49 protein-coding genes (1 of these 49 running past the window's edge) are annotated in these 57,671 nt (G+C 55.7%); 24 read left to right on the forward strand and 25 right to left on the reverse strand.

Annotated features, from left to right (window positions below):
• Nucleotides 1-1,521: YadA family autotransporter adhesin (locus tag CNE01S_RS04370; protein ID WP_174522174.1), on the forward strand; the 1,521-nt coding region annotated here is incomplete at its 5' end.
• Between the two features lie 5 nt (nt 1,522-1,526).
• Nucleotides 1,527-2,276 carry a hypothetical protein gene (locus CNE01S_RS04375; protein ID WP_061273755.1) on the forward strand — a complete coding sequence of 250 codons (750 nt, stop codon included), beginning with the start codon at nt 1,527-1,529 and terminating at the stop codon, nt 2,274-2,276.
• A 52-nt stretch (nt 2,277-2,328) separates the two neighbouring features.
• Here CNE01S_RS04375 and CNE01S_RS04380 read toward each other — a convergent pair whose 3' ends face one another.
• The gene (locus CNE01S_RS04380; protein WP_061273757.1) at nt 2,329-2,775 is read right to left on the reverse strand and encodes a DUF4019 domain-containing protein; all 447 of its coding nucleotides are present in this window, start codon (nt 2,773-2,775) and stop codon (nt 2,329-2,331) included.
• 176 nt (nt 2,776-2,951) lie between these two features.
• Here CNE01S_RS04380 and CNE01S_RS04385 point away from each other — a divergent pair, with 176 nt between their 5' ends.
• The 5 genes from CNE01S_RS04385 to CNE01S_RS04405 all read left to right on the forward strand — a co-directional run bounded on the left by CNE01S_RS04385 (nt 2,952) and on the right by CNE01S_RS04405 (nt 10,125).
• Nucleotides 2,952-3,569, forward strand: a complete 618-nt coding sequence (locus CNE01S_RS04385; protein ID WP_061273759.1) for a TetR/AcrR family transcriptional regulator — start codon at nt 2,952-2,954, stop codon at nt 3,567-3,569.
• Nucleotides 3,570-3,647: 78 nt separating this feature from the next.
• On the forward strand, nt 3,648-4,760 hold the full coding sequence (locus CNE01S_RS04390) for an efflux RND transporter periplasmic adaptor subunit (RefSeq protein WP_061273761.1): 1,113 nt from the start codon (nt 3,648-3,650) through the stop codon (nt 4,758-4,760).
• Nucleotides 4,760-7,828, forward strand: coding sequence for an efflux RND transporter permease subunit (locus tag CNE01S_RS04395; RefSeq protein ID WP_061273762.1), 3,069 nt, complete (start codon nt 4,760-4,762; stop codon nt 7,826-7,828). The genes CNE01S_RS04390 and CNE01S_RS04395 overlap by 1 nt, the downstream gene beginning before the upstream one ends.
• A 262-nt stretch (nt 7,829-8,090) precedes the next feature.
• Nucleotides 8,091-9,068 carry a DUF1852 domain-containing protein gene (locus CNE01S_RS04400; RefSeq protein WP_061273764.1) on the forward strand — a complete coding sequence of 326 codons (978 nt, stop codon included), beginning with the start codon at nt 8,091-8,093 and terminating at the stop codon, nt 9,066-9,068.
• Between the two features lie 25 nt (nt 9,069-9,093).
• On the forward strand, nt 9,094-10,125 hold the full coding sequence (locus CNE01S_RS04405) for a methionine synthase (protein WP_008459294.1): 1,032 nt from the start codon (nt 9,094-9,096) through the stop codon (nt 10,123-10,125).
• A gap of 79 nt (nt 10,126-10,204) precedes the next feature.
• Here CNE01S_RS04405 and CNE01S_RS04410 read toward each other — a convergent pair whose 3' ends face one another.
• Both CNE01S_RS04410 and CNE01S_RS04415 read right to left on the reverse strand, forming a co-directional pair.
• Nucleotides 10,205-10,687 carry a glutathione peroxidase gene (locus CNE01S_RS04410; protein WP_061273766.1) on the reverse strand — a complete coding sequence of 161 codons (483 nt, stop codon included), beginning with the start codon at nt 10,685-10,687 and terminating at the stop codon, nt 10,205-10,207.
• Nucleotides 10,688-10,789: 102 nt separating this feature from the next.
• Entirely contained in the window at nt 10,790-11,692 is a 903-nt protein-coding gene (locus tag CNE01S_RS04415) for a LysR substrate-binding domain-containing protein (protein ID WP_061273768.1), read from the reverse strand.
• Between the two features lie 123 nt (nt 11,693-11,815).
• Between CNE01S_RS04415 and CNE01S_RS04420 the strand changes: the two genes are divergently transcribed.
• The gene (locus tag CNE01S_RS04420; RefSeq protein WP_061273770.1) at nt 11,816-12,667 is read left to right on the forward strand and encodes an MBL fold metallo-hydrolase; all 852 of its coding nucleotides are present in this window, start codon (nt 11,816-11,818) and stop codon (nt 12,665-12,667) included.
• On the opposite strand, the gene CNE01S_RS04425 is transcribed toward CNE01S_RS04420, so the two are convergent.
• The gene (locus CNE01S_RS04425) at nt 12,643-13,575 is read right to left on the reverse strand and encodes a LysR family transcriptional regulator (protein WP_061273773.1); all 933 of its coding nucleotides are present in this window, start codon (nt 13,573-13,575) and stop codon (nt 12,643-12,645) included. The genes CNE01S_RS04420 and CNE01S_RS04425 overlap by 25 nt on opposite strands.
• Before the next feature lie 93 nt (nt 13,576-13,668).
• Between CNE01S_RS04425 and CNE01S_RS04430 the strand changes: the two genes are divergently transcribed.
• Nucleotides 13,669-14,808, forward strand: a complete 1,140-nt coding sequence (locus CNE01S_RS04430) for a DSD1 family PLP-dependent enzyme (RefSeq protein ID WP_061273775.1) — start codon at nt 13,669-13,671, stop codon at nt 14,806-14,808.
• 41 nt (nt 14,809-14,849) lie between these two features.
• On the opposite strand, the gene CNE01S_RS04435 is transcribed toward CNE01S_RS04430, so the two are convergent.
• A complete protein-coding gene (locus tag CNE01S_RS04435) occupies nt 14,850-15,920 on the reverse strand; it encodes a methyltransferase (protein ID WP_061273777.1) in 1,071 nt (356 codons plus the stop codon).
• Between the two features lie 353 nt (nt 15,921-16,273).
• Here CNE01S_RS04435 and CNE01S_RS25615 point away from each other — a divergent pair, with 353 nt between their 5' ends.
• Nucleotides 16,274-16,441 (forward strand): YnfU family zinc-binding protein, encoded by a 168-nt coding sequence (locus CNE01S_RS25615; protein WP_217495787.1) that lies wholly within the window; start codon nt 16,274-16,276, stop codon nt 16,439-16,441.
• Between the two features lie 27 nt (nt 16,442-16,468).
• Here CNE01S_RS25615 and CNE01S_RS04440 read toward each other — a convergent pair whose 3' ends face one another.
• A complete protein-coding gene (locus CNE01S_RS04440) occupies nt 16,469-17,101 on the reverse strand; it encodes a TetR/AcrR family transcriptional regulator (protein WP_061273876.1) in 633 nt (210 codons plus the stop codon).
• Between the two features lie 189 nt (nt 17,102-17,290).
• Between CNE01S_RS04440 and CNE01S_RS04445 the strand changes: the two genes are divergently transcribed.
• A complete protein-coding gene (locus CNE01S_RS04445) occupies nt 17,291-18,394 on the forward strand; it encodes an AbrB family transcriptional regulator (RefSeq protein WP_245874249.1) in 1,104 nt (367 codons plus the stop codon).
• Nucleotides 18,395-18,413: 19 nt separating this feature from the next.
• Here CNE01S_RS04445 and pgaD read toward each other — a convergent pair whose 3' ends face one another.
• Genes pgaD through pgaA form a run of 4 tightly spaced genes read right to left on the reverse strand, consistent with a single transcriptional unit; the run spans nt 18,414 to nt 24,652 of the window.
• Nucleotides 18,414-18,869 (reverse strand): poly-beta-1,6-N-acetyl-D-glucosamine biosynthesis protein PgaD, encoded by a 456-nt coding sequence (gene pgaD / locus CNE01S_RS04450; RefSeq protein ID WP_061273779.1) that lies wholly within the window; start codon nt 18,867-18,869, stop codon nt 18,414-18,416.
• Entirely contained in the window at nt 18,869-20,197 is a 1,329-nt protein-coding gene (pgaC, locus tag CNE01S_RS04455) for a poly-beta-1,6-N-acetyl-D-glucosamine synthase (RefSeq protein WP_061273781.1), read from the reverse strand. Before pgaC ends, pgaD begins: the two co-directional genes overlap by 1 nt.
• Complete coding sequence (pgaB, locus tag CNE01S_RS04460; protein WP_061273783.1) at nt 20,190-22,205, reverse strand: poly-beta-1,6-N-acetyl-D-glucosamine N-deacetylase PgaB; 2,016 nt, start codon at nt 22,203-22,205, stop codon at nt 20,190-20,192. The genes pgaC and pgaB overlap by 8 nt, the downstream gene beginning before the upstream one ends.
• Before the next feature lie 8 nt (nt 22,206-22,213).
• The gene (gene pgaA / locus CNE01S_RS04465) at nt 22,214-24,652 is read right to left on the reverse strand and encodes a poly-beta-1,6 N-acetyl-D-glucosamine export porin PgaA (protein ID WP_061273785.1); all 2,439 of its coding nucleotides are present in this window, start codon (nt 24,650-24,652) and stop codon (nt 22,214-22,216) included.
• Between the two features lie 623 nt (nt 24,653-25,275).
• Here pgaA and CNE01S_RS04470 point away from each other — a divergent pair.
• Nucleotides 25,276-25,839, forward strand: coding sequence for a helix-turn-helix domain-containing protein (locus tag CNE01S_RS04470; protein WP_245874253.1), 564 nt, complete (start codon nt 25,276-25,278; stop codon nt 25,837-25,839).
• 42 nt (nt 25,840-25,881) lie between these two features.
• Here CNE01S_RS04470 and cueP read toward each other — a convergent pair whose 3' ends face one another.
• From cueP to CNE01S_RS04495, 5 genes are all read right to left on the reverse strand, one after another.
• Nucleotides 25,882-26,433 (reverse strand): copper-binding periplasmic metallochaperone CueP, encoded by a 552-nt coding sequence (gene cueP / locus CNE01S_RS04475; RefSeq protein ID WP_061273787.1) that lies wholly within the window; start codon nt 26,431-26,433, stop codon nt 25,882-25,884.
• Nucleotides 26,434-26,607: 174 nt separating this feature from the next.
• Nucleotides 26,608-27,861 carry a hypothetical protein gene (locus tag CNE01S_RS04480; protein WP_061273789.1) on the reverse strand — a complete coding sequence of 418 codons (1,254 nt, stop codon included), beginning with the start codon at nt 27,859-27,861 and terminating at the stop codon, nt 26,608-26,610.
• Nucleotides 27,861-30,350 carry a CS1-pili formation C-terminal domain-containing protein gene (locus CNE01S_RS04485; protein ID WP_245874255.1) on the reverse strand — a complete coding sequence of 830 codons (2,490 nt, stop codon included), beginning with the start codon at nt 30,348-30,350 and terminating at the stop codon, nt 27,861-27,863. The genes CNE01S_RS04480 and CNE01S_RS04485 overlap by 1 nt, the downstream gene beginning before the upstream one ends.
• 130 nt (nt 30,351-30,480) lie before the next feature.
• Nucleotides 30,481-30,969, reverse strand: coding sequence for a CS1 type fimbrial major subunit (locus CNE01S_RS04490; RefSeq protein WP_061273791.1), 489 nt, complete (start codon nt 30,967-30,969; stop codon nt 30,481-30,483).
• A 43-nt stretch (nt 30,970-31,012) separates the two neighbouring features.
• Complete coding sequence (locus tag CNE01S_RS04495) at nt 31,013-31,789, reverse strand: hypothetical protein (RefSeq protein ID WP_061273793.1); 777 nt, start codon at nt 31,787-31,789, stop codon at nt 31,013-31,015.
• A gap of 748 nt (nt 31,790-32,537) precedes the next feature.
• On the opposite strand from CNE01S_RS04495, the gene CNE01S_RS04500 reads away from it, so the two are divergent.
• Genes CNE01S_RS04500 through yjiA form a run of 3 tightly spaced genes read left to right on the forward strand, consistent with a single transcriptional unit; the run spans nt 32,538 to nt 35,930 of the window.
• Nucleotides 32,538-34,691 carry a carbon starvation CstA family protein gene (locus CNE01S_RS04500; RefSeq protein WP_061273795.1) on the forward strand — a complete coding sequence of 718 codons (2,154 nt, stop codon included), beginning with the start codon at nt 32,538-32,540 and terminating at the stop codon, nt 34,689-34,691.
• A 56-nt stretch (nt 34,692-34,747) separates the two neighbouring features.
• A complete protein-coding gene (locus CNE01S_RS04505) occupies nt 34,748-34,951 on the forward strand; it encodes a YbdD/YjiX family protein (RefSeq protein WP_061273797.1) in 204 nt (67 codons plus the stop codon).
• Nucleotides 34,952-34,964: 13 nt separating this feature from the next.
• Nucleotides 34,965-35,930: a GTPase gene (gene yjiA, locus CNE01S_RS04510; RefSeq protein WP_061273800.1), complete on the forward strand. Its 966-nt coding sequence runs from the start codon at nt 34,965-34,967 to the stop codon at nt 35,928-35,930.
• A 10-nt stretch (nt 35,931-35,940) separates the two neighbouring features.
• On the opposite strand, the gene btsR is transcribed toward yjiA, so the two are convergent.
• On the reverse strand, nt 35,941-36,660 hold the full coding sequence (gene btsR, locus CNE01S_RS04515; RefSeq protein ID WP_061273802.1) for a two-component system response regulator BtsR: 720 nt from the start codon (nt 36,658-36,660) through the stop codon (nt 35,941-35,943).
• Nucleotides 36,654-38,342 (reverse strand): sensor histidine kinase, encoded by a 1,689-nt coding sequence (locus tag CNE01S_RS04520; protein WP_061273804.1) that lies wholly within the window; start codon nt 38,340-38,342, stop codon nt 36,654-36,656. The genes btsR and CNE01S_RS04520 overlap by 7 nt, the downstream gene beginning before the upstream one ends.
• 506 nt (nt 38,343-38,848) lie before the next feature.
• On the opposite strand from CNE01S_RS04520, the gene CNE01S_RS04525 reads away from it, so the two are divergent.
• From CNE01S_RS04525 to CNE01S_RS04535, 3 genes are all read left to right on the forward strand, one after another.
• Entirely contained in the window at nt 38,849-39,871 is a 1,023-nt protein-coding gene (locus tag CNE01S_RS04525) for a methionine ABC transporter ATP-binding protein (protein ID WP_061273806.1), read from the forward strand.
• Nucleotides 39,864-40,532, forward strand: a complete 669-nt coding sequence (locus CNE01S_RS04530) for a methionine ABC transporter permease (protein ID WP_061273808.1) — start codon at nt 39,864-39,866, stop codon at nt 40,530-40,532. Before CNE01S_RS04525 ends, CNE01S_RS04530 begins: the two co-directional genes overlap by 8 nt.
• Before the next feature lie 94 nt (nt 40,533-40,626).
• Nucleotides 40,627-41,442 (forward strand): MetQ/NlpA family ABC transporter substrate-binding protein, encoded by an 816-nt coding sequence (locus CNE01S_RS04535; RefSeq protein ID WP_061273810.1) that lies wholly within the window; start codon nt 40,627-40,629, stop codon nt 41,440-41,442.
• A 32-nt stretch (nt 41,443-41,474) separates the two neighbouring features.
• On the opposite strand, the gene CNE01S_RS04540 is transcribed toward CNE01S_RS04535, so the two are convergent.
• The 3 genes from CNE01S_RS04540 to CNE01S_RS04550 are packed head-to-tail and all read right to left on the reverse strand — an operon-like array spanning nt 41,475 to nt 44,605.
• Entirely contained in the window at nt 41,475-41,903 is a 429-nt protein-coding gene (locus CNE01S_RS04540; protein ID WP_061273812.1) for a hypothetical protein, read from the reverse strand.
• 17 nt (nt 41,904-41,920) lie between these two features.
• Entirely contained in the window at nt 41,921-43,036 is a 1,116-nt protein-coding gene (locus CNE01S_RS04545) for an alkene reductase (protein ID WP_061273814.1), read from the reverse strand.
• A gap of 33 nt (nt 43,037-43,069) precedes the next feature.
• Nucleotides 43,070-44,605, reverse strand: a complete 1,536-nt coding sequence (locus CNE01S_RS04550) for an MFS transporter (protein ID WP_245874259.1) — start codon at nt 44,603-44,605, stop codon at nt 43,070-43,072.
• 148 nt (nt 44,606-44,753) lie between these two features.
• On the opposite strand from CNE01S_RS04550, the gene CNE01S_RS04555 reads away from it, so the two are divergent.
• Genes CNE01S_RS04555 through CNE01S_RS04570 form a run of 4 tightly spaced genes read left to right on the forward strand, consistent with a single transcriptional unit; the run spans nt 44,754 to nt 49,420 of the window.
• Nucleotides 44,754-45,677, forward strand: a complete 924-nt coding sequence (locus CNE01S_RS04555; RefSeq protein WP_061273818.1) for a LysR family transcriptional regulator — start codon at nt 44,754-44,756, stop codon at nt 45,675-45,677.
• Nucleotides 45,678-45,685: 8 nt separating this feature from the next.
• Complete coding sequence (locus CNE01S_RS04560) at nt 45,686-46,246, forward strand: shikimate kinase (protein ID WP_061273884.1); 561 nt, start codon at nt 45,686-45,688, stop codon at nt 46,244-46,246.
• Between the two features lie 33 nt (nt 46,247-46,279).
• Entirely contained in the window at nt 46,280-48,760 is a 2,481-nt protein-coding gene (locus CNE01S_RS04565; RefSeq protein ID WP_061273820.1) for an ATP-binding protein, read from the forward strand.
• Nucleotides 48,761-48,793: 33 nt separating this feature from the next.
• Complete coding sequence (locus CNE01S_RS04570) at nt 48,794-49,420, forward strand: response regulator transcription factor (RefSeq protein WP_061273822.1); 627 nt, start codon at nt 48,794-48,796, stop codon at nt 49,418-49,420.
• 7 nt (nt 49,421-49,427) lie between these two features.
• Here the strand turns inward: CNE01S_RS04570 and CNE01S_RS04575 are convergent, their stop codons facing one another.
• The 5 genes from CNE01S_RS04575 to CNE01S_RS04595 form a co-directional block, all read right to left on the reverse strand.
• Entirely contained in the window at nt 49,428-50,444 is a 1,017-nt protein-coding gene (locus tag CNE01S_RS04575) for a fimbrial protein (RefSeq protein WP_061273824.1), read from the reverse strand.
• Nucleotides 50,445-50,458: 14 nt separating this feature from the next.
• Complete coding sequence (locus CNE01S_RS04580; RefSeq protein ID WP_245874261.1) at nt 50,459-51,472, reverse strand: fimbrial protein; 1,014 nt, start codon at nt 51,470-51,472, stop codon at nt 50,459-50,461.
• A gap of 38 nt (nt 51,473-51,510) precedes the next feature.
• Nucleotides 51,511-54,045 carry a fimbria/pilus outer membrane usher protein gene (locus CNE01S_RS04585; RefSeq protein ID WP_061273828.1) on the reverse strand — a complete coding sequence of 845 codons (2,535 nt, stop codon included), beginning with the start codon at nt 54,043-54,045 and terminating at the stop codon, nt 51,511-51,513.
• Between the two features lie 26 nt (nt 54,046-54,071).
• Nucleotides 54,072-54,755, reverse strand: coding sequence for a fimbrial biogenesis chaperone (locus tag CNE01S_RS04590; protein WP_061273830.1), 684 nt, complete (start codon nt 54,753-54,755; stop codon nt 54,072-54,074).
• A gap of 69 nt (nt 54,756-54,824) precedes the next feature.
• Nucleotides 54,825-55,352 carry a fimbrial protein gene (locus tag CNE01S_RS04595; protein ID WP_061273832.1) on the reverse strand — a complete coding sequence of 176 codons (528 nt, stop codon included), beginning with the start codon at nt 55,350-55,352 and terminating at the stop codon, nt 54,825-54,827.
• Between the two features lie 532 nt (nt 55,353-55,884).
• Between CNE01S_RS04595 and CNE01S_RS04600 the strand changes: the two genes are divergently transcribed.
• Nucleotides 55,885-56,508, forward strand: a complete 624-nt coding sequence (locus tag CNE01S_RS04600; protein WP_061273834.1) for a response regulator — start codon at nt 55,885-55,887, stop codon at nt 56,506-56,508.
• A gap of 4 nt (nt 56,509-56,512) precedes the next feature.
• Nucleotides 56,513-57,671, forward strand: the start of a protein-coding gene (locus tag CNE01S_RS04605; protein WP_061273836.1) for a transporter substrate-binding domain-containing protein. The gene runs 2,129 nt beyond the window's last position; only the first 1,159 of its 3,288 coding nucleotides appear in the window; the start codon lies at nt 56,513-56,515; its stop codon lies beyond the right edge, outside the window.

Below are 57,671 nucleotides of genomic sequence, written 5' to 3' on the forward strand. Positions count from 1 at the left end.
ATCAGCGCCACCAGCAATCAGGCCGTCAACGGCAGCCAGCTCTTTGCCACCAATGCACGTGTCTCGACTAACACCACCAATCTCAGTAACGTCGCCTCCTCCCTCGGCGCCGGCGCGGGCATTGCGGCAGACGGTACCTGGACGGCCCCGAACTATGCCGTCCAGGGCGGGAACTATGCCAACGTCGGCGCAGCGCTTGGCGCGCTGGATGTTGCGACTACGGGCAACAGCACCGCTATCAACAATCTCCAGGCGGAGATCAACAACGGCGGGCTCGGCCTTGTTAAACAGGATGCTACGACCCGCGATATCACTGTCGCAGCGGCGACAGACGGGGATTTAGTCACCTTCACCAACAGCGCGGGCGACACCCGCACCCTGTCCGGCGTTACAGCGGCGCTGCTCAGCAGCACCAGCACACAGGCGGTCAACGGCAGCCAGCTTTATGCCGCCAATAACACCCTTGTGAATATTCTCGGCGGCAGCGCAGCGCTTGACGGCAACGGCAACATTACGGGCCCGACATGGACCATTCAGGGAACCACCACCAACAATATCAGTCAGGCGCTGGCCTCGCTGGACAGCTCGGTGAATGACCTGAAGAGGGAAGCACAAAGCGGTGGCGGTAAGATTGTCACTCAGCCCGGCACCAAAGATACGGTGTCAGTCGGTGGACACACCGGTGGCTCAAGCGTCTCACTCACCGGGCAGGATGGCGATCGTACGCTTACCGGCGTCGCTAACGGTGTAAACGATAATGATGCAGTGACTGTCGCGCAGTTGAATGCGCTCAGCCGGGAAGTTGTCGCCGCCAGCAAACAGCTGGCCGTTAACGTAAGTGACAGCGTCACGCCTGCATCCGCTACCGGTGCAGACAGTATTGCCCTGGGCGGGAACGCTAACAGTTCAGGGACCAATGCCATTTCGATCGGTAACGGCGCTGCCGCCTCAGGAAGCGGGAGTTCTGCCGTCGGTGCCTCCTCCTCTGCCAGTGGCACGAACGCCACCGCGATGGGGCAAAACAGTAATGCTTCAGGCACCAACTCTGTTGCTCTCGGCAGCAGCTCCACCGCCAGCGGGAGCAATAGCGTTGCGCTGGGCGCAAATTCTGTTGCCTCACGGGATAACAGCGTGTCCGTGGGCGCAGCCGGAAGCGAGCGTCAGATAACCAACGTGGCAGCAGGTACGCAAACTACCGATGCCGTGAACCTCGGGCAGCTCAACAGTGCTCAACAGCAAAACAACCGCGCTTTCAGCCAGTTGAGTCGCCGCATAGATCGGGTTGAAAACAAGCTGACTGCGGGTATTGCCTCGTCGATGGCTATGGCGGGGATCCCGCAGGCATACCAGCCGGACTCAAACCTGGTCGGGGCAGCGATTTCCGGCTATTCGGACAAAAGCGCGATTGCCGTGGGCGTATCGAAAATTTCTGAAAATGGCCGGTGGATCACCAAGCTGCAGGCCAGCGCCAACACCGAAAGCGATGTTGGCGCATCCATTGGGGTGGGCTATCAGTGGTAAATAAAATGATGAGAAAATACGCAGTACTACCGGCAGTTATTGCCCTTACCGCCATGACGGGCTGCAAGGAGGTCAAAAAGGATGACACCCGTTCACAGGGGATGATTACCCTCTCCTCCGTGCCATTATTGCAGCAGGCGCTGGTCAATGAAGCGCCCGCTCCCGGGGGGCAGTTTAATGAAGCGGTGATGTCCAGCGTTTGCCAGTATGTTGCCGGTCAAACGGATAAAGCACATCTGGACGCCAGCCTGGCGGCGCAAAACATAGATACCAGCGCTTTTAGTGCAGCCGAGGGTAAACAGGCGCCGGATTATGCGGTGAAATGTGCCGCCTATATCTCTGCTAAGATCTTCAAAACGGATATCTTTCTGGCAAGCGAACACTTGCAGGCTAACGATGAACAAACCGTAGAGCTGGTAGCACAACGGTTACAGCAGCTGACGCCCAGCGCCGTACACGTGGCGCAATACCTTGCCGAACTGGCCGCGTCCAGTGAAGGCATGACATTTGCTTCGGTTGCCGATTACCAGACTTTTGTCCGCCAGCAGCTGTCAAAAACGGCTCCTGACTTCGTGAAGTCGGTGATGAACGACCCGGCTCAGCCTGAAAGCTACCGGGAGCGAGGCGTTAATGCAGGTTATCGCTTTAGGATTTCGGACAATACTATTGTGATGTCTTTATATGATGCAGACTGGCTCGGCAATGGAAAAGCAATGGGAACAGAATATAAGGTGAATATTCAGACGAAGAAATAAAGCAGAGTGCCGCCCTGGTGGCGGCATATTTATTTATAGACATTCATATTGATTATTTATTCAGCGTGGCAACATAGCCCGAAAAACGCCATTTCCCGTCTTCGTCTTTTCGGAAAGAAACCAATTCATTCCCCACGCGTCCCCCCGCAAACGTCGAAGTAAAATTAACGTTCACATAGTGGCCTGGGTTCACGTCACCGCTCTGCTCCGCCATCTGCACCTGCGTGATACTGCGCCACTCGCGCTTTTGCACCTTCCCAACCGCCTGCCTGTTACTGCCTACCTGAGAAACGAAGGTTTTTTCATTCACCGCGCTCTGTGTATATTTCGTCGCCTCTTTCCATATTTTTTGATAACCACCAGAATCAATAACCGTGGCAGCTTTTACGGCCATATCTTTAAAAGTTGTCGGATCGTTGGCCGGGTTAGCATCATTCGCCAGAGCGGATTGCGTTAACAGTAACCATAAGGCAAAACCGGAATACTTTGCTGTCCTCACAAGACTTCTCCTTCACCGATTAAAATAGATAACACGCACGCTTATGACTGAATAAATAAAATATATACCATTGCATCAGGTTTGCCGGAAAAGCACGGCATTAATGCTGAATCGCATGCGAAGTGACCCAATGCTACAATAGTCACCATTCACAAATCCGAACACAGGGAGCAAACATGTCTGAGTCCAGCGTCCAGGTCAGTGAAACCAGAGGCCCAGCGGAACACAGCGTCAGGGAACAGATCATCGAGGCGGCGACCGAGTTCTTCGGTCACTACGGGTTTGAAAAAACAACGGTGTCCGATCTCGCCAAAGCCATCGGCTATTCCAAAGCCTATATCTACAAGTTCTTTAAATCTAAGCAGGAAATCGGCGAAGTTATCTGCGATAACCGCCTGACGATGATGATAGATATCGTCAGCAAATCGGTGGCCGGGGCTTCCGGCGCGTCGGCAAAGCTGCGGGCGATGTTCAGCGCCCTGATTGCCGCAGGCAGCGATCTGTTTTTCTATGACCGCAAGCTGCACGATATCGCCATTGTCTCCTGTCAGGAGAACTGGCCTTCTGCCGAGCGCTACAAAATGCAGCTGTACGAAGCGCTAACCGCCATCATCCATGAAGGTCGCCAGTCCGGCGAATTTGAACGCCTTAGCCCGATGGATGACACCGTGAATGCCGTTTTTCTCGTCATGCTGCCGTATATCAGCCCGATCCAGCTGCAATACAACCTCGACCAGGCTAAACAGGCCGAACAGCTTTTACCCGCGCTTATCCTTCAAAGTCTGAAGCCCTGACCGCATTTTGTGACCATTGACTAAATTGGTCACTTGAATAATTATCGGCGTTCCTGCTCCGCGTTTATAAGGGAACGTATGTTTCGTCTTCAGCCTTTTCCGGCCGCTGTGGCGCTGCTGTGCTCGGCGCTCACCGCCTGCGGTGACTCATCTCAACCAGAGGATCCACGCACTCAGCCTCCGGGGGTTCGCGTTGTCGCGGTTCAGCCCGCCACCGATGACGCCCGGGCTTTTACCGGTATTGTCGCCTCCCGAATCCAAAGCGATCTCGGTTTTCGCGTTCCGGGAAAAATTCTTGAGCGCCTGGTGGACAAAGGCCAGACGGTGAAAAACGGTCAGCCCCTGCTCCGGCTGGATCCTCAGGACTTAAGCCTGCAGGCTAAAGCGCAGGATCAGGCCGTAGCCGCCGCCAAAGCCCGCGCGAAACAGGCCGCCGCCGATGAGGCCCGCTACAGAAGTATTGTCAGCAGCGGTGCGATTTCCGCTTCGCAGTACGATCAAATCAAAGCTCAGGCCGATAGCGCCAGAGCGGATCTGCAGGCGGCCATTGCGCAGGCCAATGTGGCTAAAAACGCCATGAATTATGCGGTGCTGACGGCAGACTCTGACGGTGTGATCATGGACACCCTGGCCGAGCCGGGTCAGGTTGTCGCCGCCGGGCAAGCGGTGATTCGCCTGGCCCGGGCGGGCCAGCGTGAAGCGGTTGTCGATTTACCGGAAACGCTGCGCCCAGCGCTGGGCACCGTCGCCCAGGCTCACCTTTACGGTTCAGATGGCGCTCCCGTAGCAGCGACCTTACGCCAGCTTTCCGACGCCGCCGACCCACAGACACGTACATTTGAAGCGAAGTTTGTGCTCGCGGGTGCGCTTTCTCAGGCACCTCTTGGCAGCACGGTCACGGTCGCCATCCCGGATGAAGGTTCCCCCTCACAAAGCGTGATTGTGCCTCTGGCCTCGCTCTATGATGCCGGGAAAGATAAAGGCACTGGCGTTTGGGTCGTTAGCGGCAAGCCGGCAAAAGTCAGTTGGCAACCGGTGAGTATCCGCCGTATAACCGACGAATCCGCCATTGTTGCCACCCACATTGACAGCCACGCCAGCATCGTCGCCCTCGGCGCACACCTGCTACACGAAGGCGAAGAAGTCAGGCCGCTCGCCCAGGGTACCACTGACCTGGCGGGAGCACCGTAATGCGCGACTCTCGCTTTAATCTTTCCGCCCTCGCGGTGCGGGAAAAATCAGTGACCTTGTTCCTGATCCTGCTCATCACCCTGGCCGGGATCATCGCGTTTTTTAAACTGGGCCGCGCCGAAGACCCGCCTTTTACGGTGAAACAGCTGACGGTGATCACCGCCTGGCCGGGTGCAACCGCGCAGCAAATGCAGGATCTGGTGGCCGAGCCGCTGGAAAAGAGAATGCAGGAGCTGGACGATTATGACCGCACTGAAACCTATACCCGCCCGGGCCTTGCCTACAGCGTTGTCTCCTTAAAAGACAGTACGCTGCCCGCCAACGTGCCGGAGGAGTTTTACCAGGCGAGAAAAAAAATCAGCGATGAGGCCAAAAACCTGCCGGATGGCGTGATTGGCCCGCTGGTGAACGACGAGTTCTCGGATGTGACCTTTGCGCTGTTTGCCCTGAAAGCCAAAGGTGAGCCGCAGCGCCAGCTGGTACGTGATGCCGAGAACCTGCGCCAGCAATTGCTGCACGTCCCCGGCGTGAAAAAAGTGAATATCATCGGTGAACAGGCGGAGCGCATTTTTGTCTCTTTCTCTCACGACAGGCTCGCCACGCTTGGCGTCTCGCCGCTGGATATTTTTCAGGCCTTGAGTAACCAGAACCTGCTCACGCCCGCAGGCTCAATCGAAACTGCTGGCCCGCAGGTGTTTATCCGCGTGGATGGCGCGCTGGATCAGCTCTCAAAAATTCGCGATACCCCCATCGTGGCCCAGGGGAAAACGCTCAAACTGTCCGACGTCGCCGACGTCGAACGCGGGTATGAAGACCCGGCGACATTCCTCGTCAGAAACAACGGCGAACCTGCTCTGCTGCTCGGCGTGGTCATGCGCGACGGCTGGAACGGGCTTGATTTAGGCAAAGCTCTGGATCAGGAAGCCCGCAGGATCAACGACACGATGCCGCTCGGTATGAGCTTCAGTAAAGTCAGCGATCAGTCGGTGAACATCAGCTCCGCCGTGGATGAGTTTATGGTGAAGTTTTTTGTCGCCCTGTTGGTGGTGATGGCGGTCTGCTTCGTCAGCATGGGCTGGCGGGTCGGCATCGTGGTTGCCGCAGCCGTGCCGCTGACGCTGGCCGTGGTGTTTATCGTCATGGCGGCAACCGATAAAAACTTCGACAGGATAACCTTAGGCTCGCTGATTCTGGCGCTGGGCTTGCTGGTTGACGACGCCATTATCGCCATTGAAATGATGGTGGTGAAAATGGAGGAAGGCTACAGCCGCGTGAAAGCCTCCGCCTATGCCTGGAGCCATACCGCCGCGCCCATGCTGGCGGGCACGCTGGTGACCGCCATCGGCTTTATGCCGAACGGCTTCGCCCACTCCACCGCCGGGGAATATACCAGCAACATGTTCTGGATTGTCGGCATCGCGCTGATAGCGTCCTGGCTGGTGGCCGTGGTGTTCACGCCTTATCTCGGCGTTAAGTTACTCCCCGATATGCATAAAGCCGCGCTGGCGGAACATGCGCTATACGCCAGCAAAAACTACACCCGTTTTCGTGCGCTGCTGAAAAGAGTCATCGCCCGCAAGTGGCTAACCGCCGGTTCGGTCGTCGGCCTGTTTGTACTGGCGATAGCCGGAATGGCCGTGGTGAAAAAACAGTTCTTCCCAATCTCAGACCGCCCGGAAGTGCTGGTAGAAGTTCAGCTGCCTTACGGAACATCTATCGAGCAAACGACGAGGACTACCGAGCGTATTGAGCAATGGCTCAGCGCTCAAAAAGAATCCAAAATCGTCACCTCCTACATTGGCCAGGGTGCGCCACGTTTCTACCTGGCCATGGCGCCTGAACTGCCCGACCCTTCGTTCGCAAAAATTGTGATCCTCACGCCCGATCCTGATGCGCGAGAAGCGTTGAAAATGCGGCTGCGGCAGGCCATCAGCAACGGGCTGGCACCGGAGGCACAGGTGCGCGTCACCCAACTGGTCTTCGGGCCTTACACACCTTACCCGGTTGCATTTCGCGTGATGGGGCCAGACCCGGATGTGCTCAGAACGATTGCGTCTCAGGTTGAAAAAGTGATGAATCAAAGCGGGCTGATGCGCACCGTGAACATCGACTGGGGCTCCCGGGTGCCCACGCTGCATTTCACCCTTAACCAGGACCGTCTTTACGCCGTGGGCTTAACTACCGCTTCTGTCTCCCAGCAATTACAGTTTCTGCTTTCCGGCGCACCGTTGACCGAAGTGCGGGAAGATATCCGTTCCGTGCAGGTTACCGGGCGAGCGAGAGGCAGCGTGCGGGACGACCCGGCGCAGCTCGCCGCGCTCACGCTCATCGGCGCGAACGGGCAAAAAGTGCCGCTCTCGCAGATCGGTAAAGTTGACGTGGTGATGGAAGAGCCGGTGCTCCGGCGTCGTGACAGGACGCCAACCATTACCGTGCGCGGCGATGTCGCAGATGGCCTTCAGCCGCCGGATGTGTCGACGGCGATGGTGAAACAAATTCAACCTATTGTTTCTGAGCTTCCGGCGGGATACCGCATTGAAGAGGCGGGTGCCATTGAAGAATCCGGCAAGGCCACGGCGGCAATGGCCCCGCTGTTCCCAATCATGATCGCGTTAACGCTGCTGGTGATTATTCTTCAGGTTAGGTCGATCTCAGCCATGCTGATGGTGTTCGCCACCAGCCCGCTGGGGCTTATCGGCGTGGTGCCGACGCTGCTGATTTTCAACCAACCTTTCGGCATCAACGCCCTGGTGGGTCTGATTGCGCTTTCGGGGATTTTAATGCGCAACACGCTGATCCTCATCGGCCAGATAAAGCATAACGAGCAGGCCGGGCTGACGCCTTTTGATGCCGTGGTTGAAGCGACAATCCAGCGTTCACGCCCGGTGCTGCTGACCGCGCTGGCGGCAATTCTGGCGTTTATTCCCCTCACCCACTCGGTGTTCTGGGGGGCGCTGGCTTACACGCTCATCGGCGGGACGTTTGGCGGCACCTTTATGACGCTGCTGTTCCTGCCCGCCATGTATGCGATCTGGTTCAAAATTCGCCCGCCAAAGGTCGATATCTGACCGATTCATCAGGCCCGGAGGAAACCTCTCCGGGCCATATTCCAAATCATGAACACCGCTCATGTTCTAATGAAATTAAATCACTTTTACTAAAACTGTGACTCAGGCATAAAAGATGCAATATTGTTAACAACACGCAAATTGTTAACGACATGCAATGTGAAGATTACTGACAGGTAAAACCACAGCTAACCAAAGGTTATCTGTGAGAAATCAAGCAGTAGATACAGGCCAAAAAACAGAATTAAGGTGCCGGATTACCATGACTAAAGCGTTTACTTTTACTCTTAAGAGCATTGTTTTTGATGAGAATTACAACCCATCAGGGAATACGCGCATCACAACCAATTTTGCTAACCTGGCCCGCGGCGAGAAGCGTCAGGAGAACCTGCGTAACGCTTTGATTATGATTGATAACCGCTTCAACTCCCTGGCGAACTGGGACAACCCGACCTCCGACCGCTATGGCGTTGAACTTGAAATTATTTCCGTTGAGCTGGATGTCGAAGGCAAGGGCAACACCTTCCCGGCGATTGAGATCTTAAAAACCCACGTGCTGGATAAGAAAACCGGCCAGCGCATCGAAGGCATCGTCGGCAACAACTTCTCCTCCTACGTCCGCGACTATGATTTCAGCGTTCTGCTGCCAGAGTACAACCAGGATCGTGAAAAATTCACCATTCCGGAAAACTACGGCGACCTGCACGGGAACTTGTTCAGACACTTTGTTGGGTCAGATACCTACAAAGAAAACTTTAACAAAGCCCCGGTGATTTGCCTGAGCGTGTCCAGCAAAAACGTTTACCGTCAGACCGGCAACCGCCACCCGGTGCTCGGCATCGAATATGAACAAGATTCATCTTCCCTGACCGATCTCTATTTCAACAAAATGGGGCTGAAGGCTCGCTACTTCATGCCGCCAAACAGCGTGGCGCCTTTTGCCTTCTACCACACGGGTGACCTGGTGAATGACTACTCGAACCTCGAGCTTATCAGCACCATCAGCACCATGGAGACGTTCCAGAAGATCTATCGCCCGGAGATTTACAACGCGAACTCTCCGGCCGGGCTGTGCTTCCAGCCAAGCCTGAATCACCAGGATCATTCATTCACTCAAATTGTTTACGATCGTGAAGAACGCAGCCGTTTGGCCATCGAACAAGGGAAGTTTACTGAACAGCACTTCATCAAACCGTACCAAACAATTTTAGAGCAGTGGTCTGCCAACTACCCTCTTTGAGACTCCAAATACAAGGTTATTCGACATGAAAAGATTATTGCCTACGTCCACTGCCGGCAGCCTGCCTAAACCGTCCTGGCTGGCCCAGCCTGAAACGCTGTGGTCGCCGTGGAAACTGCAGGATCAGGAACTCATTGAGGGTAAACAGGACGCCCTGCGCCTGGCGCTGCACGAACAGCAGCTGGCGGATATCGACATCGTCAGCGACGGCGAGCAGACTCGTCAGCACTTCGTGACCACCTTTATCGAACACCTGGACGGCGTGGATTTCGAGAAACGCGAAACCGTGCGCATTCGCAACCGCTACGATGCCAGCGTCCCGACCGTGGTTGGGGCTGTGGCTCGTCAAAAACCGGTGTTTGTGGAAGACGCTAAGTTCCTTCGCAAACAGACCGACCGGCCAATCAAATGGGCGCTGCCTGGCCCGATGACAATGATCGACACGCTGTACGACAACCACTACAAAAGCCGCGAAAAACTGGCCTGGGAATTTGCCAAAATCCTGAACCAGGAAGCGAAAGAGCTGGAAGCCGCCGGCGTGGACATCATTCAGTTCGATGAGCCAGCCTTCAACGTGTTCTTCGACGAAGTGAACGAATGGGGCATCGCCACGCTGGAACGCGCCATCGAAGGGCTGAAGTGTGAAACCGCCGTGCACATCTGCTACGGCTACGGTATCAAAGCCAACACCGACTGGAAGAAAACGCTGGGCTCCGAGTGGCGCCAGTACGAAGAGGCGTTTCCAAAGCTGCAGACCTCGAACATCGACATCATTTCGCTGGAGTGCCACAATTCCCACGTGCCGATGGATCTGCTCGAACTGATTCGCGGCAAGAAAGTGATGGTGGGCGCCATCGACGTGGCCAACCACGCCATTGAAACCCCGGAAGAAGTCGCCAACACGCTGCGCAAAGCGCTGCAGTTTGTTGATGCCGAAAATCTCTACCCTTCCACCAACTGCGGCATGGCACCGCTGCCGCGCCATGTGGCGAGAGGCAAACTGCACGCGTTAAGCGCCGGGGCCGAAATCGTTCGCAGAGAGATTCTGGGTAAATAACCAGAAGTTTATCTAGCCAGCCTGGCGATTGAGAGATCGCCAGGTTTTATGACTCGCTCAGTGCTTCGCTTAAGCACTCTCAGATTTCAAGAGCAGCCACGACCGCAGCTTCCATTTTCTCCGGGGTAGTAAGCGGTGCAAAACGCTTGAGAGGCTTCCCGTCCCGTCCAATCATGAACTTTGTGAAGTTCCACTTGATACGTCCCCCCAGCACGCCGGGCAATTCCTGTTTCAGATAACGAAATACAGGATGCGATGCGGCTCCGTTGACCTCGACTTTTGCGAACATCGGGAAGCTCACACCGTAGTTAATGTGGCAGGTCTGCGCGATTTCATCGGCATCGCCGGGTTCCTGCTTACCAAACTGATTGCAGGGGAAACCAAGCACCACCAGTCCCTGCTCGGCGTACTTTTTATACAGCGCTTCAAGGCCCGCGTACTGCGGCGTAAAGCCACACTGGCTGGCGGTATTCACCACCAGAACCAGCTTGCCGGCGTAATCAGACATAGAAATCTGTTGGCCAGTCAGGCTGGTGGCCGTCAGTTGATGAAAGGGATTCATGTTGGAGTCCTTAGAGCTTGTCGACATTGCCACACCGTATATAGGATCTTTTCATTCAGGCCAAACGTTATGAACAGAACATCATAGGTGACGTGAATAACCTTAGATGAATGTCCCTGTTTGCGTATTTATCTCGGCCAGCAGCCAATGTTCAAAATCTCTTAATGCGGAGTCGTTGATTCCCGTTTCTACCGGTTTAACAAAACAGAATTTTTTATTCAACGAGTCCGATTCCGGCCAGGGCGCGACCAGCCTTCCGTTGTCGAGTTCTTGTGCAACGTACATGCGCGGCACCAGGGCAACGCCCTGCCCGGCCAATGCGGCAGCAATGGCCATCTCATGAAGATCGTACCGGGCGCCCTGCGCCAGATTATCAAGGCTTATTCCCGTTTCCCGGGCATAGTGATGCCATGCGTCCGGGTTCAATCGTCGGTGAATTCTTGGCAAATCATTCAACTGTCCCTTTCCCTCATGGCCTGTTAACAAAGCCGGGTGGCAGACGGGAACCAGTTTTTCCTCAAAGAGGAATTGCACGCGCATCCCGGCCCACGCAGCATGCTCAAAATGCACGACGGCATCAAAACCGCTTCCGCTCAAAACGAAAGGATCGGTTCTGGCGGCAATATTTAGCGTGATGTCCGGATGTAAGGCGGTAAAACGGCTCAGCCGGGGGATAAGCCACCGGCTCGAAAATGTCGGCAGCGCGGCAATATCCAGGCTCCTGCTGTCCCTAGGCATACCCATTATGTATTGAGTATCTCTTTCAATTCGCTCAAGCGTTTCGCGAACATGAGAGGCATAACGCGCCCCGACAGGGTTGAGTTTTACGCGGCTCCCTGCCCGGTCAAATAATCGACAACCCAGTAAAGATTCAAGGCGTGCAATCTGGCGGCTAATAGCCCCTTCTGTCAGCGAAAGCTCCTCGGCGGCTCGGGCAAAATTACCGTGACGGGCAGCCGCCTCAAAAGCCTGCAGGGATGTACTACTGGGGATTTTTCTACGCATACGCCTCCAGGAACCGGACGGGCAATGAACGCTCAATGACTAAATATCACTGAGCGATGAAATAATATCGTTTCATTCGCGAAAATACAGCCGGTAGCATGACAAAAAATCACTGAGGTCTGTATGAAACATTTATATTTTCCATCCTGTCAGATTGGCGATTTTCTGGTTACCGCCCTAAGTGATGGCGCTATGCCAGCGAGCCTGGATTTACTTTCTGGCATCGATATGGCTGAAGCAGAAGCCATCCAGAAAAGTGCTGGCCTCGCTGAGCCTGGCCATATTCATATCAACTGTTACCTGATTCGCGGCAAGGGGCGAACTCTTCTGGTGGATACGGGTACTGGCGGGAGGAACAATGTGGGCGGGCAACTGAGAGCCAACCTTGCGGCTCTTGAGATCTGCCCTGATGATGTGGACGCGGTCTTGTTAACGCACTGCCACCCCGACCATATTGGTGGCCTGCTGGATGCTGAAGGAAACCCTGTCTATCGGCAGGCGGAACTTCATCTGCACCCTCTTGAAGCAGATTACTGGCGGGATGATGAAAAACAAACAGGCGCTAACGAGCGGGGAAAACTTAACTTCAGGCTGGCCCGCCAAACACTTGAGGCGTACGCATCAAGTCTGCGTTTTTTTACCGGGGGTGAAATCACAGCGGGCATTCTCCCGGTTTGGTTGCCTGGCCACACGCCCGGCCACACCGGCTTTCGCATCGATGCGGATGATAAAAGCTTACTCATATGGGGGGACATCGTTCATTACCCCCACATTCAGTCGGTGCAGCCCACCGCCTCCATTCTCTTTGACGTTGACCCGGTGCAAGCCGAACAAACGCGGAAAAATGTGCTGAAACTGGCTGCAAGGGAAAAACTGCTTATCGCAGGCATGCATCTGGACCAGACAGGGTTTGCCACCCTTAGCAGGGTTGATGATGAGGGCCCTACTTCCTATGCCCTGACTGCACAGGGATGAGCGCATTCTCCCCAGGGTTTGCCAGAAATTCGCGCCTTAAGCAGCTCGATAAATCTTTGCGCCCTGGGGCTCCTTTCTGACTGTGAGGCGCCGCTCAGCGCCACGATGTCGGCATCCGGCAGCGTATATTCTGGCAGGAGTCTCACCAGCTCGCCGCGGTGAATTTGCGGCAGCACATCCCATTCGGACCGCATAATGATTCCCCTGCCCGCCAGCGCCCACTCTTTTACCACCCGCCCTTCATTGCTGGACAACCTGGGCGAGATCCGCTGCGGGCAGTCCCCATGTGGGCCGGAAAAACGCCACAGAGTGACGTCCTCGCTGTTTTCCCGCAGCGCAATGCAGTCGTGATCCATAAGCTGTGCCGGCGTCAGCGGCGTGCCTTTTCGGTTCAGGTATTCCGGGGAAGCGCAGATAAAGCGTTGGTTAGGCGCAAGCTTAATACAATGCATGCTGGAGTCGCGCAGCTCGCCGATAAAAATCACCAGATCCCATTTGTGCAGCGTGGCCCAGTGCGGGTCGTCGGAGAGCGTCAGTTCCACCTCAAGGCTTTCATGCTGCGCGGCGTATTCCCCCAGCAGCGGCGCAATATAGTCGTTGCCAAACCCCAGCGGGGCCAGCACGCGCAGCTTGCCTCTCACCTGCTGCCGCCTGTCGTCCAGGGCAGATTGCAGGCCAGCCAGCTCGGTAAGAATTTTCTCCGCCCGGCTCAGCAGCAGCGAGCCTTCATCGGTGAGTGAAACCTGTCGCGAAGGCCGTAAAATAAGATCGACGCCCAGTCTTTGCTCCAGCCCTCTCAGACGCTGCGTGACTGAGGGCGGCGTGACGTTCAGCGCCCTTGCGGCGGCAGCCAGCGTGCCGTGGGTGGCGATAGTGCGGAAGAAAGAGAGATCGTCGCTACTTATCATTAACCTGAAACCTAATCATTCATTGCTTTTATATTAATTTATACCTAATCAGCCGGATGGCAACATAGCCTCTCACACAACAGGAGAGCCGCTATGCCCGCTGACTGGATAACCACCCTTGATACCCCTTTTTTACTGATTGAGAAAAGCAAATACCTGCGCAACATTGAGCGGCTTTATTCCCGCGTTGACGCCCTGGGAAGCGTGGTCCGGCCGCACCTTAAAACGCTGCGTTCCATTGAGGCCGCACGTTTCCTGCTTAAGCAAAATGATTCCCCGGCCACTGTTTCCACGCTCGCCGAAGCGGAAGCCTTTGCCGCAGCGGGCTACACCAATCTGCTTTACGCCGTGGGCATCGCGCCCCACAAACTTCCCCGCGCTGCGGCGCTGATGGCTAAAGGCGTGAACCTGCACATTCTGCTCGACAGCGAGCCGCAGGCTACCGCCGTGGCTGAATACGGCCAGGCGCACGGCTTCGCGTTTTCGGTCTTTATCGAAGTGGATTGCGACGGCCACCGGGGCGGATTGCCGACGCACAGCGACGAACTTTTGACGCTGGCCCGCATCATTGAGGCCAGCGGCTCGAGTCTGACCGGGCTGCTGGCTCACGCCGGGGAATCCTATAGCTGCCGCACGGACGAAGCTATTTTGGCCGCCGCCCGAGCCGAGTGCGCCGCGATCAAAACAGCCGGTGAACGCTTACGCACACACGGTTACGCCTGCCCGGTGTTAAGCGTGGGCGCCACGCCGACGGCCCACTTTGCGGACGATCTTACCGGCATCAGTGAAGTCAGGGCCGGAGTGTTTACCACCTTCGACCTGGTGATGAAAAACGTCGGTGTCTGCCGCCTGGAGGATATTGCGATTAGCGTCGTCGCCACGGTGATCGGCCACAACAGGGAGAAAGGCTGGGTATTTATCGATGCAGGGTGGATGGCGCTCTCCCGCGACAGGGGCACGGCATCCCAAAACCAGGATTTCGGCTACGGCCAGGTCTGCTGCCTAAGGGGCGATCCCTACGAAAATCTGCTGGTCACCACCACCAACCAGGAGCACGGAATTATTGCCCTGCCGGAAGCGTCAGCCTTTACCGTCGATGATTTCCCCGTCGGCAGCCGGGTACGCATTTTGCCCAACCACGCCTGCGCCACCGCCGCCATGCATCAGCAATATCAGGTTCTGAGCGAAGATGGCGAAGGGCACGAAGTCTGGCAGCGGATCGTCGGCTGGTAAGACGGCGGCAGGCCAGCAATAATGCGGGCCTGCCTGCGCGGCTAACGCGGTTTGACCACCAGCAAAGTGTGGAACCCCGGCGTTTTTATCACACGGTCGATGCGTAAATCCGCCTGCTCAAGAAGCTGCCGGTACTCTGCCTCGCTGCGTTCCCGACCGCTCAGGAAGGTCAGCATCACCAAATCAAGAAACTTGGCGTAATCAGGCTGGTTATTGCCGGTAAGCAGATGTTCAAATATCAGCAGTTGCCCGTCGGCGTGCATCGCCTGACGGCACTGGCTAAGGATCAGCCGCGCCTGTTCATCTGACCAGTCGTGCAAAACGTGGCGCAGGATGTAGGTATCCGCTCCGGCAGGAATATGACTAAAGAAATTGCCGCCTTGCCACGACAAACGCGGGTTTAGCCTGTCAGCCCGCTTTTCCACTTCGGCAATCACTTCCGGTAAATCGAAAATCGTCCCCTCAAGCTGCGGGTTTGCGTCCAGAATGCCCGACAGAAATGCGCCCAGCCCGCTGCCAATATCAAACAGCTTTCCGGCCTGGCTGAAATCAAACGCCGCCAGTGCATCTTCGATGCCTGAAGCCGAATATGAGGTCATCGCGCTGGCAAACACGTTTCTGGCCTCAGGTTGCTGGCCCAGATAGTCGAAAAATGATTGCCCATAGATTTTATCAAATACCGGGCCGTCTTCCGCCAGCGCTACGTCAAGCTGTTCAAAGCAGCGGTTAACTTGCTCCGAGCCCATAAAGCAGGCCCAGCCGTGCAGAGAGTCTGGTCTGTCCGTCACCAGCATCGCGCTGAGCGGCGTGTTGCGGTAGCCCTCTTCGCTTTCGCAAAAGATCCCACAGCTGGCTAACGCGCGCAGCAACCGCCTGAGCGCCTCGGGACGGCACCGGGCTTGCTCAGCCAGGCTCGCCAGAGTCAGCGTTTGCTCGCCTATAATATCCGCCAGCTTCAGGCGCGCAGCAGCGGTAAGGGAGTGTACTAACAGAGACTGCATGCCTAACAGCGCAAGAAGCTTATTACGCGGCGTGGAATGCATCGGATCGATAAACGGTTGCCCGGCACTCTGGTCGTTTGCCACAGGGAAGTTTACGAGTGTGTCGCTCATAGAGAATTAGCCTGAAAGAATGCAGAAAGCGTGGGTGAAATGGCTCGTTGAGGCCGGAAAGCACTTAAGAAGCCGTGGAGCTGCTTATCCTTGCGTGGGAAAAATCCTGGGCAAATAAACGCCGCGCCAACTGGCTAAAAATAGTTTTAAAAGAGATGGTTACGAACGTGTTGATCGGCGCTGGCGACAAGCTATATCACGTCGAGCGCAGTGGATAATAGCGTTTGCTTATGCTTTGGGACAAAGCTCAGCATTGCTTCGCCTAAAAGAAGGGGCAGCAAGCGCAGGATAGCCTGCGCACTTTTTAAGCGCTCGTGGTACGATAGAACACATTCATTGAAAGGTTAATCATCATGTCTTTTATCGATTACGCAATGAAGCTCCTCGCCGGGGGGTCGTCAACAACCACGTTTACCTGCCCCGTATGTGGCTTTAAATCTACTCAACTCCGCTCGAAAATTCGTCTGAAGCAGGCCATGCTTTGCCCCGAATGTAAGTCATTGTTTGTTGCCCCCCGGTGAGCCTCCGGCTGGTTAAAATACTTTGTATTATCTGCCGGCCTCAGGTGAATTAAGCCTCACCTGCTCGGTTGAAAGGTATAAAACCAGCAGCGCCTGCGCCTCGGCGAGCACCGCCTTACGCTCCCCTTCGTTCTGAAGATTGGCCGCCGCCGCGCCTTTGAGCATTTGCAGGATAACAATGGTCATCAGGCCGGCACGTTCGGCGGATAAACCCGGGATCACAATCTGAAGTGCGGTGGAGAACCCGCCGCGCATGGCATCTCTGAACTGGAGCCGGGCCGCTTCATGCTCGCCACGCTCCTCTACCAGCCTCAGGGCAAAGGTTCGCTGGGACTGCAGCGAAAGCACGAAGCGCGTGAACAAGTCCGCTGCCGTGGGGATGTCCACCCCGGTAACGCTTGCTTCCAAAACTTCCAGCCTGTCGATCACTTCCCGGGTGTACTCCAGCAGCAGCGCATCGGCCAGCGATTCTTTATTGGGGAAAAACCGGTACAGCGAGCCGATTGCCGTGCCGGAGCAGGCGGCGATCTCGGTCATGGTCACGGCATCAAAACCTTTCTCGGCAAAAAGTCGAGTGGCGGCTTCAGTTATCGCCGCGACGCGAAGATGCCCGCGGAGGCGTTTAGGTGGCGTAGCCGTTAAGGGCGCTGGTTTTGTCATAAAAATTTTTCGTTTCCATTCGCTAACATTTAATCGCATACATCGATTGAGATATGCGAGGACATCCTCTAGAATCTTGAGTTATGCGAGGACATCCTCTCATAACTTAACTCTCCCTGAGTTTAAGCCACGACGCCGGCGCGAGCCAGCTTAAACCGAATATTCTTCCGCGCTGCGGGCGGCTATACAATGATGAAGAAACAAGATCCTGCTAAATCCAACGGTGACCGCCTGCTGCCCCCCCAGCGTATGCAGTGGAGTACGCTGATTATTGCCACCGCGCTTTTCGGCGGGCTGCTCACCTGGCTGAATATTCCGGCCGCTCTGTTGCTGGGGCCGATGGCCGCCGGGATTGTCGTCTCCCTCAACGGCGCAAAAATTCAGCCCAACGGCACGCTGTTTCTCATCGCCCAGGGCATCATCGGCGGCATGATTGCCAGCAAAATGCCCCGCAGCCTCGCCGACACCTTTAGCGCTCACTGGCTGCTGTTTATCGTCTGCGTCTTTTCGGTGATTTTTATCTGTATGCTGCTCGGCTGGATATTGACCCGTATGCGCATCCTGCCCGGCACCACCGCGCTCTGGGGATTAAGCCCCGGCGCCGCAACGGCCATGACGCTGATGGCCGAAGCCAACGGCGCGGACACACAGCTTGTCGCCGCCATGCAATATCTGCGCGTGATCATGGTGGCAAGCGTCGCTTCCGTGCTGATGAAAGTCTCAGGCGAGCACGTCCCTGCCACATCGGCGGCGATAGATCTTTTTGCACACGGCTCTTACGTTGCGATGGCAGAAACCTTTGGGCTTATCGCCTTCGGCTGCATCGCAGCCAGACTGCTGCGCCTGCCTGCCGGGGCGCTGCTCATCACCCTGGTGGCCGGCGTGGTGCTCTCGCAGAATAACTGGATAGAGATAGCCCTGCCGCAGTGGGTGTTGGTGCTGGCGTACACTATTGTCGGCTGGCGTATTGGGCTGAAATTCACCCGCCCGCTGTTAAAACATGCCGCCCAGGTGCTGCCCCGCATCGCGGTCAGCATTGTGATTCTGATTGCTCTTTGCGGGGTGATGGCGGCCTGTCTGGTGGTCGTGGCCGATATCGACCCGCTCACCGCTTATTTAGCTATGAGCCCGGGCGGCGCGGATTCGGTAGCGATTATCGCCGCCTCCAGCAAGCATATCGACATCGCCTTTGTGATGTCGATGCAGATGACCCGGTTCCTCATCCTGGTCGCCTTCGGGCCGATTATCGGCAATATCATGAGGCGGCAGGCTAAAAAACAAACGGGCGCATGATACGCCCGCCCGCCGAGGCCTAAACAGGATCCTCTGCCGCAAAGTCCGCCTCGCTCTCTGCCCGATTGTTTTTAAGATCGATTATCTGTCCGATCTGGTCGTGATAAACCGTGAGCTGGTTGTACTGGCTCATCTCTGAAACGAGCTGCGTCGACAGGTTAAAACTACGGGCCAGCTCGCTAAGCTGAAACGGGCTGTGCTCGTCGTGGTATCGGTCGCTGTACCGGCGCAGGCTGTACTGATACCAGAGGATCAGCAGCCAGCCGTTTATGGCCGCAATCAGCAAATACAACAGCACGGAGCCGAGCGACTGGGCGACGATTTCCCCGCGCTGGTCGGGCAATAACATCAGCTGAAGCAGCAGGTTTTTCCACACAAAATACAGAAATCCGGCCCAGGCAGCGGCGGTTATCAGGCCGTCAAACAGACGCGGCCCCAGTCGGTCTTCGGTCAATATCAGCGTGTTGGTCTGCATCATATTCTTCCTTTTCCACGGTCAGGACTTACCCAGCGCGCGCGGGCGCGGCGGCGTTTTAGCATCACTTTCGGGAACGACACCAGGGTGGTAAACAGGCCGATCATCCAGTACATCAGAGGGAACCAGACAATCCAGAACAGCGATCCGGCTATCCGCTTTTCATAACGCCGCTCGATGAACAGGCTGACCAGGAACTGCATCAGGCACATCACCCCCAGCAGCAGCCCGGTAAATTCCGGTGGAAAGAGCGTTTCAACCATCAGGTTTGCCGGCAACGTCGCCAGATGGCTGGCAATAAACAGCAGGATGGTTATCGCATAGGCGAAGGCCCACACCGTCGACAGCACGTACTCCATAAACAGCGGCCACATCCGCCGGTGCTCCCAGCGGAACAGCCGACGCAGGTTGACCAGGAACACTTCCGCCCCGCCCTGCGCCCAGCGCAGCCGCTGCTTCCACAGCCCTTTGAGCGTTTCCGGCATCAGGATCCAACACAGCGCGCGCGGCTCAAAATAGAGCGTCCAGTGATGCAGCTGCAGTTTCCAGCTGATATCAATGTCTTCAGTGATCATGTCCGGGCTCCAGTAGCCCACGTCCGCCAGCGCCTGGCGGCGAAAGGCGGCAATCACGCCGGAAACGGTAAACACGCGGCCATAAATGCGTTGGGTGCGTTTAATCAGCCCAATTATCGAAGAGAATTCGCCGACCTGGATACGACCAATCAAATTCGAGCGGGTACGGATCCGCGGATTCCCGGTAACGGCGCCCACGTTCGGGTGGCGAATCAGAGGCATCACAAGATAAGCCGCCGTGTCCCGCTCCAGTAAGGCATCCCCGTCGATGCACACCAGCAAATCTCCGCGCGCGGCGGCGGCCCCGGCTTTGAGTGCCACAGCTTTGCCCTGATTAGCGGCCAGATGAATCACCCGCAGCTTCGGGTATTCCTGCGCAAGCTGGTTCAGGATCTCGGCTGTGTTATCGCGCGAGCCATCATTGATGGCGATAACCTCGATGTTGCTATAGCGCTGGGCCAGCGCAGCCTCTATCGTTTCACGGGCATTTTTGCCTTCGTTAAAACAAGGGATAAGGATAGAGATCAGCGGATTGCCTTCCAGCTGCGGCGGCGGCACTTCTTTGCCCCATGGCCAGTGGCGCTCCAGCCGGAACCAGAAATAGAGCCCGCCGGTCATCCACAGCACCGACATGAACAGCGGCCAGAAGAACACGAAGTCGAGCAGGATTTTCCCGGTAAACACCGCCGCCATGCCGAGCGGCAGCCCAAAGACCAGGCCCAGAATCAGCAAGGAGAGAAGACGATCAGTCATTGTTTGGGTACCAGTAAGAGGAAATTTCAGGCCTGATGTGCGAGATATCGGGCTGGTTATTGATGAAGTCATCCGGGTAGTAGCCGTAATGCTTCACGCCATTCAGCTGCAGCAACTGCATCCACTCCACGAGCTGTTTATCGGCGATGCCTTTCTGCGTTTTGTGGTTCCAGTCGCGCGCCTGAAGCTCAAAAATGGTTTTATTCATTGCCGAAGGCTTCACCGCCACGGCCTTTATTAGTCGTTCCAGCCAGCTATTGCTCTCTTCGAGCGGCACGGACTCCATCAGCGGCATCGCCATCGGCACCGTCCAGTCGTAGGCCGCCAGAAAATCGTCAATGTTCTGGGCGAACCACGCCTCGCTTTCTGGCTCCAGAATCGGCAGCGCAAAGATATTTCGGGCGGTTTTTATCTGCGGGCCACGAATGTTGCGCACCGCGTCGGTCAGCGTGCGGGTGAACTCAATCAGCGTCTGGCTTTTAAAGCGCGTCCAGCGCTGAAGTTCAGCCGGGTTTTGATGAATGTCGCCGATGTTTCCCTGGAATCCCGCCTGCCGGTATGCGGTCATGGCGTCCGGCCCGGCATCCTCAAAGTCCGTGAGCAGCGCGTCGTCATGGAAAAGAATGCCGTCAAACATCGCATGCCGGGCGAGATCTTCATAGATGTCGACAATCTGATGCCGAACCTGCCGGTTCCACGGAGAAAGTCGCAGATAAGGGCTGGTGGCACGATGCGTTTTCCCGCTGGCGGCGTCCCAGCTTTGCACCCTGGGCAGCGCGGCGTTCAGATCAAAAGAGAGCACCGGCAGCCAGGCGAACACTTTGGCATCGCCTCGGGTGCGCAGTTGCCACGCGACGAAGTTAAACAGGTCGGCGCGCATCGGCAGCCAGCGGTTGGGAAAATAGAGCGACTTGATATTGCCGTCGCCAAGCGTGTCAGAGAACGCCTGCAAAAAGACATGACTGATTTTCATGTCATACACCCGCTGCACCAGCGCATCGATATTCTTCGCCTGCTGAACCGGGTTCGGGTCGTAGACGTAGTCGAGATCTACATGCATAACGCGCACCGGATCGGGCTCCCGGACGCGGCTCACCATGCTGGCGAACGCCTTGAGCGTTGGGTTACCGGCTATCAGCACGCGCGGGATGTTGTCCAGATCGCGGGCGTCAGCGAGGCCATCATTCAGCGTGAACGCCATCTGGTAACCCTGCTTTTTGAGCACGCTAAGTGAGGTGCCGTTGGCCGCGCCATAGGGCCAGACCCAGGTGCGTGGAGCCTTGCCGCTGACCTGCTCTATTTTGCGACTGATTTGGCGCACGTCGGCATCAATCCGGCGGGTGAACTGCTCGTCGCTTTCATACTGGCCGGTGAGTTTATTCCACGCCCGGTTGGCTACCGCTGGCTCACGGCTGCCCTGAGGATTCGCTGGAATACCGTAATGTGAAGCCCAGGTGTGCGAACCGATCTCAACCAGCGGGGACTGGCTAAGCTCGCGCACCATATCCCAGGTGGCAAACTTATCGCGGGCGGTCATCAGCCCGCCGAAATCCACTTTCTTCCCAGGCGGGGTGTCCACCCAACTGCCGACAGGTGCCCAGAGCGCGGGCACATTATAAGCCTTGAGCAGCGGCCACACGCGGGTGTAAAAGCTGCTGTATCCGTCATCGAAGGTGAGCAAAAACGCTTTTGCCGGAAGCTCACTTCCGCCGCGATGGGCGTCCAGAATCTCCTGCACGCCTACCGCCCGGTAGCCGTTCTGCAACAGCCAGCTGATTTGCTCGTTAAGGGCGCTGGTGCGCACCGCCAGATAACGCTGATCGGGGTCGCTGTCTTCAACGTCATGGTAAGCCAGCACCAGAAAATGGTTCTTCGGCCAGGGCCGATTGACTTCAGGCAAAGGCCGCTCTTTCGGCGGCAGAAAATGAATCTCCTGCGCGCACAGGCCAGAAAAAGTCAATAACCAGCCAAAAACGATCAGGCCGAGACGAAAACTGTTGGTCAGCATGTTTGTCCTTAAAATCGTAAATTCGCATCAAAAGCGACGGCGAGATGAGTTTCCCGCTTGCCGTCCCAGGGCCGCTTTTCCCAGTTCAGCATGGCCCCGGCGTCGAGGACGTTGTTCCACTGGATACGCTGGCCATATCCCAAGGTTGTCATCGCCCCTGCCCCGTAATTTTTTTGTCGGTAAATGCCCGCCCCGGCGCTAATCTGCTGGCTCCAGACGGTGTCATAGCGCTGATACATCACATGATTAACGGCGAGCGTCGGCGCGGCGGATAAGTCCCATTTCGGGCTGTAATACACCGTGTCGGTCTTGCTGTTGGTGCTGTAAGCCACGCCGGGCTGCAGGTCGAGCGAGATCCGCGCCGTCTGCCACAGCCGCTCTTTGCCCTGTAAGGTATATTCCTGGCGGTGGTTATGGTCTGAAAACCAGCTGGTCGCGGTCCCCAGGTATTCCCGCCGTTCATTTTGATGCCAGCGCACCCACAGGTTGGCCTGATTCGCGCTTATCCCATTGCGCAAAGCCCGCAGCGGCGTTGCCCGAGCCAGACGTTCAACCTCGCCCCCCACCCGCCAGCCGTCGCTGAAGCTGTGCCAGGCCGAGACGCGGCCGCCCGGCTCATTGCCGCCGTTGAAGTTGTTGTTCGCCAGTTCAAGCTCGACCCAGCTATTGCGCGGCCGCCACTCTATTCCCCCAAACACGCTGCGGCTGGATCCCTTACCTTCTTCAAAGCGCCCGCTGTTAAAACGGTGGCCGCCAAACAGCCGCCAGCTGTCGGCCACGGGTGGGCCATAGACGGCCATATCCCAGTTAAAATCGTGTGCGCCGCTAACGGGCGTATCAGAGTGGATCCCCTGCTGGCCGTTAATTCGCAGTTCGGACATCCGGTGAACATCCCGCGAGCGGTTCAACCGCTGAGAGCCGATATCCAGCGGGGCGCGCCGCATCACATCGTCGGTCAACAAATCCATTTGCCGCCACTCGTGAAGATCCTGCGAGATATAGGCCTGCTGCCGCTCAAGCTCAAGATTCGACGGCTCGAACACTTCCGCTTTTTTAAGCTCTCGCTCGGCGGCCAGCGGCAACCCGCGCGCCTGCAGAACCCTGGCATAATCGATACGTAATCCCTGATTACCCGGCGCGGTTTTGGCCAAGCGTTGAGACAGCGCCTGTGCTTCTGGCAGCGCGTCAGTGGCTAAAAGATATTGAACAGCGAGCGTTTTCGCCTCCAGCCAGCGGTCATTCGGCTGGGGTGCCGGGAAGCCCGACACATAGCGACGATAGGGCGTTACCCGATTGAGGTTTTGCAAATACCGACCTGCGGCGTCGTACTGGCCGCTGTCCAGCAAGGCATAAAACATCGCCTGCTCGTTCTCATTGCCCGCGCCGCTGAACAGCTGCGGCGTTAACGCCTGCGCGCTTTCTACCTGTTTTTCTGCCAGGTAAGAAGCAATCACCCAGCGTAAAGCCCAGGGCGGAACGCGCACGTTTTCTGCGGCCAGGGCTTCATATTCCTGAATGACTTTTGGGTAATAATTGTGGGCGTAGAGTGCGCCAAGCCTGTCTATTCGCGCCCGCGAAATGTCCTGCTGAGCCTGCGAATCGCTGCGCCATTTGGCGAGTAAGGCGTCGTAGCGATCCAACGCCCGCCGCGCGACGGTGAAGCGCGCTTTTTCCTCCCCCGGAGGGATTTCAGCGATACGCACCATTTCGGCCGCCGCATTCACCTCCAGGTTTCTGCGATCGGATGCCGGGAGTTCCGCTTCGTTAGCTAACGCCAGCGCCGGGGTATTCACCCTGTTTACGGTCAGGCTGGCTATCAGGTTTTGCAGCGCGGTTTTATTCCCTGGCGCAAGTGCCAGGGCTCGCGTGTCGCTTAGCAACTGGTCCCAGGTCTTTCCCAGCCGCAGATAGACATAAGAGAGCGTCTGTAAATGTGCGAGGTCGGGCTTTTCCTCAACCAGACGCAGCGCCTCTTCTCTCGCCTGCCAGCGCTTTTGGCCGTCGGCCAGTGTTTTAATTTGCCCAATGCGGTAATCATCATTGCCGGGTGAAAGCCTAAGCGCTTCTTCCCAGAGAGAAAGTGACTCCGTCCAGCGCTTTAAATTACGCAGAGATTGCGCGGTAGCAGCCAGCCCGCGAGCCGGGATGGAAATACGCCGCTGATAACGCTGCCAGACGCTGACTACCTCATCATCACGCCCTGCCCAGGAGGCGACCTGAAGCCAGTCCGCCACCTGCTCCGGGTTAAGTCCCCTGACCTGCTCCTCATGCCTAAGCGCATCCAGCAGAGGGCGATAATCTCCGCCGCGAGCCTGTAATACCTGCCTGTCATATGGCGATGTTGCCCCCATTCCTTGCACCGAAAACAACCCTGGCATGACTAAAAATAGCGATAACTTCACGCCACGATAAAAGAATAAATTATTGATACTCAGCCGTTGTCCCATAAATATCTATTATTCCATTATGAATGAGCATGGTTCACTCTCCGCGTTTGAATACCGAAAACCGGCATCAGCGGAAGGAAATTGACACAGAAAAATGCCCTCTGACGTTAAAGAGCTTTATTGCAATAGAGTCGACAGCAGGAATGATAAGTCACTGACAATAACTTTGTGAATACAATAAGCAGGTCACAAAGATGCTTTTAAGAATACTCCGCATTGGATTTTCAATAATGTAAAAACCATAATGCGTAGCCATGTAAGACATTGATTATAAATACAAATAAAACCACCTTGCTGCTTATAAATGATATTCATGTTGCGATTCCCGGTATTTCTCGGCGTGTTTCCCTGTGCTGATCAGGAGGTTTCCTGGCAAAGAATCCTAATTTCCATTTCAGCGCCTTTTTTCTTATTCCTTTTTATTTATAATTCTCCTTGCTGATAATAAAGAAGGACAGCCCTGCATTTACATCTCATCCATAAAAAGACTTCCCGCCTAACTTACCTAAAAGTTAGTTAGCTCATTTTTAAATGGAATAGTAGAAATACGCTGTGTTCGCGCATGCCCCAGGCTCAATGGATATGCATTCAGGATTTAAGTGATATTAAAGGGATATGCTGCGGTGAATGCGACAATTTTGATAACCCAGGATCGCTATCTTTACCAGGGAATAAAAGGCTACTTTCCCGACCTCATTCTGTTGTGTTCCGTGGAAAGAAGGAGTTTTAGCTTTGGCTACGAGGAGTACGCCGTGCTGGTCGATAGCCGGCTGCCGCTGGTGCAGTGGGAAAACATCATTACCAGCGCAGAAAAGGCCGACACGCCCGTGCTCTGCATCATGCTTGATATGCGCCACAGCGAACTCTCCCCGCTCAGGCTCAAGTGGAGTCTCGATATGTCGATGTCGCACGCGGACGTGGAAGCCCTGTTCACGCTGCTGCAAAAGGTGAAAATCGACCGCCAGGCCAGGGAATGGTTTTACGACATGCGCCTTAGCCAGGACGAACGCACGATGATGGCTTTGCTGAGGAAAGGATTGCCTATGGAAGCCGTGGCTGAAAAACTCAATACGTCGCTGAAAAGCCTGTATCGCAGGCGAACCGAGCTTTACGAAAGGCTTGGGCTGAGCAACTTTAACGAGGCCTGCCTGCTCATTTTTACCGACGAAGAGCAAAACTATCCGTAGCTCAGGCGGCGGTTACGCTGGGGTAGCAGCCGCCCGTCTGACTTAGGATTGCTGCAGCGGCAATGTAGTCATGCAGGTCTGGCTATCATCAAAGGTGGCAAAAGCTGAATGTGCGGCGCGGCCCTGATAGCTGACGCTGACGGTCCCTTCGATATTACGCGGCAGCCAGACACCGATAAAGCCGTTCTGCTGGCTGGTAAGCGTTTTATTCAGGATAACGTTGCCCGTTTTATCGGTAATCTTGACCTCAAAAGGCGTATTGGCCAGCTCGCCCTGGCAGCCGGAAAGGCTGTGGTTAAAGCAAGGGTGCGTTTGCTGCAGGTATGGCGCAAACGACAGGTAGAACTTCTCCCCCAATGGATAGCTAAACTTCTGCTGCCCGTCCGAAAGCACCAGCGCGCGGCTGGTGATCCCGGCACTGTAGCCCAGCGGGCGAGCCTGCGGGGACTGGTCGATAGCCTCAACCAGTTGCTCAACCGTTTTTCCCGCCAGCCCGTGTTTCGCCAGAAAAGCATTTGCTTCAGGGGTTGAAGCTACGGCGGAGCCGCTCAGGGCCAATGCCAGTAACGCAGTAATCATGCCTGTTTTCATTATTTATCCTTCCACAGAGTAAGGTTTAACAATCACTGGCGCGAACGTTACACCTTCCCCCAAGGGGAAGGTCAAAGGTCTGGCGGTATAGAAAGGTAAAGCCATGTATTTATTATGCTTTAATTGATTTTAATCAATTTCATCTGAAACCTTTGACGAGAAAGATTCCAGCTATACCTAGTCCATTTGAGTATCGAAGATCAGCGTGACGTCCCCTTTCCAGACCGATCCGGGGGATTTCATCATTGTTTCAACGCCGGGTTTCCGGACCTTGAAGTCAACCTGCGAGCGGCGCTGGTATACAATCTCTCCAGGAAAGGCAATGACATGTCCCGCGGGCGATGAATCCATCAACAGATTTCTGACTTCACTTCCACTCTCCGTTTTATAACCCGGCAATGTGAGAGCAACCTCCAGCGGAATATCCTCTCCGGTGCCTTCATTTCTTAGCCCACATCCCGCCCCGGAAGGAATGGTGCATGTCATGTTTACGGTGAAACCGGAAGACGATGACAGCGTGAAAGGCACCTCTTTCCTGAGCGAGTCCGGCACACGGCCGCCGTTTCTCCACTGGCCCCAGCCCCCTTTTGGGGCAAGGCTGACATTTTCGGTTCCGGGCGCAAAGTTAAGATAGAAAGCATGGCTGACAGTCGCCTTGATATTTATTTTGATTTCACTGTCGGAGGTCTCCAGGGCATTAAAGTTAATATCGCCGCCATCACCCACAGAATAAACCACTTCCCCTTCGTACTCCCCCGAAGGAATACTTAATGGATTGGGCACCATTAATGTGTAGCCAAAACTAAAATTGTCAATTCGGACGTCCCCTTTAAAGGGACGGCCATCATTAAGTTTCTTGTAGCAACTAACATTTCGTGCGGGCAATCTCCACCCATGCTTATAATAAACTGCACTAGCGCCCCCAGAACCCTGCAATCCATAACAGCCACCCGAAGGCTGAGTACCTGTATTAGACATCGCGGAACCGAGATGGCCGCTGGCATTATCTAATCGGTTATGCTGCATACCAAAAAGAGTAAGGCGAAATATCCCCGTAATCATTTTCCCTGTTTTAATATCCTTTAATGTCACCTCCTTTCCTCTACCATCGAGTGAGATTGAGGTGTGATGACTGATCAAATCCGGGGAACTGCTATCAAAATATTTTCTCGCTGTTAGGTCAGGAATCAAAATACTGAACTCATCGCTACGGCAGAATGTTAAAAAATCAACACAAAACCCCGAAACTGGCGTGGTGTTCACAAAATTATTCTTCTGCGGCTGCTGCAGGTCGGCAATAAACTCGGTAGTCACATCCACCGTGGCCGAGTTCGCTTTTGGTACTATGGCCAGGAAAAGCAGCGCGGACAGGGCAATTTTTTTTCTTGTGAAATATATTAATTTAATAACATCCTGCTGCCAGATTTTCATTATATGTCCTTATTATTGGCTGCCGTGCGGGAAGCTGCTTCTGTATTGCCCGCCAGCGGCAAGCCGTCGCAGGTCAGGTTGCCGAGAAAAATTATCTCTGCCTGGGTTTTCTGTGTCGTTGGATTCAGACGAATTTCACACTGGGATATCGACCGGTGCTCCACGGCCAGTACCGGATTGTTTTCGTGCACTTCAAGGGTGAACAACCCGTCAGGCTCTGTGACCGTTCTGCCCGCATGGTTCACTACGTGGGCACCGCCCAGGGCATGTCCGTCCCCGTCCACCAGACGCCCCATCACCGTCATCGTCTTCATCACTTTCACGGTATGGGCACTGACGCCGCCGCGAATATGCTGGTAGTTCAGGTATTCTGGTTCAACTTTCAGCGCAGGGGCTTCCGTACCGGGGAAGTCAATCTGCACGGTACCCGGTTTCCAGGCATCGACGGGGATGAAGTTCCTGCCCGGTTTGAGCGGTGCAGCGCCGCCGGGATAGAGCGCCACCAGCTCAGCGTTTTTATCGTCGGATGACACATCAATTATCATGCCGCCACCCTGGTAGTTTGCCGCCTGTTTTGACATCACGGCGTGCCCTCCGCCAATGGCCAGCAGGCTGCCGGTATTAATGCCGCCCGACAGGCTGCTGTTAAGCGTCGAACTCTGCCCCCAGAACGAGCCAGCCAGCACCGGCGTGTCAAACTGGTTATAGGTACTGAAGCCCGCGCCGTGACGGTCCGCCGTCACCGTGGCCGTGGTCATTTTAACCGGCCCTTTATCCCAGGTCTGATTGACCGAGGCCGAGGTATACAGGTCACGGCTGCCGTTTGAGTCGGTGCGGCTGCCGAGGCTAATGTTCCCGCTACGTTTTTCGCCGCCCAGCGCAAAGCTGGCGGAAAGGCTCACGCCCCGGTTACGCAGAGAGCTGGTATTGCCGTAGGGCCGGTCAAAGGCGGCAAGTCGCCAGTTAATCGCGTTCCCCGCCAGCGTGGTGCGGGTATTAAAGCCCACGTCTGCCCCGATGCCGTTATTGCGACTTCTGTGCGTCAGCCGTGCGTTAAGACTGTTTTCACTGTTAAAACGCCAGGTGGTAGAGAGTGTGCTGCTGTGATCGATCGACGGCCTTGTAGTGTACCTGTAGGGTTCATCTTCACTGCGATACCAGCTGCGGCTGTGGCTCAGGGCCACGTTGCCCTGGGCGTGGGTCCATATCCCCTGGGTATCAAACCCGTAGCCCGTGATATTGCTGCGCCAGACATTGCCGTATATCTGAACCGGCTCGGCCGCCTGCCAGTCCAGCGACACGCCGGTCTGCCGCTCTTTACCCGTTTTCTGCACGGCCATGCCCACCGTCGCCAGTGGATGCAGCAGCCAGTTGACGCTGGCCCCGGCCGCCAGGTCGCCCTCATTGTCACGTTTGTCGCTGTTCCACAGCGTTTGCTGCTGCCCGGCGAACAGGTTGTAGCGCAGCCTCTGCCCTGGAGTACGCCAGCGCGTGGGCTTGTTAATGGTTTCCGTCACCCGGCTGCTTTCCCGCCCATCTTCCATGATGCGGATCTCAACCTCATAAATACCCGATGGCAGCGGCACGGTGTCCAGCATCTGCAGGCCAGGTTGTACAGGCTGCGAGTTTAGCAGGGTGCCATCGCGATAAATTTCGGCCACGCCTTCCCGGTTCGCGGTCACATAAAGAGGATAAAGCGCGGGGATATCTCCGCCCTTCAGCAAGGCGTCACTGCTGCCCGCCATCATGCCCGCTAGCGTGCTGATGCCGTTACCCGGCGTATAGGGCTGGCGCAGCAGGCCCTGGCTGTCCGGCGTGAACAGACCCGCGCGGAGAAAGTGTTGCTGAAATTCACGTTGAGCGTAGAGAGAGGTCATTGCATGGCGGGAGTAACTCCCCTGTCCGTCGCTCCGGGTCTGATCCTGCTGAAACTGGCTGGTGACCGTCCAGCTCCCCAGCGCGGCTTCGAGGCCTCCGTTCCAGCTCATCGTGGACTGTTTCTGGCTACCGCTGAGGTTGAGTTGGTTATTCAGCAGTAATCCTGAATCTCCGCCTCCAGGCAGTGCGTACCAGTAATTCCCCTTTTCATTGCCCGGTTGCTGCGTGAGCAACACAAGGCGGGCATCGCTCAGGCTGTAGTCCGCCGCCAGCAGCCCCGGCGGACAATCATGCTGGCTACACTCCCCCAGCGTGACAAAGTTGCTGAATGACTTTAACCAGCGCTGGCGCTCGGCTTCCCCATACTCGCTGTCGCCGCTGTCGGTAAAGTGAATAATCCTGGCCCGGTTATCCTCCGTCACCATGATCATCGCATCGCCCAGCACCCGGTTATCCAGCATGACACGTGCTGAAAGCGGGGCATTGAAGAAATGTGACCGGAAATCATCCGGCATGGAAGCGGCCTGGCTGACCAGCGTTACCGGTTGCGCCAGCGCATTCGTGCTACTGATAAGCAGCAGCGAGCCCGTCAATGGACGCAAAAAAGACATAATGTCAGACACCTGAAATTAGGTTAACGAAAGGAGGGGAGAAAAGAGACATACCCTCTCTTTTCTCCAGGACATCACGGTAAATAACTGAACGGAACAAAAAGCGGCAAGCGCAGTCCGGTCTTTAGGATCACGGTTTGGCGACGGTATCGAACATCAGGGTTACGTTACCCATATAAGTGCCAGCGGCTGGCTTGCCGCCTGACACCTGGCTCACCGTCATGGTGGCCGTTTTCTCCGTTGCCGCTTCACCTTCGGTATATAGCGTTACCGGTGAGCCAGAGCTAACCGGTAATAACTTGCCGGCAATATTGACCTGGAGGTCGATGGTATCCGTACCGCTGGCCGAGCTGAGGACAGGCTGCCCGGCGAGATAGGCCTGAATGCCCCCACTGTTGTTTTTCATCTGCAGCTGCTGAGAGAACGCATTCAGAGAATCATTAGCCGTGTTCCATGTCATTTGCTGCGTCTGTGCATCCCAGCCGTTAACCGGGGTAACATAAAAATCGGTGGCCGGAATAACGGCCTCTACGTTGAAATTAACCTGTGGAGTGTCAGCGTTAGCCACGGATGCCGCAGCCAGAAGAGCCGCCAGTAAAGTCATTTTTTTTGCGTGCATAGGTAGATCCTTTTAATAATAAATAGAACAACGTTGTTTCAAGTTACAAACCTGATTTCAGCGTCTTTTTTTGACTGCCTTCGGTCAGCGTGTAATGCCAGATTTTTTGCGGCACAATGTCCCGCTCCAGACTCCGGCCTGGTCTTAATTGAATATTGGCGGGGGCGTTACAATTTTTAAGGTTTATATCGCAGGATTTCAGACCCGCAATAACAACAGAGGCGTTACCGTAATTACTGATGCGAAGCGTGTTTCCTTTCTCAGTAATCTGCGTATCAAAATGAACCTTATCAGGCTGAACGGTAACGATGGTGCCAAAGCCGGTCATTACCGCGACACTGGCATTAATGGTACTTTGGTATTTATTGATTTCATCTTTATTGAGTGCAAACTCGTCCATATTCTTTGGCATCACGGGGATATAACGTACGCGATAATAAGCTTCTTTATCACGAGGTCCGGTAATAACCAGCCTGTTGGTTTGCATTCCTCCCGCAGGAATAATTAATCGTGGGGGTGAGGAGATAATCCCCGATCCCTTTCCATTAATAATGGCCTCATTATCAAGTGGAACCTCCTCTGCCGGGGCTTGCCCTTTGTAAACTATTTCACTGACCGTGACGCGCACAAAGGCTGTGGCATCGCCGGTGTTATAAATGCGTTTAGCGAGCGTGTTCTTACCAGAATAAACGTACTCGTTTAACGCCCCTACGTTAATCGCCGGGCCGGCAATCACGGGCGCAGACATAGTTACCAGCGTCAGAGACGCTGCAACAAACAGGATGTTTTTTTTAAGGCACGTCGTTTTGCTGGAAGACATAATAACACCACGGAATAATCTTGAATTTCGAGGTGCATCATCGGCAGATTGCAGCGACCACACAACTCAAACCGCCTTAATTAAGGAAAGAAATAATAAAAATAAGATTAATTAATCATTATTATCCATGGTTAAGTAATTGTTTTTTAATCATAAAAAACGCCACCCACCCCACCAATACAACATATCATCATGCAGATATTAATAATAAAGTGCATTTGGAATAACAAAAACAAGAGGAAAAACACCCCACTCACCAATTCATTACCACAAGCAATAGATTCATTGCGAAAAACAGCCCGTCACTATATTTTAAAATAAAACCAGGAATGATATTTAATTCACAAACGTAGAGGCAGACCTGTTACCAGGGTCTAAGACGCACAAAACATTATTAGCTTTTACATAAAAAACCATCAACCCATATGGTTAAAAACATTTAATCTTTAATTGCACGTTTAATTTACTCACATCACTCCGGAAAGCATTGGCAGGCAGGGTTAATATTATGCCCTACGCCAACGAGATCTAAATCACACTTTTCAGTGAGTTAGCGACAGGTAAAAACCGCTTAGCCTGTCCCACAACCGCTTATTCCTGAATACGACCACTCGGCCACTCTTTTTCCTCTCTTGCCGCGAAAAACGTCACGCTATGGCTGGGCTATTTTTATGCCCTTCTTTTACAACAACCAGGTTCAGCGAGACGGCGAACAGGCATGACGCCGGGGCTGACAAACGGATGAATTATGAATAAAAATAAATTTCTCAAACATATACCCTGGGTAATTCTGGGTATCATCGGGGCCTGCTGTCTGGCCGTCGTCGCCCTGCGACGGGGGGAACACATCAGCGCCCTGTGGATAGTTGTCGCCTCGGTGTCGGTCTATCTGGTGGCCTATCGCTACTACAGCCTCTACATCGCCCAAAAGGTGATGAAGCTGGATCCTACTCGCGCCACACCGGCCGTTATCAATAACGACGGCCTGAACTATGTCCCAACCAACCGTAACGTTCTGTTTGGCCACCACTTCGCGGCAATTGCCGGCGCGGGGCCGCTGGTCGGCCCGGTTCTGGCGGCGCAAATGGGCTATTTGCCCGGCGTACTGTGGCTGCTGGCGGGCGTCGTGCTGGCCGGGGCGGTACAGGACTTTATGGTGCTGTTTATCTCCTCGCGCCGCAACGGGGCTTCCCTTGGCGAGATGATCAAAGAAGAGATGGGCCCAGTGCCGGGCACCATTGCCCTGTTCGGTTGCTTCCTGATCATGATTATTATTCTGGCCGTGCTGGCACTTATCGTGGTGAAAGCGCTGGCGGAGAGTCCGTGGGGCGTCTTTACCGTTTGCTCGACGGTGCCGATTGCCCTGTTTATGGGCATTTATATGCGCTTTATTCGTCCAGGCCGGGTCGGTGAAGTGTCCGTTATTGGTATTGTGCTGCTGGTCGCCTCGATTTACTTCGGCGGCGTGATTGCCCATGACCCGTACTGGGGCCCGGCGCTGACCTTTAAAGACACCACTATTACCTTTACCCTGATAGGCTATGCCTTTGTCTCCGCCCTGCTGCCGGTCTGGCTGATCCTCGCCCCGCGCGACTACCTGGCTACATTCCTGAAAATCGGCGTTATCGTCGGCCTGGCGATTGGGATTGTTATCCTCAATCCTGAGCTGAAAATGCCGGCGATTACCCAGTACGTGGACGGCACCGGCCCGCTGTGGAAAGGCGCTCTGTTCCCGTTCCTGTTTATCACCATTGCCTGCGGCGCAGTATCCGGTTTCCACGCGCTTATCGCCTCCGGCACCACGCCAAAACTGCTGGCCTGTGAAACCGACGCTCGCTTTATTGGCTACGGCGCGATGCTGATGGAGTCCTTTGTGGCGGTAATGGCGCTGGTTGCGGCCTCCATTATCGAACCGGGCCTCTACTTCGCGATGAACACGCCACCGGCGGGGCTGGGTATTACCATGCCAAACCTGCATGAACTGGGTGGTGAAAACGCCCCGATGATTCTGGCGCAGCTGAAAGATGTCACCGCTCATGCGGCGGCAACCGTCAGCTCCTGGGGCTTCGTGATTTCTCCTGAGCAGATCCTGCAAACGGCGAAAGACATCGGTGAGCCTTCCGTGCTTAACCGCGCAGGCGGTGCCCCTACGCTTGCCGTCGGTATTGCACATGTGTTCCACAAAATTGTGCCGGTAGCCGACATGGGCTTCTGGTACCACTTCGGTATTCTGTTTGAAGCACTGTTTATTCTTACCGCGCTGGATGCTGGTACCCGCTCTGGCCGCTTTATGCTGCAGGATCTGCTGGGGAACTTTATCCCGTTCCTGAAGAAAACCGACTCGCTGGTCGCAGGCATCATCGGCACGGCGGGTTGCGTAGGGCTTTGGGGTTACCTGCTGTATCAGGGCGTGGTCGATCCGCTGGGCGGCGTTAAGAGCCTGTGGCCGCTGTTCGGCATCTCCAACCAGATGCTGGCGGCCGTCGCATTAGTGCTGGCAACCGTGGTGCTGGTGAAGATGAAACGTACCCAGTACATTTGGGTGACCGTGGTGCCTGCGGTCTGGCTGCTTATCTGCACCACCTGGGCGCTGGGCCTGAAGTTGTTCAGCAGCAACCCTCAGATGGAAGGCTTCTTCTTCATGGCCAACCAGTATAAGGCGCGCATCGCCGCGGGCGGGGCCGATCTCACTGCCCAGGAAGTCGCCAATATGAACCATATTGTGGTCAACAACTACACCAACGCGGGCCTGAGCATTTTGTTCCTGGTGGTGGTTTACAGCATCATTTTCTACGGTATTAAAGCCTGGAAAGAGGCGCGTAAATCCGACCAGCCGACGGACAAAGAAACGCCATACCAGCCGGTGCCGAAAGAAGGTATTAAGATTTCTTCCGGCCACTGATTGCAACATCTGACAGCCCCACATTAGTGGGGCTTTAATCACTTAAGGAGCGGCGGATGTTTGATAACTTAGGCGCTGCAAAAAAATACCTCGGCCAGGCGGCGAGAATGCTCGTTGGCATCCCGGACTACGACACTTACGTGCTGCACATGCAGACGAACCACCCGGACCAGCCGCCCATGAGCTATAAAGAATTCTTCCGGGAACGCCAGCAGGCGCGCTACGGCGGAGACGGTAAAGGCGGCATGCGCTGCTGTTAACAGGAAAAATGCGATGACACCAATTGCAGTAACCGTATTAACTGGCTTTCTGGGTGCAGGGAAAACCACCCTGTTACGCCATATCCTGCATACCCAGCAGGACGAGAAGATCGCCGTCATTGAAAATGAATTTGGCGAAACGCCTATCGACAGTCAGCTGATTGGCGACCGCGCCACCCGGATTACAACCCTAAGCAACGGCTGCATCTGCTGCACGCGATCGAGCGAGCTGGAAGATGCTCTGCTGGATCTTCTGGATAGCCGCGACAAAGGCGAAATTCACTTCGGCAGGCTTATTGTAGAATGTACGGGCATGGCCGACCCCGGCCCTATCCTGCAGGCGTTTTTTGCCCATGAAATCATCTGTGAACGCTACCTGCTCGACGGCGTAATAACCCTGGTCGACGCGGTACACGCCGACTCCCAGCTGGATCAGTTCCCGCTCGCCCAGTCGCAAATCGGCTACGCCGACCGCGTTTTACTGACCAAAACCGATGTAGCCGGTGAATCCGCTGATTTGATCGAACGCCTGCAGCGTATTAACGCGCGCGCCCCGGTTTACCCTATCCTGCATGGCAATATCGATCTTGCGCTGCTGTTTAACACCCGCGGCTTTATGCTGGAAGAAAATGTTGTGGCGGCGAAGCCTCGCTTCCACCGCATTGCCCCGCAACAAAATGAAGTCTCATCCATTGTGGTGACGCTGGACTATCCGGTTGCGCTGTCCGCCGTCTCTGCCGTGATGGAGAATCTGCTTTCCGGCTTCGCCAATAACCTGCTCCGCTATAAAGGTATGCTGTGGATTGAAGACCAGCCCTGTCGCCTGCTGTTTCAGGGCGTGCAGCGCCTTTACAGCGCCGACTGGGACCGCGAGTGGCAGCAGGACGAAACGCCGGAGAGCACGCTGGTGTTCATCGGCGTGTCGCTGCCGGAGGCCGAAATCCGAGACGCTTTTGCCGGATTAAAACCAGCCGCGTAGAGCAATAACCTTAAAGCCCCACCGCCTCTTTTAACGACTTCAAATAGCGGCGGCTCACCGGCACGGTGCGGCCATCCCGCAGCAGCAGTTCCGTCTGGCTGTTATCCTCCAGGCGGATCTCCTGCAAATAATTCATGTTCACCAAATATTGCCGATGGCAGCGCAGTAGCGGCGTGCGGCTTTCCAGCGTGCGCAGCGTTAATTCGGTAAAGCCTTCTTTGCCATCCCGGCTGGTGACATACACCCCGCTCATCCGGCTGCTGACATAGGCCACCTCCTCCATCTGCAGCAGCCAGATTCGACTGTGGCCGCTGCAGGGAATAAATTTCAGCAACTGCTGGCTTTCCGGCAGTTGCGAAACGTCCTGAGCTTCGCTTTCCTGATGCAGACGCGTCAGCGTTTTTTGCAGCCGCTGCGCCTCTATTGGCTTGAGCAGATAGTCGAAAGCGCACTCTTCAAAGGCCTGCACCGCGTACTCATCAAAAGCGGTGAGAAACACAATACGCGGCCGGTGGCGCTCATCCAGCATCCCCACCATTTCCAGCCCGCTAATACGCGGCATCTGGATATCGAGAAACAGCACGTCCGGGCGCAGCTTGTTCACAGCGCTAATCGCCTCTATCGCGTTGGCGCATTCCCCGACTATCTCAATTTCGCCGTCGTTCTCAAGCAGAACACGCAGGTTCTCACGCGCCAGCGGTTCATCATCCACAATCAATACTCTTAACATACCAACTCCTCGGCGGGCAGGCGCACGGTGATGCAGGTAAAACGATCGGGGTCGCAGCTTACAGCCAGGCCATAATCCTCCCCAAACTTCGCCCGTAGCCGCTTGTCCACCAGATTCATTCCCAGCCCGTTACCGTTCTCTTTTGGCCGGTACAACCCGGCGTTATCCTCAACATCCACCAGCACGTCTTTTCCCTCGGTACGGGCACGAATAGTAATCATGCCGCAGCCTAACTGCTGGGAAGTGCCGTGTTTAATCGCATTTTCAACAATCGGCTGTAGCGTAAAGGCCGGCAAACGCTGATTCGCCAGCTCGTCGGGCACCTGCCAGTCCACCGCCAGTTGAGTCTGGAAACGCGCCAGCTCAATTTGCAGATAGGCATTCACATGCTCAATTTCATCGGAAAGCGTGACGATTTCCGACGGGCGTTTCAGATTTTTGCGGAAAAAAGTAGAGAGATACTGCACCAGTTGCCCGGCTTTGTCGCCATCGTGACGGATAACCGCTTTGAGCGTGTTCAGCGCGTTAAATAAGAAGTGCGGATTCACCTGCGCATGCAGCAGCTTGATCTCGGACTGCGCCAGCAGCGCTTTTTGTTGCTCAAATTTCCCCGCCAGAATTTGTGCCGACAATAGCTGAGCAATCCCTTCGCCAAGCGTGCGGTTGATCGAGCTAAACAGCCGGTTGCGCGCCTCGTAGAGTTTTATCGTGCCGATCACCCGCTGGTTTTCGCCCCGCAGCGGGATAACCAGCGTCGACCCCAGCTTGCAGTTAGGATGGAGCGAACAGCGGTAAGGCACCTCATTGCCGTCGGCGTAAACCACTTCGTTATTTTCGATGGCCTGCCAGGTGTATCCCGACGAAATGGGCTTGCCCGCCAGATGGTGATCGGCCCCGGTGCCGATAAATGCCAGCAGTTTCTCTCTGTCGGTGATGGCTACGGCGCTGATGTCCAGCTCCTGGTGCAGCACCTTCGCTACCTTCAGGCTGTTTTGCTCATTAAACCCCTGCCGGAGGATCCCCTCGGTTGAGTCGGCCACTTTCAGCGCGGTGGCGGAGAACGCGGAGGTGTATTTCTCAAACATCGCGCGTTTATCCAGCAGAATACGCATAAACATGGCGGCCCCTAACGTGTTGGTGACCATCATCGGCGCAGCGATGCTCTCTACCAGGTGCAACGCATCCTGAAAGGGCCGCGCGATAAGCAAGATAATGATCATCTGCACCAGTTCGGCGACAAAGCTCGTCGCGCCGGCAACCAGTGGGCTAAACAATTTGTCCGTTCTGCCCCGCCGAATTAAAACGCTGTGGATAATCCCGCCGATCAGCCCTTCTGCGATGGTGGAGATCATGCAGCTTAGCGCCGTCATCCCGCCGAGTGAGTAGCGATGCAGCCCGCCAGTTAGCCCAACCAGCCCGCCCACCACCGGCCCGCCTAACAGACCCCCCATCACCGCGCCAATGGCACGCGTATTGGCAATGGAACCTTCGATATGCAGACCAAAATAGGTGCCCATAATGCAGAAAACCGAGAAAGTGATGTAGCAGAGCAGCTTATGGGGTAGCCGCACGGTGACCTGCATCAGCGGTATAAACAGCCGGGTTTTACTCATCAGCCAGGCAATGACCAGGAACACGCACATCTGCTGCAATAGCAGCAGGACTAAATTGAACTCGTACATCTGCAGGCACTCTCCGTTCTCAACGGCGGGAAAGATAACGCGATAAGGATATAATTTCCGGGGCATGGCGCAGATTTGTTAAATTCGGGATGAAAAATAACAGCGGGAGCGGCACCCGGCAGCACAGATATAAAACTAAAAAAAGTGCGCTGCACAATTATCAGCCAACGACAGAGCATTAATTAAACGAATTAATAATCAGTTCATTATTTATCACCCGCCCCCTCCGCCACTTATTATTCAAACATTTTCAATTAACCAATTTAAATATAAGCAATGCCATATTTTTGCTAAAGAGGATTAATCGCAGGCAGAAAAAATCATCACTTATTTATATTTCTTATGGCTATAAGTCATATTTTTATATTCTTCTGCCCACCGGCTTTAGCAGGTAGTATCAGCCAAATAATAATGACTCGGCGCCCATAACACGGCATGCGCGCGCCAGTCGACAGCATATCATGCTGTTGTGTTGCGGAAAATCTCAGCAGTTAAGGATCAGCATAATGATCGTTCTCTCGGGCGTATCAAAAATATTTACCAGCAAACATGGCGAAATCATCGCCGTGGATAATATTAATATTAACGTCAATAAAGGACAGATTTACGGCATTATCGGCTATAGCGGCGCAGGTAAAAGCACGTTAATCAGGTTATTGAATGGGCTTGAAAAACCCACATCCGGCTCGATCGTTGTCGCCGGTCAGGATATTGCCAAAGCTACAGGCGAACGGCTCCGCCAGGCTCGTCTTAAAGTCAGCATGGTCTTTCAGCACTTTAATCTGCTGTGGTCCCGAACTGTTGCAGAGAATATTGCCTTTCCCCTGCAAATTGCCGGTGTCAATAAAAGCCAGATTCAGCAGCGCGTTAACGAACTGATTAAGCTTGTGGGCCTGGAGGGCCGCGAAAACGCCTGGCCTTCTCAGCTTAGCGGCGGCCAAAAGCAGCGAGTCGGCATTGCTCGCGCGCTGGCCAATAACCCGGACGTTTTGCTGTGCGACGAAGCCACCTCGGCGCTGGATCCACAAACGACCGACGCGATTCTCGATCTGCTGCTCGACATTAACCGCCAGCTCAACTTAACCATCGTACTCATCACCCATGAGATGCATGTAGTGCGCAAAATTTGCCAGCGCGTGGCGGTGATGGAAAACGGCAAAGTCGTTGAAGAAGGCCCGGTACTGGATATTTTCAGCCACCCGAAGCAGCCCATCACGCAAACTTTTGTGCGCCAGGTCGCGGGTCAGAATACGCCCAGCGAGCCGTTCAACCCGCTCTGGGTTCAGGACATCGGCGGCAGCATTCTGAAGCTGATATTCCCCGGCGGAGAAGCCCGGCAGCCGGTGATTGCCGATGTCATTCAGCACTTCAACGTCGCGCTGAATATCCTGCACGGCAACATCACCCAGACGGTAGACGGTGCATTTGGCGAACTGTACGTCCATATGGATGACGCCAGCCAGCTAGAAAATATTGTGCAATACCTGAATCAAAAGCGGGTAGAGACTGAGGTTATTCGACATGCTTGAGCAATACTTCCCGCATTTAAAACTCGACAAACTTTGGGCCGCCACGGGCGAAACGCTCTACATGACGGCCTGGTCCGGGGCGGCAACGTTCGTGTTTGGTATCGCTCTCGGGGTGCTGCTTTTTCTCACCTCTCGCGGCCAACTGCTGCAGAATCGCCTGGTTTATTCGGTGGTGACCGTGCTGGTTAACGTCTTCCGCTCGATCCCGTTCATTATTCTGATCGTCCTGCTAATCCCGTTCACGAAAACGCTGGTCGGCACCATTTTGGGCACCAATGCCGCGCTCCCGGCGCTGATCGTCGGAGCCGCACCTTTCTACGCTCGCCTGGTCGAAATTGCACTGCTTGAAGTCGACAAAGGGGTCATCGAAGCCACACGTTCGATGGGGGCGAAAACCCACACGCTGATTTTCCGTGTGCTTCTGCCTGAATCCTCCCCTGCGCTGGTCTCCGGCATGACCGTCACCCTGATTGCGCTGGTGAGCTACAGCGCTATGGCCGGGGTTATCGGCGCAGGTGGCTTAGGCAACCTCGCCTACCTGGAAGGGTTCCAGCGTAACCATAACGACGTCACGCTGGTGGCCACGGCCGCTATCCTGGCGATCGTTTTTATTATTCAGTTTATCGGCGACCGTATTACCAACCTGCTGGATAAACGCTAACGGCATCGAAAACTTTCGGGCGGCAGAGAGCGTCTCTGCCGCCCGAATTCCACGGCAATGCACTTTTAATCACTAATCACGACTGGACGAAATAATGAAAAAACAGTTTATGATGTTAGCTCTGGCTTCTTTAACCGCGTTAAGCCTTCAGGCCAACGCCGCTGAAAAACTGATTGTGGGCGCCTCCAATGTGCCACACGCGGAAATTCTCGAGCAGGCGAAACCGATTCTGGCGAAAGAAGGCATCGATCTTGAGATCAAAACCTTCCAGGACTATATCCTGCCGAACACTGCTCTTGCCGAGCGTGAAATTGACGCCAACTACTTCCAGCATCAGCCTTACCTGGATTCGGTATTGCAGGATCATAAAGGCGATAAAAACTACGATTTCGTCAGCGCCGGGGCGATTCACGTTGAACCTATCGGCATCTACTCGAAGAAGTATAAAAGCCTGAAGGATCTGCCGCAGAACGGCAAAATCATTCTGCGTGATTCGGTAGCCGAAGAAGGCCGTATTCTGGCCATCTTCCAGCGCGAAGGCGTAATCACTCTGAAGCCAGGCGTGAAGCCGGTTAACGCCCGCATTAGCGACATCGCCAGCAACCCGAAAAATCTGCAGTTCAAAGCAGATATTGAAGCCGCGCTGCTGCCGCAAATGTACGCCAACAACGAAGGTGACGCGGTGGTGATCAACGCCAACTACGCGCTGGATGCAGGCCTGAACCCAATCAAAGATCCTATTGCCGTTGAAAGCACCGAAGGCAACCCGTATGCCAACATCATTACCGTACACAGCGCAGACGTGAAAAAACATGACATCGTCGAGCTGGTGAAAGTCCTGCACTCTAAGCAGATTCAGGACTGGATCAACGAGAAGTACCACGGCGCGGTTGTGCCGGTTAACCAGTAACACAGAAAGAGGGGCGCAATGCGCCCTTCTTCTTATTCGCGAGTGAGTGACGCGTACTCCTCCGGGCTAAGGTAAAGTTCGCGATACTTGTCATCAACCTGCTGCCACATCCGCTGGGAAAAATAGAGCGCCGCAGGCAGCGGATGGTGATGAATCATCAGTGAATCCGCCTGCCCTTGCTCATTGATATGCACCCACACGGCACACTCTACGGCCACGCCGTCAACGCTTGCGCGGTAAGACTCCATAAAGAACCGTTCGCTAACATAATCCCGGTAGGTAAAGCGCTGGAAGTCATACAGCGGAATGGCCGCTTTCAGGATCTCCAGAATCGCCGTTTTGCCGTGAACCGGCGCTTTTAGCACCACGCCTTGCAGGCTTGCGTCATCGGCGAGTATTGCCAGCCAGGGTGGCGGCCCCTGCACATTGAGAATGGGGGATGCGGTATCATTAAATAACATAGAACTCTCCTCAAAGATCAGTTACGTGGCAAAGTCGGGTAATCGGTATAACCGCGGGCATCCCCGGCGTAAAATGTTGAACGGTCCCAGGCGTTTAAAGGCCCATTTACGGACAGCCGATACGGCAGATCGGGGTTGGCAATAAACGCCCGCCCGAAAGCCACGGCATCCGCATTTCCTGCGGCAATAAGCGCATTGGCTGAGTCGCGAGTAAAACCGCCCGAGGCGATAATAGCGCCGTCAAAATAGGGTCGTAGCAAGGCGGCAACAGAGGCTGGCTGCGTCATGTCCTGCTCTTCATTTAGCCCGACGTTGGCTCGCGGCTCCACCAGATGCAGATAGCCAATCTGCTGCTCTGAAAGCCAGGCAACAACGTCCCTAAACAGCGCCAGCGGGTTGCTGTCGCCAATGTCTCCCAGCTTGCCGAACGGAGAAAGCCTGACGCCGATTTCCCCGGCGGCGTAAACCTCACGCAGCGCCGCCAGCGCTTCGCGCATGAAACGCATTCGGTTTGCTACGCTGCCACCATATTCATCCGTGCGCTGGTTAGTTCTGTCCTGCAAAAACTGATCGATCAGAAAACCGTTCGCCGCATGCAACTCCACGCCGTCGAAACCCGCAGCCTTCGCTCGCCGGGCCGCCTCGCGATACTCCTCAATCACCGCAGGAATGGCCGAGAGTTCAAGGGCTGCCGGGGTGGCAAACGGCTGAGATGTAAAGTTAGCATCCAGAGCTTCACCCGCAGGGCGAATAGCCGATGGAGCAATCGACGGGGCTTCAGGGTGGTGACTGCGATGAGAAATACGCCCCGTGTGCCAGAGCTGGAGGTAAATAGCGCCGCCCTTTTGATGCACGGCTTCCACAACCTGCTTCCAGCCTGCCTGCTGACTCTCGCTATAGATGCCCGGCGTTTGTGGAAAGCCTTTCCCCTGCAGCGAAATATTCGTCGCCTCGGTAATAATCAGGCCGCCTTCGCTGGCACGCTGGCCATAGTATTCGGCGTTAAGCGCGTCAGGCGCGCCTTCTGGCCCGGATGCACGCATTCTGGTTAGCGGCGCCATCACTACCCGGTGTTGTAAACTGAGCCTGCCGGCCCGCAGCGGGCTGAACAGATCTTTGACATGTGTGGTCATCGTTGCATTCTCACTATTGACTTAAAATGGCGATCAGCTCGCCGTCGCTTGTGGCCGGGGTTCATCCCCCGCTTGTACTTTGTCGAGAAATAAAAACACCACTAGTGCAACCAGCAATGTGATGCTCATCAGCAGCAGTAACAGGTCGCTAAATGCCGTGTCGTAGCTGGCGGCAATCGTCTTATACGTCACGCCCTGCAGCGAGGTGGTTGCGGTCGTGACATCACCGGTAACAACACTTTGTGCGACATGGGCCAGCCGCTGAGGGCTGCCGGACACCGCCTGGTGCAGGTTATTTGCCATCAGTGAAGAGAGCAGCGCGCTCACAATTGCCATCGCAATTCCTTCCCCGGCCACCCGCGTGGTACTGAAAATACCCGTTGCCATGCCCGCCCTTTCGCGGGGCACCACGCTCACCGCCAGGCCGTCCATTAATCCCCAGGGCAGGCTTATCCCGCAGCCGATAGTCCACATCGGCAAGGCAAATTGCCAGGCAGATGCCCCGCCCGGAATGCGGCTGAGCCAGAATAATCCGGCCGCACAGACCAGCAGCCCCACCCCACACAGCACGGACGCAGAGAACCAGCGAGTCAGGGACCCGGCAATAATCGGCAGGAACAACAGCGGCGCAGAGAGCGCAATCATTAACCGTCCGGCCTCAAGCACCGGCATTCCCTCCACGCCAACAAAGCGCAGCGGTAAGAGCAGAAGCAGAACAACAAAGGAATAGGCCGGGGCGGCGGCCAGGAGCTGAACGCCAACAAACCGGGGAAATTTGAATAAAGTCAGGTCGAGCATCGGCTGCTGAACACGCAGCTCAATGCAAATAAACACCAGCAGTGAAATCATGGCCACCGCAAACAGTGCGAGGTTAAAGGCATCTCCCCAGCCAACTTCCGGCACGCGCAGGACGGCATAAGTGAAAACACCCAGCGTCCACGTAAACACCACGGCCCCGGCCCAGTCGACGCCGTTTGCCGCTGGATTGCGAGATTCAGGCATATAGCGACAGGCCAGAAAACAGGCAATGCCCGCCACCAGCGTCAGTAAAATAAAGACAATTGACCAGTTGAAGAGATCGATCATTACCGCCGCGGCCACGGGGCCAAAAGCCAGGCCAATGCCGAAACTGCAGCCGACGAAGCTGAAAGCACGCATCCTGGCGGTTCCATCAAAAACCTGCGCCAGCGCCGACATTCCGCCGGAAAACGCGATAGCCGCGGCAATCCCTTGCGCCCCACGCAGCAGGTCGAAAACAAATAAGTTTGGCGCGGCAAGCAGCGAGGCTGACAGTAACGCAAAGGCCGCAATCCCCCCGGCAAACATGCGTTTACGCCCGTAGCTGTCGGCAAGTGCGCCCGCCAGCATCAGGCAACTGCCAAAGGTCAACATAAACGCATTAGCCACCCAGTTAACCGCCATGGCCGAGCCGTGGAAGCTTTGCCCGATAGCGGGTAAGGCCACGGCGGCGGCGGTAAAATTAAAAGGCATAGTGATCGAGGCAAGACACACGGCGACCAGCGTCAGGAGCTGTTCTTGCGACGGTTGAGAACGGGTAACGGCCATCATTCATATCCTTAGCGGAAAGTGACAATCTCAAAACTGGGCCTGCAGTAAGCAGGTGGGATAGCGTGCAGAGTAGCGGGTGTTTTTCAGTGAAAAAAATGATAAAACGTCCGAACATTACGGACCAAAACGCTCGAATAGAGGTATCACTATGGATCGCCTGTCCAGCCTGACCTATTTTGTTCGCACCGCAGAGTTGGGCAGTTTTGTCCGCGCCGGCCAAGCCCTGGGGCTTTCCGCTTCGGCGGTGGGAAAAGGGATTACGAGACTTGAGGAACAGCTTGGCGTGCGGCTTTTTCATCGCACGACCCGCAGCCTGCAGATGACCTCTGAAGGCCGGGTTTACTTTGAGCGCTGCAGGCGGATTCTGCAGGATTTGGATGAGGCGGATGCCCTGCTTTCCCATGTCAGTGAAACGCCCCGGGGCCGCCTGCGCGTTAGCCTGCCCGCCGCCAGCCATATCCTGTTTGAAGCGGCCATTATCGCTTTCGTTCGCCGTTATCCGGATATCGATCTCGATCTGGATTTCAGCGACAGGCTGGTGAACCTGATTGACGAGGACGTGGATATTGCTATCCGAACCGGCGAGCTCCCGGATTCTCGCTTGATGCGTCGCGCATTGCCCTCTTTGCAGCTTATTCTCTGTGCTTCCCCGGCCTATCTTGCCCGGCATGGGGTACCCCAATCGCCCCGGGAACTGGAGGGACATTGCGGAATTCGATTCCGTTATGTGAACACCGGCAAGCTGCAGGCCTGGCCGCTGCACGATCTGTCAGAACTGGCGGACGTTCGTACCCGCACCGTGTTCAGTTCGAACAACATGGAGATGGTGCGTAGCGCGATTATTAATGGCCTGGGCGTTGGGGCCGTGCCTGATTTTATGATTGAACCCCAGCTGGCGAGCGGTGTTGTACAACCGCTGCTGGGTGAGTATTTGAAAGCACCGGGGCAATTCCAGATGGTCTGGACTTCGGGGAAACAGCTTTCGTCAAAGATCCGCGTTTTTGTCGACTTTATCAGCGACTTTGTCACCCGACAGCGGCAAAATGGTGTTCATGGAGCAGCCGCCAGGTGAGCGTGCAGATGGCAGATTTTGTTTTTCTTATTGGCCCCGGTGGCGCGGGTAAAAGCACCGTCGGGACCTTACTGGCCACCAGGCTAGGCTATGAGTGCACCGATCTCGACGATGAGTTTTGTACCCACGTCATGAATATTCGCGAATTTATTGGCCTTTTTGGCTATGAACGCTACCTCGAGGAGAATGCGAAATTACTCGAAACATTACTGGCAAAAACCGACGTCAGTACCGTTTTCATTCTCTCTTCCGGCTTTCTTGCAACGGATGTTCGGCCTGACATCGTGGAGCAAAACAGAGATCGAGTGCGGCGTGCAGGCACGTCGGTGCTGCTCTTACCCTCTCGTGACTACCGTGAGGCGCTCAGCTGCATTGTTGAACGCCAGTTAACGCGGGGTTTTGGTCTGAAAAGAGAAAGCGAAATCGCTAAGTTCGGCCAGCGTTTTAGTCAGTATCTCTGCCTGGGTGATGTACAGATATTTTCTATGGACGCCCCTGAGATCGTTGCCGCCCACGTCGCGAATGTAATAAGCGCCCGCGAGCCGCGTATGAACCGCTATATTGACTAGCACAAGCCCAACTCTATCTAAGGTAACGCCACGATGCGGCTGACTACCGCCCTACGCCTGGCGAGCATTTTTCTGCTCAGCCTCACCGCTTTGCTGCAGGCCCAGCCAGCCTCCTCTGCAACGTTATCTCTGGCCGACACTCTGGGGCTGACTCAGCAAGAGCGTGACTGGGTTGCGGCTCATCCCGTTGTGCCGGTGCTGGTGGTTAACACCCATATCCCGCTGACCTTTATTAACCAGGAAGGCGAGCAAAGTGGCTATGCCGTGGCGCTGCTGAACAGCATTGGCCGGCAAACCGGGCTGCGGTTTACCTGGCATCCCTTCAATAACCTGGTTGAGATGCGCGAGCAGCTCAAAAAAGCCCCCGACTCGCTCATTGCCGCAGCGGATGCTTCCGCCACGGGGCCAGACGCCGGGCTGATCTATACCCGCCCAATACAGGTGACCGACTGGGTGCTGGTCACGCGCAAGAAGTTTCCCGTCGTCACCACCCTTGCCGACATGAAGGGCAAAAAGGTGGCGGTCTTTACCGGCAGCTATTATCTGCCGGAGCTGCGCAGGCAGTTTCCGCAGGTCGAGTTTGTTGAGCAGGACTTTTCACTGGAGACCGCGCTGGCGCTGTTCGTTCACAATCTGGACGGTGCCATCGTGCCGCAAACCGCCGCCAGCTTCGTGCTAAAAAGCTATCTTGAGGATCGTTTCCGCATCGCCATGACGGTGCCCGTTCCCCCGCTGCGGCTGGCGATGGCTTCCGGCGAGCAAAATCGCCCGCTGCTGTCGATCATCGATAAGGCCCTGGAGCGGCTCCCGCCCCACGAAATGGAGGAGCAGCTCAACGGCTGGCAGATGCGCTACGCCCTGGAGCGCTTCGAAGTTTGGGGGCATTACCGCACCGGGATTATGAGCGCGATTGTTATCGTCAGCCTGGCGGCGATGTTGCTGGTGTTCTATTTCTGGCGCAACCGCCTGCTGAGGCGCACGCTGGCAACCCAGCAGGCGCTGCAAAAGGAGCTTCAGGCTTCGCAGGCGCGGCTGCAAAAAGCCAGCGAGTCAAAAAGCCAGTTTCTGGCGCAAATGAGCCATGAAATACGCACCCCGATGAACGCCCTGATTGGCCTGCTGGAGCTGGAGAACGCCGGGCGCAGCACGCCCGAACAGCGGCGAAATAACATTGCCGTCGCCTACGAATCCTCAAAGTCATTATTGATGCTGGTTGGAGATATTCTCGATATGGCAAAAATCGAGTCCGGCACCTTTACCGTGCGCAGCGTACCGCTTTCTCTGCGAGAGATGATCAACAGCGTTAGCACCCTGTTCCGCTACAGCGCGGAGGAAAAGCACCTTGCGCTAAGTGCCAGCGTCGAGGTGCAGGACGACCGGATCCTGTTCGACCCGGTGATGCTCAAACAAATAGTCTCTAACCTGGTGAGCAACGCCATCAAATTTACTGCCCAGGGTGAAGTGGAAATTATTATCTACCAGGCCAAAAAACGAGCTGCTGAAACAGGCGATTACGTGCTGGAGGTCTGTGATACCGGCGTGGGGATGAGCGAGGAGCAGCAAAACGCGATTTTTGAACCGTTTGTACAGCTGGATGCCGCGCAAAGAGAGCACCACGGCAGCGGCCTGGGGCTGAGTATTTGCCGCCAGCTGGCGGCCCTGTTGCACGGTAGCCTTGAGGTTGAAAGTTCGCCTGGCGAAGGCACAACTTTTATCTTCCGGTTCTCCGCGCCGGTAGCTCCTCCTCCACAGGTCAACGCCTCTACGGCGGTTGGCCAGCGGGGCTCGCGCAAAATTTTAGTGGTGGACGACCATCCGGCAAACCGCTTGCTGTTGGTACAACAGCTGGAATTTGCGGGACATAGCAGCGTGGCGGCAGAAAACGGCGCACAGGCGCTGCGGCTGTGGGAAAAAGAAAACCCGCCGTTTGACGTCGTCATTACCGACTGCAATATGCCGGACTTAAGCGGCTTTGAACTGGTAAGGCAGCTGCGTGAGAAAGAAAGGCTGACCGGAAGAAACCCTCAGCCGATGTTTGGCCTGACCGCGATGGCGGAGCAGCATGTGCGCGACCGGGCGATACGGGCCGGGATGACGGACTGCCTGTTTAAGCCAGTAGAGCTGGAAACGTTACTGGTTCGTATCGATAACCCCACGGAGCACGCCGCTGAACCTGCATCGCGCCCGCTGCTTTCGCTCAGCAGGCTGGCAGAGTCTCAGCCTGAGGCCTTCCGCGCATTAGTTAAGACCGTGATTGAGCAAAACCAGCTGGATATGGCCGCGCTAAAAAACGGCATCACCGGCGGAGATTTCGGGCTCATCAAAAGCAGCGCTCATCGCCTTGCCGGCAGCGCAAGGCTGGCCGATGCCCCCGAACTGTCTGCAGTTTGCGGGCAAATTGAAGCTGCGGCAGCGGCGCAGGACGGCGTGGCAGTTCACACTTTAGCGACAGACTGCGAACGGCGGGTAAAAGAGCTGGAGAATGCGCTTCGTCACGTTGCTATACTGCCTTAACCAGTTGAAACCTAACCTTCGGGCCGCCCTTTTATGAGTAAAATTTATATCGTTGACGACCACCCTGTTTCCCAGCTTGCGGTCAGAGTCGTTGCGGAAAATAACGGCTACGAAGTGGCGGGAGTCAGCGACAACGGGCGTGACGCGATTAACGCCCTGCGCGACAACGCGGAGGTGGCGCTGGTGGTTATCGACATTGAAATTCCACCGCCTAACGGCCTGGAGGTGATTAAGCGTCTGCGCCAGCAAGGCTTTAGCGGCGGCATATTAGTGCTCACCGGCTATAACGACAGCCACTTTGTGGACCGCGCCCGCCGGGCGGGAGCCAACGGATTTATCAGTAAAAATAACCATCTTGATCAGCTGGTAGACGCCTTCAAGGCCATTCTTAGCGGCTATGAGTTCTTCCCCCAGAGACCGCAGGCGGTGAATGTCTCGGCCGGCGTACAGTCTGAAAGCGAATTGCTTGGCACGCTGTCCAACCGCGAACTTGAGGTGCTGGGCCTAATCTCCCGCGGCGAGATGCTGATTGATATCGCCGCGCAGCTGCACGTCAGCAATAAATCCATCAGCACCTATAAACGCCGCATCATGGCCAAGCTCGGGTTCAGCAAAACGCTGGAGATGATCGAGTTCGCCAAGCGCAATAACCTCGCCTGAGCCCGGCTTACTGATAGGTCATCGTGAAGGTGGCGTTAGCGTCGGCCCTGCCGGGCGTGACGTTAGCCTGAGTCTGGTAATAACGCGCTGCCAGCGGAATCTCATAAGCGCCATCTGCGGTGGTGGTAGCGATGCTCATCATGGTGCCCAGCTCAAGCGGCGCGTTGTTATACAGCACCTGAATCCCCACGCCGGTTGCCGTCTGCCCTGCCTGAGCTGCGTCCAGATTAAGAATGCCCCTGCTGCTGTCCAGCGCTCCGCCGCTGCCGGGCGCAAGCGTTAGCCTGATCTTCGTTTCGGCGTCACAGTTCAGCTTAATGGCGAAATCCGCATCGCCGCTGGTGCTGCCTGGGCCGGAGAAATCGGTGTTTTTCGCCTTGCCCATCCGCACCGTTATTGCGCTATTCAGGACCGAGCAGGCGACGGTTTGCACGCTGCCGCTGCCGATGGCGTAGTCCATAACGTTGGTTTCGCCCACCACCTGAGCCTGAGTAATGGAACCCATTGTTATCGGGCCGGAGCCGGTCACCGGGGCGATTTTCACCAGCTGTAACCTGTAGTTACCCCAGGTGCCGCCGCACAGCCGCCACCAGTCGGCAGACCAGGTACAGGCGGTGTTAGCAATCTGCCGGGGCAAAGGTCCGGTGCCGTAACGCCCGGCAGTTGAGCCTGCGCCGCTGGTGACCACCCGAAACGCCAGGCCCGGCACGCCCGACTGATACAGCGTTTGTCCGTTATAGCTGACCGGCAGAAAGCCTCCGCTACCCTGAGCCCAGCGGGTGACAAAGCCCGAGCTATCGCACTGAACAAAGCTGTTGCGGCTGCCCAAACGGGAGTCATTGAACGTGGCTACCACCGTGCCCACAGGGGCATCTCGCTGCACGACTATATGCCCGAGATCCAGCGTCACCGAATCGTTGGCGTTAAAGCGGCTGTCCATAAACGTGCAGCTTGCCTGGGCGCTTTTAGCTGCCCCGAGCAGCAGCGCGACGCCCCAGATAACTTTGCTGAATAATGTCGTCATGTTCGCGACCTGCCCTACTGGTATGTCAGGGTAAACGTGGCGTTGGCATTGGCCGTACCGGGCGTCACCGCTGGCTGCGTCTGATAATAACGCGCCTTGAGCGGGATGGCGTAAGCGCCGTCTGCCGCTGTAGTGGCCACCGCAATTCTGCTGTTCAAGGCCAGAGGCGCGTTGTTATACATCACCTGCACGCCAACGCCGCTGGCGGTTTGCCCCGCCCCCGCGTTGTCGATATTGAGAATGCCCTTCGCCGCATCTGCCGCGCCCGAACTGCCCGGTGCAAGGGTGAGATTAATTTTGGTCGAGGCGTCGCAGTTCAGGTCTATGGAAAAATCAGCGTCGCCGCTGGTGCTGCCGGGACTGCCGAAATCGGTATTTTTCGCTTTGCCCATCGTGACGCTGATATTGCTGTTGGTGACCGAGCAGGCGACCGTCTGCACCACGCCGCTGCCAATGGTGTAGTCAATAATGTTGGTATCCCCCACCACCAGCGCCTGAACAATAGAACCGCCGGTCATCGGCCCGGAACCTGTTGTCGGGGCAATTTTGACCAGTTGAAGGCTCATGCCGCCCCATGTGCCGCCGCACAGCCGCCACCACCCTGTTCCGGTATTACACGCCATATTGGTGATTTGACGTGGCAACGGACCGGTACCGTAGCGGCCGGAGGTTGATCCTGCTCCCGATGTCACAATGCGAAACGCCAGGCCCGGCACGCCGGACTGGTACAGCGTTTGTCCACCGTAAACGACAGGTGCAAAACCTGGGCCTACTGCCCATTGCGTGGTAAAGCCGCTGGCGTTGCACTGCAGGAAATTATTACGTCCACCGAGCGTGGAGTCGCCGAGTCTGGCAACCACCGTGCCTACCGGGGTATCGCGCTGCACGACCACGGTGCCAAAGCTCAGGGCGACTGAGTCATCTGGCCCGAAGCGACTGTCCATAAACGAGCAGGTGGCCAGCGCGCCTTTTGAGGCCACTAGCAGCAGGGCACAGGTCATCACGCGTGGGCGGAATATTTTTTTCATTACGTTGTTCATCGTCATCTCTTTTTCCGAAGCCGCGCTTAGCGACACTGTGCGTCAAAGGAGGAAATTGCCGCCGTCGTCTCGTCATGGTTCAGGCTGTAACTCACCCGGCACTGGAGATCCGCACCTTTGCCCCACTGCACCAGCAGCGTGCCTTTAGGCTGTAAACCGGCGAGATAAACCTGGCCGCCGTCCCCGACGATACCGCTGCCGCCGCTGCGGTCGGCTTCATTGGCAACCGTGGCACCAAACGGCACGGCTTTGCCGTTCGGGCGAATCAGGGTCATCAGCACGCGTAGGCCGACCTGGGCGCGGTAATCGGCGCGCACTACGGCCCCGCGCGTGGGTACCACGGTGCGGCTGGTTTGCTCGAGGTCGACATTTTCTTTCAGGCTTTCGGTGCTCAGCGTGACGTCGTTATGGCGGTACGGCATTAAGTTCGGCACCAGCGCGTAGCCGCGATAGTCGGTTTTAACGCCGGTCTGGTTATTTACCGCCACACCGGAGGCACCAGGCACTTTCACCAGGCCAAACGTCTCACCAAGCTGCTGCCCGGCGGTGATGCCGTCCGCGTGGGCCACAATCGACCCCTGCACGCCATAGTTCAGGTTGCGCTGCCCGCTGGCGTAGCTGTAGCCCCCGTTCACTTCGCCGTAGGTGCCGCGATAGTTGAGGCTGGTGTAGCCGGAGTTTTCACGCTCACGCGAGGCGTACCCCTGGGTCACGTTCCAGTTGAGGTTTTTGCCTTCCAGCGCGGTGCCGTTCAGGCCAACGGTATTCACCGTGCCGCGCGACTGGCTGCTGCTGACGCCGTAGCTGGCGTAGCTGTTGCTCAGCCAGCGGCCCAGCGGCAGGCTGATATTCAACGACACGACCTGGTCGCGTTCGTAGGTTTTGCCGTACTCCGTCGCCGCCCCCGCCTGGGATGTGTTGCGGTTCAGGGCATAGTTCAGGCTATAGCTGATGCCGTTCCAGCTGTTGTTGTAGCCCACGTTCCACGAAGACGTTTTCCGGGCGCCGTTCCAGTAGTCTTCGCTGATAGCCCCGACGGACAAATAGCCGCGATCGCCGCCGAGATCCTGACTCAACGTCAGCTCCGCGCGGTTTCGCTTCCTGTCGTTTCTCAGGGCATAGGCATTATCACGGTAGGTTTCCAGCACGTCCGACAGCGAGGTAAAGCCTTCGGTTGAGTAGCGATAGCCGGCGATGGCGACGTGCGTGCCCGTCTCGGCGAGGCTTTTGCTGTAGCGCACCCGCCACGACTGCCCCTGGCTGGCCTCCTGCTCCTTCGGCTGGCCCCAGGACTGGGTCACGTCAGCCGATACCGCGCCAAGCGTGCCGAGGTTCTGCCCGACGCCCGCGGCGAACGAGCGATAATGCTCCGCCAGTTGAGCGCCGCCGTAAACGGTCATGCCTTTTCCAACGCCGTAGATGGCGGTGCCCTGACTGAACGGAGTCTTTTCGACACTGCTGTCATAGGCGCGGTATTCGCCGCCGGTCAGGCTGAAGCGCAGCCTTCCTTCTCGCTGTAACACCGGCAGGGAGGCAAATGGCACCACCATGCTCTGCTCGCTGCCGTCGGCTTCTTTTACCGTCACGTACAGGTCGCCGCTGCCTCCGGTCGGGAACATGTCGGTGATTTCGAACGGGCCTGCGGGCACCGTGGTCTGGTAAATCACATAGCCATTCTGGCGAACGATCACCTGAGCGCTGTTGCTACGGGCAATACCGCGTACCACAGGCGCGTAGCCGCGCTGGCTTTCCGGCAGCATTTCGTCGTCGGAGGCCAGCTGCGCGCCACGGAACGGCACGCTGTCGAACACGTCAGAGGGAGCAAGGCTTTCACCCAGCGTAAGCTGGCTTTTGAGCGACGCAATACTGCGCTGGGCATAACTGTAAACGGTGCTCCATTTATCCCCTTCGCCGCTGCTGCGCGACCACGTGGAGTAGTTTCGCAGCCGCCATGCACCGAGGTTAACGCCCGGCCGCAAGTTCAGATACTGGCTGCTGCCTGCCCCGCCGTGCTGACCTTCCAGATCGCTCATGCCGTTAAAGCTGTAGTTCAGCAGCGCGGCGTTGATGCCCTCATCCCACTGGGAAGGAGGCACATAGCCGCGAATGCGCGGGCTAACCGCGGCCTGAGGAATAGAGAGGTCGAGGCGCTGGGCGCTGAAAACAAACTCAGCATTCCCTTCAGGGATTGCGGCCAGTGAAGCGCAGTTCTCACCAGGCGTTTGCAGATCGGGATATAAATCCACCCGTACGCCGTACTGCTCCAGCTCGGCCACGGTCAGGCACGGCTGCAGCCCTTTATCCTCGGTCTGGAAAAATGTCACCGCCCTGCTGTCCACCTGCTCGCCGTTGAGGTAGATGTCCACCGGGTAGCTGCCCGGAAGCTGACCGCCGTTTTCAAACGCCGAGAGATCGGGCGCGGTGCCGGCGTCACCCGTGTGCTGGAGCAGAGCAGGATTAAAGTAATCCTTTGCCTCAACCGACAGCGAAGTCAGCAGCAGTGCGATAGTGGTGGCCAGACAGGTTGGCCGCGTTTTTCCGGAGCAAGCAAAAAAGGGCATAATTTTATTCCAGCGAATTCAATTCTTTAGAGAGAGGCTTTGTGCGCTGCGCCAACGGCGCCGTAGTCGCTAATGACCTTCCATTCGACCTGGCCGCCGCGTACGTCTGCAGGCAGTTCAATCCGGGCCGAGGAGCGCGGTGCCACATAAGCGGCTTTATCAAGCGGGCGGCCGCCGAGGCTGACCGACTGGAAATTGATGTAATAAGGCGTTGGGTTGGTGACCGACAGAGCCTGGCCCTGGCGTGCCCATTTGAGCTGGCTACTGGCGTTTTCCGGCGTCTCGCCTTTCAGCGCCGCCGGGCGATAAATCAGCTTGATGCGGGTGTTGATCGCCAGCTGCAAGGTGTTGTCCTGCACCGAGGCGTCGGTCGCGGGAATCGATTTAATATTCAGCCAGAACAGCGTTTCGCGATCCGTCGGCAAACCGGCCCCGGTCTGCATAATACGCAGCGTGTTTTTTTGTTTAGCGTCGAGGCGGAACAGCGGTGGTGTGACGATAAAGCTGCGTTTATCGCTGTTGCCCGCTTCGTTCTCCACCCACGACTGAATCAGGTACGGCGAGGCGTCGGGATTCTCGAGGCCGATTGCCGCTTCTTTTTTCTCACCGTCGTAAATAACTCGCGTGCCGCCCACGACAACGCCAGCGTGAGCAATACCGCTTCCTGCGAGTAAACCTGCTAACAGCAGAGAAGAGAGTTTTGTCTTCACAATAGAGACTCCAGAGAGAGGGGAAAAAAAGCCGACCCGCAGGCCGGCTGGAGTGATTGCGTCAGGCAATCAGTTGTAAACCACGCTGAAGGTAGCGGTGGCGTTGGCCGGACCGGCGGTCACGGTTGCCGCTTTAGCCACATAGGCTGCGTTAAATTTCAGCGTGTTGGTGCCGGCCTGGCTCAGAGTGATGCTCTGAGAAGGCGTGAACAGCGGCAGGACGGAGTTGTCCGCGTTGCGGATCTGAATGCCTACGCCGGTTGCCACGCCAGCCCCTTGGGTCAGTTCCAGCGCAGAGTTGTCGCCCTGGTATGCGGTCCCGTCGAATTTCACGGTAGCGCTGGTCACGGTTGCCGGGCAGCTGGTCAGATCAATCTGGAAGGCCGTTGCACCCGCGGTGTCGCCCTGTGCCGCGAACGCGTTATCGCTTACCTGCCCCAGCGTAACGGTCTGGCTGGCGCTGGCAGGGGAAACGGTGCAGGCCGCATCGATGATTTCGCCGTTAAACTGAATGGTGCCGTCGGCCGCGTTAGCCGTTGAAACTGCCGCCCCGCTGATAACGGAAAGTAATGCCAGAGCGTGTAATTGCTTTTTCATAAAATGTAATTCCTGTGAATAAATGAAGTTCAACGCCGGACACCGTATTAACCTTCCTGCATAACCGCATGGGTTTATGAAAGATGCGCATTCAAAACTTTTCGATAAAGAAAAGGCAGTGAGTTATCGGTCATTCCTGTATTAAGTTAGCAAGGCGGGTCACGCCGTAAATATTTATAAACTCCGCATTAGCACACGAGAGATTAACTAATACTCACTTTATATGAACCAACGTATATCCTTTGCAGCTCTTGGTGAATATACTCTCCGGTATATCCCCGCCTTGTGGAACTCACTATACGCTGGCTAAAGAAATAAACATTCAGAATGGCGTCAGACCGTTGTCGTCATAGTCATCAATGCCTGTCATCCCAGGACTACAAAACCACAATAAACCATTTAACACCATTAAAATCAGCATGTTATAAACAAAAAGAGAAAACGAAAAAGTCCCGCGCGTATTATTTTTGTATTGATATAAACGCCTGTTTTATGTCAGCCTTTATAGAGAAAACAAAATCGAGAGAAAATAATGGCAACCCTGTTGATAATTGACGACCATCCGATGGCGCGGCTGGCTATTCGCATGCTGCTTGAAAAAGATGGCCATCACGTTCTGGCTGAATCCGGCGACGGCTCCGAAGCTTTTAAACTAATCCAAAAATTAATGCCAGAGATTGTCGTGGTGGATTTAGATATTCCGGGCCTGAGCGGTGTGGAATTAATAGAGAAATTAAGAAGCCATGACTTCGCTGGTCGTTTATTAGTACTAACCGGGCGTGACGACGAGCATTATTTAAGCCGCTGCATGAACAGCGGTGCGGACGGCTTTGTCGGTAAAGGCAATAACCTGGATGAATTACAGGATGCGGTCCGTGCGGTCGAGCGTGGCTATGGCTATTTTCCGCTGCGGCGCCAGACCAGCACCAAAAACGCCAGACCCGCCGGTGAAGTTGAGGCCGTCAAGCGGCTGTCAAACCGCGAGTTACAGGTGCTGCGCTACCTGAGTCGGGGCGTCAAGGTCATGGATATCTCCGAAAAAATGCACATCAGCAACAAGACGGTCAGCACCTATAAAACTCGTTTGATGACCAAGCTTCAGGTCAGCAACACTATGGAGTTGATTGATTTTGCGCGCCGCCACAGCCTGGACTAAGCCGATGTACAACCTGTTAATGCTGCTTCTGGGCCTGATTCTCTTTTCCCCGGCGTATGCAGAACGTGCGGCAGAGCCGGAGCGGCTGCATATTCTGAGCAGGGAAAGCTATCAGCCTAAAGCCTTCACCCTCGATGACAAAGACTGGCGCTGGTTAGGCAATAAACGCGAGCTGCATGTTGCCGTCTGGCAGCCTGAAATCCCCCCGCTTTACCTCTATACCGGCAACGGCCGCTACGAGGGGATGATTGCCGACTACATCCATCTGATAGCGCAGTATCTGGGGCTACGCGTTAACGTCCAAATGTTTGCCGACCGGGACGCTGCGCTGGGCGCGCTGGCTCAGCACAAAGTGGATATGGTCGCCGATCCTTCAGGCAAGGTACTGCCGCAGCACGCCAGGCTCGTCCCCTCCAACAATTTTATTAGCGACCATCCGGTGCTGGTGCACAGAAAAAATAATCACGGAGCTCCCTTTCGCTACCGGCCCGGTATGCGGCTGGCCATCGCCCGCTGGTACGTGGACGACAGCTGGATAGAGCAGAATTTCCCCGGCGTCACCCTCCGCCATTTCGCTACCGACGAGCAGGCCATGGCCTCGGTAGCCTTCGAAGAAAATGACTTTTACATCGGCAACCTGGTGACCACGTCCTACCTGCTGGAGCGCAACTATTCGCATTTTCTCGCCTTTCAGCGGGTCTACCCTGAGCGGGAAACCGGCAGTCATTTTGTGCTGCGTAGCGAAGATTTGCCGCTGATGCGGGCGGTTAATCGCGCGCTCGACGCCATCCCACGCATTCAGCACCAGGTTATTCTCCAGCAGTGGAGCGAGCGGGCTAACCTCTGGCGCGTCAGTAAGCAGGTTGAGTTCTCCGGGGCAGAAAAAAAATGGCTGGCGAGGCACCCCACGGTGAAAGTGTCGGTCAACGCTTTTTATGCGCCCTTCACCATGATCGATGCCAACGGCAATTTTTATGGCGTCACCGACGATATTTTGCGGCTGATTCGGCTGCGTACCGGCCTGCATTTCGAGCCGGCCCCGGCGGACTCCGTCAGCGCGATGGAGCGGCAAATTGCCGATAAAAAAGCCATGTTCATCGGCGCGGTTAGCCATAGCGAGGAGCGAAATCAGAACCTGTTATTTTCGCGGGCTTATTTCACCT

It is taken from the genome of Cedecea neteri NBRC 105707 = ATCC 33855 (assembly GCF_001571265.1).
Classification (GTDB): domain Bacteria; phylum Pseudomonadota; class Gammaproteobacteria; order Enterobacterales; family Enterobacteriaceae; genus Cedecea; species Cedecea neteri.

Coding starts and splice junctions, on each gene's coding strand:
- CNE01S_RS04375 (WP_061273755.1), top strand. CDS start 1,527: ATGATGAGAAAATACGCAGTACTACCGGCAGTTATTGCCCTTACCGCC.
- CNE01S_RS04385 (WP_061273759.1), top strand. CDS start 2,952: ATGTCTGAGTCCAGCGTCCAGGTCAGTGAAACCAGAGGCCCAGCGGAA.
- CNE01S_RS04390 (WP_061273761.1), top strand. CDS start 3,648: ATGTTTCGTCTTCAGCCTTTTCCGGCCGCTGTGGCGCTGCTGTGCTCG.
- CNE01S_RS04395 (WP_061273762.1), top strand. CDS start 4,760: ATGCGCGACTCTCGCTTTAATCTTTCCGCCCTCGCGGTGCGGGAAAAA.
- CNE01S_RS04400 (WP_061273764.1), top strand. CDS start 8,091: ATGACTAAAGCGTTTACTTTTACTCTTAAGAGCATTGTTTTTGATGAG.
- CNE01S_RS04405 (WP_008459294.1), top strand. CDS start 9,094: ATGAAAAGATTATTGCCTACGTCCACTGCCGGCAGCCTGCCTAAACCG.
- CNE01S_RS04410 (WP_061273766.1), bottom strand. CDS start 10,687: ATGAATCCCTTTCATCAACTGACGGCCACCAGCCTGACTGGCCAACAG.
- CNE01S_RS04415 (WP_061273768.1), bottom strand. CDS start 11,692: ATGCGTAGAAAAATCCCCAGTAGTACATCCCTGCAGGCTTTTGAGGCG.
- CNE01S_RS04420 (WP_061273770.1), top strand. CDS start 11,816: ATGAAACATTTATATTTTCCATCCTGTCAGATTGGCGATTTTCTGGTT.
- CNE01S_RS04425 (WP_061273773.1), bottom strand. CDS start 13,575: ATGATAAGTAGCGACGATCTCTCTTTCTTCCGCACTATCGCCACCCAC.
- CNE01S_RS04430 (WP_061273775.1), top strand. CDS start 13,669: ATGCCCGCTGACTGGATAACCACCCTTGATACCCCTTTTTTACTGATT.
- CNE01S_RS04435 (WP_061273777.1), bottom strand. CDS start 15,920: ATGAGCGACACACTCGTAAACTTCCCTGTGGCAAACGACCAGAGTGCC.
- CNE01S_RS25615 (WP_217495787.1), top strand. CDS start 16,274: ATGTCTTTTATCGATTACGCAATGAAGCTCCTCGCCGGGGGGTCGTCA.
- CNE01S_RS04440 (WP_061273876.1), bottom strand. CDS start 17,101: ATGACAAAACCAGCGCCCTTAACGGCTACGCCACCTAAACGCCTCCGC.
- CNE01S_RS04445 (WP_245874249.1), top strand. CDS start 17,291: ATGATGAAGAAACAAGATCCTGCTAAATCCAACGGTGACCGCCTGCTG.
- pgaD (WP_061273779.1), bottom strand. CDS start 18,869: ATGCAGACCAACACGCTGATATTGACCGAAGACCGACTGGGGCCGCGT.
- pgaC (WP_061273781.1), bottom strand. CDS start 20,197: ATGACTGATCGTCTTCTCTCCTTGCTGATTCTGGGCCTGGTCTTTGGG.
- pgaB (WP_061273783.1), bottom strand. CDS start 22,205: ATGCTGACCAACAGTTTTCGTCTCGGCCTGATCGTTTTTGGCTGGTTA.
- pgaA (WP_061273785.1), bottom strand. CDS start 24,652: ATGGGACAACGGCTGAGTATCAATAATTTATTCTTTTATCGTGGCGTG.
- CNE01S_RS04480 (WP_061273789.1), bottom strand. CDS start 27,861: ATGAAAATCTGGCAGCAGGATGTTATTAAATTAATATATTTCACAAGA.
- CNE01S_RS04485 (WP_245874255.1), bottom strand. CDS start 30,350: ATGTCTTTTTTGCGTCCATTGACGGGCTCGCTGCTGCTTATCAGTAGC.
- CNE01S_RS04490 (WP_061273791.1), bottom strand. CDS start 30,969: ATGCACGCAAAAAAAATGACTTTACTGGCGGCTCTTCTGGCTGCGGCA.
- CNE01S_RS04495 (WP_061273793.1), bottom strand. CDS start 31,789: ATGTCTTCCAGCAAAACGACGTGCCTTAAAAAAAACATCCTGTTTGTT.
- CNE01S_RS04500 (WP_061273795.1), top strand. CDS start 32,538: ATGAATAAAAATAAATTTCTCAAACATATACCCTGGGTAATTCTGGGT.
- CNE01S_RS04505 (WP_061273797.1), top strand. CDS start 34,748: ATGTTTGATAACTTAGGCGCTGCAAAAAAATACCTCGGCCAGGCGGCG.
- yjiA (WP_061273800.1), top strand. CDS start 34,965: ATGACACCAATTGCAGTAACCGTATTAACTGGCTTTCTGGGTGCAGGG.
- btsR (WP_061273802.1), bottom strand. CDS start 36,660: ATGTTAAGAGTATTGATTGTGGATGATGAACCGCTGGCGCGTGAGAAC.
- CNE01S_RS04520 (WP_061273804.1), bottom strand. CDS start 38,342: ATGTACGAGTTCAATTTAGTCCTGCTGCTATTGCAGCAGATGTGCGTG.
- CNE01S_RS04525 (WP_061273806.1), top strand. CDS start 38,849: ATGATCGTTCTCTCGGGCGTATCAAAAATATTTACCAGCAAACATGGC.
- CNE01S_RS04530 (WP_061273808.1), top strand. CDS start 39,864: ATGCTTGAGCAATACTTCCCGCATTTAAAACTCGACAAACTTTGGGCC.
- CNE01S_RS04535 (WP_061273810.1), top strand. CDS start 40,627: ATGAAAAAACAGTTTATGATGTTAGCTCTGGCTTCTTTAACCGCGTTA.
- CNE01S_RS04540 (WP_061273812.1), bottom strand. CDS start 41,903: ATGTTATTTAATGATACCGCATCCCCCATTCTCAATGTGCAGGGGCCG.
- CNE01S_RS04545 (WP_061273814.1), bottom strand. CDS start 43,036: ATGACCACACATGTCAAAGATCTGTTCAGCCCGCTGCGGGCCGGCAGG.
- CNE01S_RS04550 (WP_245874259.1), bottom strand. CDS start 44,605: ATGATGGCCGTTACCCGTTCTCAACCGTCGCAAGAACAGCTCCTGACG.
- CNE01S_RS04555 (WP_061273818.1), top strand. CDS start 44,754: ATGGATCGCCTGTCCAGCCTGACCTATTTTGTTCGCACCGCAGAGTTG.
- CNE01S_RS04560 (WP_061273884.1), top strand. CDS start 45,686: ATGGCAGATTTTGTTTTTCTTATTGGCCCCGGTGGCGCGGGTAAAAGC.
- CNE01S_RS04565 (WP_061273820.1), top strand. CDS start 46,280: ATGCGGCTGACTACCGCCCTACGCCTGGCGAGCATTTTTCTGCTCAGC.
- CNE01S_RS04570 (WP_061273822.1), top strand. CDS start 48,794: ATGAGTAAAATTTATATCGTTGACGACCACCCTGTTTCCCAGCTTGCG.
- CNE01S_RS04575 (WP_061273824.1), bottom strand. CDS start 50,444: ATGACGACATTATTCAGCAAAGTTATCTGGGGCGTCGCGCTGCTGCTC.
- CNE01S_RS04580 (WP_245874261.1), bottom strand. CDS start 51,472: ATGAAAAAAATATTCCGCCCACGCGTGATGACCTGTGCCCTGCTGCTA.
- CNE01S_RS04585 (WP_061273828.1), bottom strand. CDS start 54,045: ATGCCCTTTTTTGCTTGCTCCGGAAAAACGCGGCCAACCTGTCTGGCC.
- CNE01S_RS04595 (WP_061273832.1), bottom strand. CDS start 55,352: ATGAAAAAGCAATTACACGCTCTGGCATTACTTTCCGTTATCAGCGGG.
- CNE01S_RS04600 (WP_061273834.1), top strand. CDS start 55,885: ATGGCAACCCTGTTGATAATTGACGACCATCCGATGGCGCGGCTGGCT.